This window comes from Vibrio sp. 5S239 (genome assembly GCF_041439575.1).
In the GTDB taxonomy this organism is placed as follows: domain Bacteria; phylum Pseudomonadota; class Gammaproteobacteria; order Enterobacterales; family Vibrionaceae; genus Vibrio; species Vibrio kanaloae.
Window position 1 is genome coordinate 1 of the sequence record NZ_JBGOOM010000016.1, and the last position, 57,671, is coordinate 57,671.

The following is a 57,671-nucleotide window of genomic DNA, read 5'->3' on the forward strand; positions in this document are numbered from 1 at the left end:
GCGTTTTTTGTTCAGAACACTCCATTTTCACTAGTACTCCCCTTAATTAAGGGCTTAAGGTGCCTATATAAAGGAGGATTTATGAGTTCAATACGCAGTTATAAAGGAATATCCCCTCAGATTGGACAAGGTGTCTATATAGATACAAGTTCGGTACTGGTTGGTGATATCAAAATCGGTAACGACTCTAGCGTGTGGCCTTTGGTTGCTGCTCGAGGGGATGTGAACCACATTCATATTGGAGAGAGAACGAACATCCAAGATGGTAGTGTCTTGCACGTCACCCATAAGAATGCTGAAAACCCTGACGGTTATCCTCTATTAATAGGTAATGATGTCACTATCGGGCATAAAGTAATGCTGCATGGCTGCACGATTGAAGATCGTGTACTTGTTGGTATGGGAGCGATCGTGTTGGATGGCGTGATTATCCAAAAAGAAGTGATGATTGGAGCTGGTAGCTTAGTGCCACCAAACAAAGTACTTGAAAGCGGTTATCTCTATGTAGGAAGCCCAGTAAAACAAGCACGCCCATTAAATGATAAAGAGCGTGTCTTTTTACAGAAGTCAGCTGACAACTATGTTCAGAATAAAAATGACTATCTAGACTCTGTGCTTCCTGTTTAAAGCGCTTTGATCTGAATCCGATTAGAGGAGTCATACTCCTCTTCTTCTATTAACTCTTCCGCTAGCTCTTCAATATCAAAACGTAACTCTGAAAAGATAACTAAAGCTTGCTCGCCTTCTTCTATATCTCTACCTACCAATCGTGATAATTCTTCAATAGACATGACACATTCAATCAATGCGCCCGACTGTTGTGCTGGGAAGGTGATAGATTGACTTGCTTCATCCCAATCTTGGATATCCGGAAATAGAATTGATTGATTCATTTTTTATAATTACCTTGTTACATCTCTAGGTTTTTACGTAGTTCTCTTAAAATCTGTTTTGTTCCCGGACGAAGGCCACGCCACAGCATAAAGCTTTCTGCTGCCTGCCCCACTAGCATACCCAAACCATCATAAGCAGCATGAACACCGTTATCTAATGCCCATTGATTAAATACTGTGGTTCCAGATCCGTAAACCATGTCATAAACGGCACTATTAGAATTGAAAATAGCATCAGACACTTCAGGAATCTGTCCGCTTAGACCAGACGAAGTAGAGTTAATAATGACATCAAAGCCTTCATTAACATCACTTAGCCCCATCCCCTTGATATTGCCATGCGAAGAAAACATCTCAGCCAGAAGTTCAGCCTTGGAGCTGGTTCGATTAGCGACCACCAGCTGTTGTGGCTTTTGGTCGAGAAGAGGTTGAATAACTCCTCTCGCAGCACCACCAGCGCCAAGAAGAAGAACGCGAGCTCCTTTTAACGCAACTTGATGTTGAAGCAGGTCTTGAACTAAACCCTCACCATCGGTGTTATCACCAATGATTTCTCCGTCATCTAACTTCTTAAGGGTATTTACGGCACCAGCCAATTCAGCCCTCTCAGTTAGGCGATTGGCAAACTGATAGGCATCTTCTTTAAAAGGCGCTGTGACATTACATCCTCGACCACCTTCACTGAAAAAGGCTTTGGCAGCAGTGATAAATTCACCATGCTCTGGCTGTAATGCTGTATAGGTAAGTTGTTGGCTGGTTTGGCGAGCAAATAATGTGTGAATGAATGGCGATTTGCTTTGCCCAATAGGGTTACCGAAAACGGCATAACGATCTACTTGCTGTGTCATATCCTTACCTAACAGAAATAAAAAAGGTCATCTATATAGATGACCCTATCACTATCCCTATAAGGAAGGAAGAACTACCAAACTCGAGGCTTTAGGTAGTCGCTATAAAGCAGAGCTTCTGGTGAACCCGCTTGAGGTTCGTAGCGATATTCCCAACGAGCCAATGGCGGCATCGACATTAATATTGATTCTGTGCGACCACCACTTTGCAGGCCAAATAAGGTGCCACGGTCATACACAAGGTTAAATTCAACATAGCGACCACGACGATAAAGCTGGAAGTCACGCTCACGTTCACCATAAGGTGTCTCTTTGCGTCGTTCTACAATTGGTAAATACGCGGCTGCAAAACCTTCACCGACCGCCTGCATATAAGCGAAGCTCTTTTCAAAGCCCCACTCGTTAAGATCATCAAAGAACAGCCCACCCACACCACGTGTTTCGTCTCGGTGAGGCAGATAGAAGTACTTATCACACCATTCTTTGTGCTCTTGATAAACATCATCACCAAATGGCGCACAAAGATCTTTAGCGGTTTGATGCCAAGATTGGCAATCTTCATCGACAGGATAAAATGGCGTTAAGTCAAAACCACCACCAAACCACCAAATCGGTTCTTCCCCTTCTTTTTCCGCAATAAAGAATCGAACGTTGGCGTGTGAGGTTGGGATGTATGGGTTTTTAGGGTGGATAACTAATGAGACACCCATAGCTTCAAACTTACGTCCGGCTAATTCAGGACGGTGAGCAGTTGCAGAGGCAGGCATCGCCTTGCCAGCGACGTGAGAGAAGTTAACTCCACCTTGTTCAAATAAAGCACCATTGGTCATCACACGAGTACGACCACCGCCACCTAGACGGTCCCCAGGTTCCCGCTCCCATGCATCTTCTTCAAACAATGCTGCACCATCAGCTTGCTCAAGCTGTTGGCAAATCGAATCTTGTAGGCTCAGTAAAAACTGTTTTACTGCTTCTTTATCAATTGCTGACATCTTTCTTCCTCTGCAGGGTTTAACCCTGTCTTAATATTTTCGACGTTTTTGCATCTCTAATTTCGCTTGGTTTCTCACGACCACCCGTTTGACCTTCTAGAATCGCGACTAAGTGTTGACCCAGTTGCTGTTGAACTTCTTCAGTCGTCATACAAGGCGGTTCACCTGTCAGGTTAGCACTGGTCGAGGTTAACGGCTTACCGAATTCATTACACATTCTTTGAACCAAAGGGTGATCAGTCACTCGCACCGCGATGGATTCAAATTGGCCACTGACCCAGTCAGTTACTTTACTGCTGGTTGGCATTATCCAAGTCACAGGCCCCGGCCATGTTGCTTTTACGGTCGCTAACTGTGCTTCCGTCAACTGGGTTTCGTCAATATAGGGCAGCAACTGCTCGTAACTCGCAGCAATTAGGATCAACCCTTTCTCCATCGGCCGCTGTTTTAAATCGAGCAGTTTCTTGATGGCTTGTGGATTATCGGGATCACAACCGACCCCAAAAACGCCTTCGGTCGGGTAAGCAATGACTTCACCTTGTTGTAATGCCTGCAAAGTATGTTGAAAGTTATCCACGGGTTGCCTCATTAATTCAGTTATCTAACTCACTAAGTGTACAAATTATCATTCACTGTGACTAAAGCTATTTGTTTATAAAATGTATCAATTAACAACCTAGACTGACGCAAACGTTTTCCTTGAGCAATTTTACCCGTATAATGCGCGCAAAATATCTAATCACTAATTAAATCGTACCTGAAGGAGTTTGAGATGACTGTCGGTATTATCATGGGTTCTAAATCTGATTGGCCAACAATGAAGCTAGCTGCAGAAATGTTGGATCAGTTTGGCGTGGCGTACGAAACAAAAGTGGTTTCTGCTCACCGCACACCTCAGTTGCTTGCAGACTACGCAACCAGTGCGAAAGAGCGCGGTATTAAAGTGATTATTGCAGGTGCTGGCGGCGCTGCACACCTTCCGGGCATGGCTGCTGCTTTCACAAGCGTACCAGTTCTGGGTGTTCCTGTTCAGTCTAAAGCACTAAAGGGCATGGATTCTCTGCTTTCTATCGTACAGATGCCAAAAGGTATCGCGGTAGGTACTTTGGCTATCGGTGAAGCTGGCGCTGCCAATGCAGGTATACTAGCAGCTCAAATCATTGGTACACACAATGAAGAAGTAATGGCAAAAGTAGAAGCGTTCCGCTCTGAGCAAACAGAAACGGTTCTGGCTAATCCAAACCCTGCAGAGGACTAATTCCCATGCATGTTCTTGTGTTAGGCGCGGGCCAACTTGCTCGCATGATGTCCCTAGCAGGGGCGCCGCTGAATATTGAAATTTCTGCTTTTGATGTTGGCAGCAAAAATATTGTTCACCCATTAACGCAAGCGATTCTAGGCAACGGCTTAGACAATGCGATTGAGCGTGCGGACGTCATTACTGCTGAATTCGAACATATCCCTCACGATGTTCTTGAGGCATGTGAGCGCAGCGGTAAGTTCTTACCGACAACGGAAGCAATCAAAGCTGGCGGTGACCGTCGCCTTGAAAAAGCCCTGTTAGACGAAGCAAGCGTGAAAAATGCTAAGTACTACGTGATTAACTCTCGCGAAGACTTTGACGCTGCGATCGCTCACGTTGGCTTACCAATGGTCTTGAAGAGCACACTTGGCGGCTACGATGGCAAAGGTCAATGGCGCTTAAAGACATTAGATAATGTTAACGCAACTTGGACAGAAATGGCCGAGTGCATTGCCGCAACCAACAACCAAGCCATTGTGGCTGAAGAGTTTGTTCCGTTTGACCGCGAAGTATCACTGGTTGGTGCTCGTGGTACCAATGGCGAGATTCAAGTGTATCCACTGGCTGAGAATGTTCACACCGACGGCGTGTTGAGCTTATCAACAGCCATTGATGACATTGAACTGCAAGAGCAAGCGAAAACCATGTTCACCGCAGTTGCAGAACGTTTGGACTACGTTGGCGTGCTTGCACTTGAGTTCTTTGATGTTCAAGGTTCACTGCTGGTTAATGAGATTGCACCACGTGTTCATAACTCTGGCCACTGGACGCAACAAGGCGCAGAGACTTGTCAGTTTGAGAACCACCTACGTGCCGTATGTGGTATGCCACTAGGCAGCACCAAACTGATTCGCCCAACCGCAATGATCAACATTCTTGGTGAAGATATCCTACCTGAAGCTATTCTGGCTCAAGATGGCTGTCATGTTCATTGGTATGGCAAAGAGAAGCGTGCGGGTCGAAAGATGGGCCACATTAACGTGAGCGCTGACTACAACGCAGAGCTGCAAAGAGCGTTGTGCTCACTGGCAGACATTCTTGATAAGCAAGCTTACCCTGCTGTGCATGAGTTTGCTGAGCAGATGAAATAAGCCTACATTGGCTTATTGATATAAAAAGTTCATTGGATGTAGAAACGGCGCTCATTGAGTGCCGTTTTTTTGTGTCTATAATATCGAGTTATTGAGATTGAATGTGATGACACTTGCGATCAGCACATTGCTTCTTAGTGCCACTGGCCGTTTTCTTCTCCAGTAACAGCGGGAACTGGCACTGTTCACAACGACCTATAACAGGTGGCTGATTAACGGCAAACTTACACTTAGGGTAGTTATCGCACGCATAGAAGGTTTTGCCGTAGCGAGATTTACGCTCAACCAAATGGCCTCGACCACACTCAGGACAAGCAACAAGTGGCTGCTCTTCAGGTTGTTCTTTTGGTTGATCCAAAGATTCGATGTGATTACACGCTGGGTAGCTACTACAACCAATGAACATCCCAAAGCGACCTTGCCTTAATACCAATTCGTTTTGGCATTTAGGACACGGCACACCCAGCTTTTTCACTACGTGACCATCGTTTTGATGTAGAGGCTTGATGTAATCACAGCTCGGATACTGCTTACAGCCTAAAAATGGGCCGTGCTTACCATGGCGAAGCTGAAGCTCTCCACCACACTGCGGGCATGGTTCATGCTCTAATGCATGTTCATGTGCTGAAAAAAGCTGATTATCAATCTTACTACTCATGACAAGCCTGTATTAATGCAAGATACCTTGCTCTTTGGTGTACAACAGCTCTTCCATTTGCGTGTAAGCACTTTCATTACCCGGCACATTAAATAGCACCATTAAGATAATCCATTTCAGATCATCCAATTCAAATTCGCTCGTCTCAAGCCCCATCACACGATCAATCACCATTTCACGAATCTCTGTCGTGAGTACGTTGATCTGTTCAAGGAACAATAAGAAACCTCGACACTCCATATTAATACGTGAAATCTCTCGACTGGTATAAATACGCATCGAGGTATTGGAACACATAGTAATCGCCGCTTGATTCTCAGTATCTTGCAATGCCGCAAGATCTTCTAACCAATGGAGGGCCTTATAAATATCATCTTGGTGAAACCCTGCTCTAAGAAGCTCATCTTCCAGCTCATCTTGATCCACCTGCAATTCAGAATCGCTATGGATGTAGGTTTCAAACAAGTACATCAGTATGTCCATCATCATAGCTTAGCCTCTCCCCTTTCGAATATAGCCACCGGAAACTGCAACAACATGCCCTGAGAGCTCAAGCTCTAAAAGCTGCATCATGACCTCATGCACAGGTATATGGGTTCTCTGTGCCAAAATATCAACGGGTGTCGCCTCTAACCCTACGTTAGCTAACAGCTGTGGAAATGGCAATTGTTCATTTTCCCCCATACTGGGCGTAGGTTCGAACAAGCTGGGTTGCTGATCGATAGACCAGTCTAACAGACTCTTTATTTCAATCAGAACATCTTGTGCACTCTGTACCAAACATGCTCCAGCTTTGATTAAGCTATTACCTCCTCGACTGGTTGGGTTATGAATAGAGCCAGGAAGCGCAAACACCTCTCGGCCTTGCTCCATGGCATAACGAGCTGTAATCAAAGAACCACTTTTCTCAGCCGCTTCAACCACCAAGGTTCCGAGCGATAACCCACTTATTATACGGTTACGGCGAGGGAAATGTTCAGGTCGTGGTTTGGCACTTAGGCGAAACTCTGAAATCAATGCGCCATTCTCACAAATTCTATCCGCTAGATTTCGGTGACGTGCAGGGTAAATGGAGCCCAAGCCTGATCCCAACACAGCAAAAGTTTCCCCTCCTTTATCTAGAGCACCATCATGAGCATAACCATCAATACCGAGCGCTAAGCCACTGGTGACAATCAAACCGTTTTGAACGAACTCTTTGGCGAAAGACTTCGCGGTTTGCAGCCCTTCGATACTGGCATTGCGACTGCCGACCATAGCGATTTGAGGCTCAATAAGTTTTTCAACGTGACCTTTAACGAAAAGTACGCTTGGCGCAGAGGCGGTCTCATTCAGCAGTTTAGGATAATGAGGGCAATTTGGGGTAATGATGTGATGATTAGGCTGCCTTGCTTGCCATACTAAGCAAGCCTCCACTTCTCTTGGGGCTTGCTCTCTTAAATAGGAGATTTGCTTAGCTGACAACCCAATAGCTTGTAGCTGCTGATTTGAGTAGCCAACAATATTGGAAGGAGAGTCAATACTCAGCAGGCGAGAAAGGCGCTTGCCTCCCAGTTGCGGAACAAAACTCAGAGTTAGCCAAGCGCTCAGTTGTTGCTCATTCACTCGGCAATATTAACCTCTTGAGAATAACCCTCTTCAGCCACAGCAAGATCCAAAGGGGATACCGCTAGAATCTCATTGCTAACTGGTTTAGTGCTCTGAGTGATCAAGGCTAGACTAAAATACTCATAAGGGCGAATGACCATCAAACTACCGAGCGAGGTACTTGGCAACTGCACTTTGTTACTTGCAACAGACTCGTTATAGCTGTATTCACCTTGCTTACCAAACACCATAGCTCCGCTTTCGCTGAGGGTAAACATAGTTCCCTGACGAAGGTTATCCTTTGAGCCTTTATTAATAACGACAACCTGATTCTTAGCGCTGTATTGATTACCCTCTAACGAGCCTAAAATATTGGCAAACTGACCCGCAGAACTAGGCGCAGGATAAAACGTAGTTGAAAGCTTCATTTGATCAACACCAAGCTCAGGCAGAACAAGATCATTAAGCAACACCTCTTGTAGCTGCGTCTCTATCTGCAAGCTACTATATTCAGCATCCACCTCTTTCAAACGCGCCGTGGCGACCAAACGCAAAGAGGTAATACTCGCTTGAGGTTTTTGTCGTTGGTACGTTTCGACAGAACGGTAGATAGCCCATTTTTGATGTTGCTGGTTCCCCGAGATGAACAACCTATCTTCGCCAGACAGGAATCGCTTGCCATCACTGGTCCCTAGAATTCGTTGAGCCGATTCGATATCTTGCTGATCTACCAAGCGATCAGACTGTAAATACGGCAGAACCAGTCCCTCATTGACGGTAGGCACCGCTTTCTTCTCAGAGACGCGAATCTTAGGACTCAACTTGATAACAGGTTTAAGACTCAATACCGGTTCACCATTAATCCAAACCAAAGACAATTTATCTCCTGGATAAATAAGGTGAGGGTTTTCTATTTCAGGGTTTACCTGCCATAGCCTTGGCCACAACCAAGGGCTATCGAGATACATCGCGGAGATATCCCATAAGGTATCCCCCTTAACCACCACATACGCCTCGGGTGCGCCTTGTTTAATGGTTAAAGGTTGCTCACTATTTTCAGCCGTAGCGGCGAACGAAAGCGAAGCACAAATAAGAGAAAAAGTGGGTAAAAAATGACGCATGACCTAGGTTCCTCGGTCTCAATATATGACATCTGACTAGAGAATTACCTTCAGGATGCTGTCATTTGGCCTCTAAAATGTCTAGAATTGAGCCAACAAGGTTTAAGCTGTTTCGGCACAGTTCAATATTTCGAGTGTATATGTCTGTATTACAAGTATTAACATTACCAGATGATCGTCTACGTACCGTGGCGAAACCGGTAAAAGAAGTTACCCCAGAGATTCAAAAGTTCGTTGATGACATGATTGAAACCATGTACGACGAAGAAGGTATCGGCCTTGCTGCAACGCAAGTAGATTTCCACCAGCGCATCGTTGTTATCGATATTTCAGAAACACGTGACGAGCCTATGGTTCTGATCAACCCTGAAATTACCGACAAACGTGGCGAAGACGGCATCGAAGAAGGCTGCCTATCTGTACCTGGCGCTCGAGCTCTAGTACCTCGCGCAGCAGAAGTAACAGTTAAAGCATTAGACCGTGAAGGCAACGAATTCACATTCGACGCTGATGACCTTCTGGCTATTTGTGTTCAACACGAGCTTGACCACCTAGAAGGCAAGTTGTTTGTTGATTACCTATCGCCACTAAAGCGTAAACGTATCCAAGATAAGCTAGCGAAAATTAAGCGTTTCAACGAGAAACAAGGTTAATAACCGCTGCTATTACTAAATTAGAAGGAAGCCTACCTTGAGTCAGTCTTTAAGAATTGTCTTTGCAGGTACTCCGGATTTCGCCGCCCGTCACTTGGCGGCGTTGTTGTCTTCGGAGCATGAAGTTGTTGCTGTTTACACACAGCCAGATCGCCCAGCAGGCCGCGGTAAAAAACTCACTGCGAGCCCAGTAAAAAACATCGCACTTGAAAATAACATTCCGGTTTACCAACCAGAAAACTTCAAGTCAGATGAGGCTAAGCAAGAGCTAGCTGAATTGAACGCTGACATCATGGTTGTTGTCGCTTACGGCTTATTGCTTCCGCAGGTTGTATTAGATACGCCTCGCTTAGGTTGTATCAACGTACATGGCTCTATCCTACCGCGCTGGCGTGGTGCTGCTCCGATTCAACGCTCTATCTGGGCGGGTGATAAAGAGACAGGCGTAACGATCATGCAGATGGATATCGGCCTAGATACGGGCGACATGCTAAGTATCGCGACGCTGCCTATCGAAGCGACAGATACCAGCGCATCAATGTACGAGAAGTTAGCGGGTCTTGGCCCTGACGCTCTTGTTGAATGTTTAGCTGACATCGCTTCTAGCAAAGCGGTTGCAGAGAAGCAAGACGATGAGCTTGCTAACTACGCGAAGAAGCTAAGCAAAGAAGAAGCTCGTATCAACTGGAGTGATGAAGCTGCGCATATTGAGCGCTGCGTTCGTGCCTTCAACCCATGGCCAATGAGCCACTTTGAAGCTGCTGAGAACAGCATTAAAGTATGGCAAAGCCGTGTGGCAGAGCAAACTTCTGATAAGCCTGCAGGTACCATTCTGCAAGCGGATAAAACTGGTATCTATGTAGCGACAGGGCAAGGCGTACTTGTTCTTGAACAACTGCAAGTTCCAGGTAAAAAAGCCATGTCAGTTCAGGATATCTTGAACTCACGTGCAAGCTGGTTTGAAGTTGGTACACAACTTTCTTAATCCGCTTTTAAAGCTGTTAATTACGCAGCTTAGAAAACCTTTACGAGGGCAGAGATGTCCTCATGTATTCAAATAAATATTCGGTACCCCCCATGAATGTTCGCGCTGCTGCTGCAAATGTCCTATTCCAAGTTGTCGATAAAGGCCACTCTCTTTCACACGCTCTCCCTGCGGCTCAAAAAACGATCCGTCCACGAGACCATGCTCTACTGCAAGAGATTTGCTACGGCGCACTTCGTTACCTGCCTCGTTTAGAGTCAATCGCTAACGAACTGATGGAAAACTCGCTTAAAGGTAAAAAGCGTGTATTCCACCACCTAATCTTAGTGGGCATTTACCAACTAAGCTTCATGCGTATCCCTTCGCATGCCGCGGTTGCTGAAACGGTTGAGGGTACTAAAACACTGCGAGGTCCAAGCCTGAGTGGTTTGATCAACGCTGTGCTACGTAGCTACCTACGTGACCAAGAAGAACTGGACGAGAAAGCCATTAGCCACAATGCTGGCAAATACAGTCATCCAAGCTGGATTCTAAAAATGCTTCAAGAGAGCTACCCAGATCAATGGGAGCAACTGGTTGAAGCAAACAACAGCAAGGCACCAATGTGGCTGCGCGTAAACCGCCAACACCACACTCGTGACGAGTATGTTGAACTGCTTAAAAACGAAAACATTGAATACACACTGCACCCTGAAGCGGCTGATGCCATAAAATTAGCGTCACCTTGTGATGTTACTTTGCTTCCTGGTTTCGACCGAGGCTGGGTATCAGTGCAAGACGCTGCCGCTCAGCTTTCTGTTGATTACCTAACACCAAAAGATGGTGAGCTAATCCTTGATTGCTGTGCTGCTCCTGGCGGTAAAACTGCACACATTCTTGAACATACTCAAGACACTGAAGTGGTTGCGATTGACAGTGATATTAAACGTCTAGACCGTGTTTACGATAACCTTGAACGCCTACAACTGCGTGCCGACGTAATCTGTGGGGATGCTCGCTACCCTGAAGAATGGTGGACGGGCAGTCAGTTTGACCGCATCCTACTTGATGCTCCATGTTCAGCGACGGGTGTAATCCGCCGTCACCCTGACATCAAGTGGCTACGTCGTGCATCTGATATTGATGCGCTAGCGGAACTGCAAAGTGAGATTTTGGATGCAATGTGGCGCCAGCTAAAAGAAGGCGGCACCATGGTTTATGCGACATGTTCTATCACGCCGCAAGAAAACGTGCTGCAAGTGAAAGCATTCTTAGAGCGTACCGAGAACGCAACGCTGGTTGGGTCTGATATCGAAAATCCGGGTCGTCAAATACTGCCTGGAGAAGAAGATATGGATGGCTTCTACTACGCAGTTCTAGTAAAACAGGCATAACACTAACAGCGGCTAAGAATCCAATTCTTAGCCGCTGTTTCTTTCTAGTGCATTATCGAAGCAAAATGAGATCATTAGAATTACAACGGCAAAAATAAGAGAAAGGCTATGAAGATCATTATCCTAGGTGCTGGACAAGTTGGCGGTACCCTTGCTGAAAACCTAGTTGGCGAAAACAACGACATCACCATTGTCGATCGTAACGCTAACCGACTACGTGAACTTCAGGATAAATACGACCTTCGGGTTGTAAACGGTTATGCCAGCCACCCAAGAACATTACGTGAAGCGGGTGCGCAAGATGCCGACATGTTGGTTGCGGTAACCAACATGGATGAAACCAACATGGCGGCATGTCAGGTTGCCTTCTCTCTGTTCAACACGCCAAATCGTATTGCCCGTATCCGCTCTCCTCAATACCTAGAAGAGAAAGAAGCGCTATTCAAATCAGGTGCTATCCCAGTCGATCACCTGATTGCACCCGAAGAGCTAGTGACCAGCTACATCGAGCGCCTAATTCAATACCCAGGTGCACTGCAGGTTGTGAGCTTTGCTGAACAGAAAGTTAGCCTAGTAGCAGTAAAAGCTTACTACGGTGGCCCACTGGTCGGTAATGCACTTTCTGCTTTGCGTGAACACATGCCGCACATCGATACTCGTGTTGCCGCTATTTTCCGACAAGGTCGCCCTATTCGTCCACAAGGCACCACCATCATCGAAGCCGATGATGAGGTTTTCTTCGTCGCGGCAAGTAATCATATTCGCTCAGTAATGAGTGAACTACAGCGCCTAGAAAAGCCTTACCGCCGCATCATGATTGTCGGTGGTGGTAACATTGGCGCAAGTTTGGCAAAACGCCTTGAGCAAAGCTACAGCATCAAGCTGATAGAACGCAGTCCCACACGAGCGGAGAAGCTATCTGAAGAGTTAGAAAACACCATTGTATTCTGTGGCGATGCAGCAGACCAAGAGCTGCTAACAGAAGAGAACATCGATCAGGTGGACGTGTTCATTGCCCTAACCAATGAAGATGAAACCAACATCATGTCAGCAATGCTGGCTAAGCGAATGGGTGCCAAGAAAGTAATGGTACTGATTCAGCGTGGTGCTTACGTAGACCTTGTTCAGGGTGGTGTGATTGATATTGCTATCTCTCCACAACAAGCGACCATTTCTGCGCTGCTTACTCACGTTCGTCGTGCTGATATTGTCAACGTATCCTCTCTACGTCGCGGCGCTGCTGAAGCGATCGAAGCCATTGCTCACGGCGACGAAACCACATCTAAAGTGGTTGGCCGAGCGATTGGCGACATTAAACTACCACCGGGCACCACTATTGGTGCGATTGTTCGCGGAGAAGAAGTACTTATCGCGCACGATAGAACCGTAATCGAACAGGATGACCACGTAGTGATGTTCCTAGTGGACAAGAAATACGTACCAGATGTTGAGTCTCTATTCCAACCGAGCCCGTTCTTCTTATAGCCTTGTTCTCGTAAGCTTGTTCTCGCAACTTTCTTCTTGTGAGAACGACGCTCCGGCTCAAAGCGATGGTCTATTAAGCTATGGTCAACTTTCGTCCGATATTATTAGTGATAGGGTTAGTGTTATCAAAACTCGCCCTTTTCATGTACATCCCTACATTGGTTGCCTTTTTCACAGGCACCGGTGGCTTCCTCGAGTTTGGTCAGTCGGTAGTGATCACGCACATAGTCGCGTTCATCTGCTTGAGTTTGGGCCGTTCTGCTAAGTTTCGACTAGGGGTACGGGACATGTTCCTGATCACCTCTCTGGTATGGACGATAGCCAGTGCCTTTGCTGCACTGCCGTTTGTCTTCATCAACCACATCAGCTTCACTGACGCCTACTTCGAAACAATGTCGGGTATCACCACGACAGGCTCAACCGTATTAAGCGGCTTAGACAGCATGGCACCAAGCATTCTGTTGTGGCGTTCTATACTGCAATGGTTAGGTGGCATCGGCTTCATCGTTATGGCGGTAGCGGTTCTGCCAATGCTCAACGTCGGTGGTATGCGCCTGTTCCAAACCGAATCATCCGATTGGTCAGATAAAAGTAGCCCACGAGCAAAAACGGTCGCGAAGAACATCGTGGCGGTTTATCTGGTACTGACAGGCTTGTGCTTAGTGAGTTACTTGTTTGCTGGCATGAGCGTCTTTGATGCCATCAATCACGCATTCACAACACTCTCGACTGGTGGTTACTCGACTTCCGATGGCTCAATGAACCACTTCTCTAACAGCGCCCATTGGGTAGGAACGGCGTTCATGTTCCTGGGTGGTCTGCCTTTCCTACTCTTTGTCAGTGCGCTGCGCAGTAGAAAACTCGCACCGATCTATAAAGATGCTCAAGTAAGAGGTTTCGCTTACCTATTCTTGGTTGCCAGTGCCGTGATCTCCACATGGTTGGTCATGAGAGATGGCTACACGGTATTGGATGCAATGCGTGTCTCAATGTTCAATATTGTATCAGTCGTCACCACAACCGGTTTTGGCTTAGAAGACTTCACTGCTTGGGGAGCACTTCCAACCACACTGTTTGCCTTCCTAATGATGGCGGGAGCCTGCTCGGGATCGACCTCAGGTGGTATTAAAATCTTCCGCTTCCAGATCGCGATGACTATGCTTCACAAACAAATGATGAAGCTAATCCACCCATCGGGGGTATTTGTTCAACGCTATAACCAACGCCCAGTCAGTGACGACATCGTTCGTTCTTTAGTGGCATTTGGTTTGATGTTCTTTATTACGATTATCTTAATTGCAGGCGGCTTGAGCGCCATGGGGCTTGATCCTGTGACCAGTATATCTGGCGCTATCACAGCCGTTGCCAACGTTGGTCCAGGCATGGGCAGCGTGATCGGTCCAACCGGGAACTTTGCTCCACTGCCCGACGCCGCTAAATGGTTGCTAAGCTTAGGAATGCTGATGGGGCGACTTGAGATATTGACGCTCATTGTTCTATTTTTCCCAGCCTTTTGGCGACGTTAACCAAGCACAAAATCAAGGAAACACAGATGAAATCATACGCACTTCTCGCTGGCGCATTGCTCGCAAACTCAGTATTCGTAAGTTCTGCCTTTGCTGATCAAATGGTCACATTGCCTGATGGCAAACAAGTGTTACTCAAAGATGATTTTACTTGGCAATACGTGGCACCGAAGCAAACGGAAGCAGCAGCGACAACATCAGAGATCGCAGTGCCTGTTTCAGCAGCGCCTATTGCAGCAGCCCCTGTCGTAGCCGTACCTGTCGCAACGAACACGCGTGGCACTACGATTGTGGTTAATAGTAAGAAGCCAAGCTTACAGCTCTCTCAATCAGGAGTGGATGTTGTACTGGGTGCCAGTCGCTATGAAGATGGTGAGCTTATCATTCCGACAGCCATCACTAACCAAGGCACTCAAGCGGTCATTTTGGTATCACTTAACATCAGCGTGTTTACTGCACAAGGTGAGTTGTTGGCAGAAGAAGAGGTTGCTGTGTGGAAATCAATCAAACGAATGGCCGACACATACCTGCGACCAAAGACGGGGGAAGAAGGTGAGCTAATCAAGCTCGACCTAGAACAACACCCTGAATATCAGATCAAAGCTGAGATTACCGAGGTACTGGCTCGCTAAACCGGAGTCACATACAGATAGATAGCGAAGAAATGGCAAGCGCAGCCCGCCAAAACAAACAAGTGCCAGATGGCGTGGTTGTAAGGGATGCGTTTGGCCACATAGAAAATAACACCCAACGAGTAGATCACGCCGCCGAGCGCCAATAACACCAAACCACCCATCTCGATATTCATCGCCAGTTGATACACCACAATCAACGACAACCAACCCATCGCTAAGTAAGTCATCAATGACAAACGCTTAAATCGGTAGACGAAGGCAATCTTCATAATGATGCCCACCAGCGCGATACCCCAAATAACAGCCATCAACCCCATTGCTAAAGGTGTTCTCAAGCTCACCAATAAAAATGGCGTATAGCTGCCCGCGATCAGCAAGTAGATCGCACAGTGATCGAGAGTTTTCAGCAGGCGCTTAGTCTTTTCTATGGTGATCGAGTGATAAAGCGTGGAAGCGAGAAAGAGCAGGATAATACTGCTGCCATATACCGCCATGCTCGCAATAGTCAGCATATCGGCTTGATGATCAAACGCACGAATCAGTAACAAGATTAAACCAACCACACCGAGCACAACCCCCAAGCCATGGGTTATTGCATTGGCACGTTCTTCGATGTCACAGTATTCGCTCACCGATGATGCAGACATGACTATCCTACTAGAGTAAATGTTCGATTTGCCTAGTATTGCACATTAAGCTTACACGTGTAAGCTTAAATTTTTATGACATTAATAACGCCTAAACTGTGTGATGAGGCTTGGCTTTCTATAGCTAAAGAACCAAAGAGCTGACTAAGAGGCGCTATCTAAATACTCAAGCACTATTTTGCCCGCATCTTCTGGTGAGGTATCCAATGGCACACTCAACTGACGCTGTAGCTGACCAACCCCTAATAAACTCGCCAACATGCCTTTGGCACCGTCACGATTACGGTCAATCTCAAACCAAAGCTTAAGCTCAGTTTCATCACGATGGGCAACAACCTCAAGTTCACGCCAGCGACCATGATAAGGACCCGTCGTCGGGACAAACTCAAACTCTTGAACAAACGGCAGTTCAAAGCCTTCTACCGCTTCACATTCCACTTGGCGAATGCGCAGCCCATGAGCTTCAAGTTCGTTAAAAATGCCATCAAGGAGTGCATCTGGGCGAACCGTTAAGGTGTCTTTATCCGATGGGTCAATCGCCATAGCAATATCGAGCCCGGTTTCCAGCCACACCTTTGAATCACCAATCGTGACCGGTGTATTAAGCGGTACATCAAACTCACATTCAAAGTCACGGGTTTCACCCGGCTGAATAACAAAGGCATACGGCAGGCTCCATTTGGCCAACGAGTACGTATGGTGCATTCGGCGTTTATGACCACCTCCTTGCTTTTGCGAGTTCATGGTGACCTCTTTAACGTAACGGCAGCATAAGCTAAGATCAATATTGTCTATCTCCTGTGGCTGAGCGCCACCATACACATGCACAATAATGCTCGCCTTTTGCCCTGGATAAAGCACTTCCTGCTGCAATACAGAATCTACCTTGGCAGACCCAATACCAAAACTTGCTAACGTTTTCTTCAAGAACGACATATGCACCTCCTTTAAAACATCATCTTAAGCCTGAAAGAGGTTCAAACTCAAATATACTGCTCACACTATTTTAGCTCTAATATTGTCTATTTATCACACAGGCGTCGATCGATAACTTAGATAGTGATAGTCTAGGCTCTGATATGCATGCATATCATTATCCTGATTTATTATTCGGATTGGCGAAAGCCAGACGAGTGACTCTTCAAGCAATTGAGGCGGATCTCATGGTAAATCAGGCCATTAGATTGGCAATGGATATGCCTGACCGTTAGGTAACTTAATGCGCCCAACAGCTGTCAGGTTCTCGCAGACCAACCGCAGTGCGATGCGTCGTCGTAGTGGCTTTGCTGCTGCTCCAACGGCAAAAAAAATGGCTCCAACAATGACTCTAGTTGAGAAGACTGCTTTATTAGCACCGACTACAACAAAAGTGATTAAAGCCGCTTAACAAAAAGCGCAGTTTTTACTGCGCTTTTTTATTATCCAGTCCCATCTTGAAATGTGTTTACACATTGGTATTCCCGATTCAATTTGATACTTTACCCATAAATCATTATAAAATTTGTGGAGAAATAAAGTATGAAGTGTCACCGCATTGAAGAACTGCTTGAACTGATGGAGCCTGAGTGGCAGAAAGATCAAGAGCTTAACCTATTAGAGTTCATCATTAAGCTATCAAAAGAAGCGGGCTATCAAGGCAAGCTTGAAGAACTGACTGACGATGTTCTTATCTACCATCTAAAAATGCGCAACAGCGGAAAAGATGAAATGATCCCAGGCCTAAAAAAAGACCAAGAAGATGATTTCAAAACCGCCATTCTAAAAGCACGCGGCCTCCTTTAATTATCTCTATTGCTTTAGTGTTATAACTACCTTACAGATAAAAAACTCAATGAAAAAAGCGATCACTTGGCCGCTTTTTTATTTCTGTTCGCTATTTTTTCGTCACAACTGTTATGACTTTTGTTGTTAAAGGTTGATAGCGTTAAAGAAATGAGAACAAGATTGTCGCTATAATCGCCCCCATAAGAATCTTCTAAAATAATAAGAGTGAGTGTGATAACAACAAATGCACCAAACTCAATTTCTACAGGTTCTCTAAACCATACTTTAAAGTAATGTCGTCAATACCCGATTTAACCGGGTATACATGCCACAAAAAGGATATTCCATGAGTCAGGATAAAATCGATATCAAAGATGTGACTCCTAAAACCTTTAATCCAAAAACACATAAAGGTAATGGAGATCGATTTAACCCAAGTAACCGAATCTATGTGCGAGAAAGCAAAGGTAAATTCCAACAGTTGCGTCGTTACGGCGGTTGGTTCTTACTTTTACTTTTTACGCTTATCCCATGGATTTCATTTGGTGAGCGACAAGCGATCTTGCTCGATATCGGCAGCCAACAGTTCAACTTCTTTGGCACCACGCTATACCCACAAGATCTCACCCTGCTGGCGATCCTCTTCATGATTGCTGCATTTGGTCTGTTCTTTATCACCACCTTTTTAGGCCGGGTTTGGTGTGGCTACCTTTGCCCTCAAACCGTCTGGACCTTTATGTATATCTGGTTTGAAGAGAAACTGGAAGGTGCTGCCAATAAGCGAAGAAAACAAGACTCGGGTAAACTGACGAGCAACTTAATCCTCAGAAAAACCCTCAAACACATTGCATGGTGGGCGATTGCCATTGCGACGGGCTTAACCTTTGTTGGTTACTTCATCCCAATCAAAGAGTTAGTGGTTGGCTTCTTTACCTTTAACTCGTCTTTCTGGCCGGTGTTTTGGGTACTGTTCTTTGCTGGATGTACTTATGCCAATGCGGGTTGGATGCGTTCAATTGTTTGTCTGCACATGTGTCCTTACGCGCGTTTCCAATCGGCAATGTTCGATAAAGACACCTTCATCGTTGGTTACAACACCGAGCGCGGTGAAAGCCGTGGTCCTCGCTCTCGTAAAGCCGATCCAAAAGAGCTTGGTCTAGGCGACTGTATTGACTGTAACCTGTGTGTTCAAGTGTGCCCGACGGGTATCGATATCCGTGATGGCCTGCAATACGAATGTATTAACTGCGGCGCGTGTATTGATGCCTGTGACAACACCATGGAGCGTATGGGTTACGAAAAAGGCCTGATCAGCTACACCACAGAACACAGGTTGGAAGGACACTCAACCAAAGTCATGCGTCCTAAGCTGCTAGGCTACGGAGCCATATTGATACTTATGCTGGGTTTGTTCTTTGCACAGATAGCGAGTGTTGACCCTGCAGGCTTAAGCGTTCTGCGAGATAGAAACCAGCTATTTAAAATCAATAGCCAAGGGCTTGTCGAAAATACTTACAACTTGAAAGTAATCAACAAAACTCAGCAAGAGCAAGAGTACAAGCTCGATGTTAGCGGGCTACCAGACTCTATCTGGTACGGTAAACAAACCATTACCGTAGAGCCAGGTGAAGTTTTAAACCTTCCTATCAGCTTAGGCGTCGATCCAGAAAAACTGAGCTCACCAGTTTCGACAATTCAGTTTATACTCTCGGATAATGAAGAGTTTACGATGGAAGTCGAAAGCCGCTTTATCAAGAAGCTCTGATACCAGCCACCTAGTGCTTGGTATAACACCCCAATAAATGGAAAAAGGCTCAGTAATGAGCCTTTTTTATTCTATGACGATGCAAGCCTTTAACTTTGATAACCTGACTCCTGACTTCATGTGGTACGCACTGGAGAGCATCGGAGTTCGCGCTGAATCCGGGCTTCTCGCTCTCAACAGTTACGAAAACCGGGTATATCAATTCATCGATGAAGACCGTAAACGCTACGTGGTTAAATTTTATCGCCCGCAGCGCTGGAACACAGCGCAGATCCAAGAAGAGCACGATTTCGCGTTAGAGCTGATCGAACAAGAGTTACCGGTTGCTCCACCGATACGGATCAACGGCGCAACCTTACATGAATATCAAGGCTATCTATTCGCACTATTTGAAAGTGTCGGTGGCAGACAATATGAAGTCGACAATCTAGATCAATTGGAAGGCGTAGGACGTTTTCTTGGTCGTATTCATAAAGCGAGTGCCGGAAGAGCATTCCAGCATCGTCCGACCATCAGCTTAGATGAGTATCTTTATCAGCCTCGTAAGATTCTAGAGAACTCTCAGTTTATCCCGACACACCTGGAGAACGCGTTCTTCAATGACGTCGATCTTCTAATTAAAGAGTTGGAGAGCCAATGGCCGAGCAATATTGAGAATATCCGCCTACATGGTGACTGCCACCCAGGTAATATTCTGTGGCGTGACGGGCCAATGTTCGTCGATCTTGATGACGCACGAAACGGCCCTGCGATACAAGATCTGTGGATGCTGCTTAATGGTGAACGCCAAGATAAGCTAATGCAACTGGATATTCTGCTAGAGAGTTATCAAGAATTTTGCGATTTTAATACCGCGCAACTGAAACTAATCGAACCACTACGTGGTCTACGTATGGTGCATTACATGGCATGGTTGGCAAAACGATGGCACGATCCGGCGTTTCCTCTGGCCTTCCCGTGGTTTAATGACCCGAAATATTGGGAGCAACAAGTACTTGCTTGTAAAGAGCAAATTGCTACCCTGAAAGAGCCACCACTTTCGTTAATGCCTCAGTGGTAACCGCAATCGCAACATACAACTAGATAAAAATTCAAACATAATGGAGATTGGATAAATGAAAAAGCTATTCGCATTTTTCTCATTGATCATGTTGAGCCTTTCCGCTCACGCGGCGAAATTTAACGAAGGTGAACACTACAAAGTTCTCGATCTAGAAGCATCAAAAAAACCAATGGTGACAGAGTTCTTCTCTTTTTACTGCCCACATTGTAATAGCTTTGAGCCTATCATCCAGCAGCTAAAACAACAGCTACCTGCAAACGCTAAACTGCAGAAGAACCATGTTTCATTCATGGGTGGCAACATGGGTATGCCAATGAGCAAAGCTTACGCGACGATGATTGCACTGAAAGTGGAAGACAAAATGGTACCCGTGATGTTTAACCGCATCCACAACATGAACAAGCCACCACGTGATGAAGCGGAACTGCGTCAAATCTTTTTAGATGAAGGTATCAACGCGAAGAAATTTGACGCGGCGTACAACGGCTTTGCAGTTGATTCAATGGTTCGCCGTTTCGATAAAGCATTCAAAGATAGCGGCCTTTCAGGCGTACCAGCAGTCGTGGTTAACAACCGTTACCTAATAGACGCTCAAGGTATCAGTTCTCTCGATGAGTACTTCGAGTTAGTGAACTTCTTATTGAAGAAATAAGGTTTAATAAAGGAAGCTTCGGCTTCCTTTTTTTTGCTTGTTCAAAAATCATCATTGATAAATAATTAACCTGGAAATTTAAAGCTTTACTGCTATTAATAACCCGTTCTAAGAACCGGTGGGCAAGGAGCCCTTGAATGAAAATAAAAATAACTCTCTTGGCATTGAGTATTGCGGCTTCTCCCGCTTTTGCCAAGCTTGCAGACCAACAAGGTTTCAGTGGTGAAATCTCTATCAATACCGGGGTTGCCTCTTCCACCTCAAACTTTAATACCGATGCTGATAGCAATCTTTCATCCATAGATCAGAAGGCTTCTTCGGAAAGCTCATTTCTGATTGCTCCTTTAGGTAACCTTGCTTACACCTTTGGTGAAAAGTTGAATCATCAAGTTTACACGGGTACGGCACGTGATGACGTAGCAACAGGTACCGTGGTGCTTGAAGTGGGTTATAAATACCAACTTGAATCTGGCATGGTGATCGATGCTTCTATTCTGCCAACCATTATGTCTGATGAGACTTGGGCTAACCCATACAAAGTTGGAGAAGCTCGTAGCAAAACAGACGAAACCGGTAATGCGTTCCGTCTAAAGCTGGATAGTATTGCTGGCTCTGCGTTCTCTGTCGATATGGCTTTCGCGACCAGAGATGTGGATAACGACCTAGTTGAATACGAAGAACTAAAGCGTGATGCAGATACCTTCTACCTAAAAGGTCAGTACCGACAACCGATTAACCGCATCATGATGCTGGTTCCGTCTTTGATTTATCAATCAACAGACGCTGAAGGCGGTGCAGACTCATTCGAGCAATTCGGGGGAGAAGTCAGTTTATTTGGTGGCACGGGCCGTCACCAGTACGCGCTAACAGCGGGTTACAGCCAACGCTCTTACGATGCAAGCAACCCGATCTACGACAAGAAGCGTAACGACGACAACATCAATCTATTCGCCGCGTATGAATATGAACAGTTCATGGACTGGGAAAACTGGTCGTTTGTTGCTCTTGCAGGCTACGGTACTAGCGACTCGAACATTACCTTCTACGATGAGTCACAATACATCGCTTCAGTTGGCTTGAACTACAAGTTCTAATCACTGCTAACTCATAGCAACCAACCTGAATAACGAAAGCCTGCACACAAGCAGGCTTTCTATTTACTACTACTACACAGCTTGAGCCGTGAGTTGCTTCAACAATCGGTCCATCGCTCGATAGCCCAGCGCCTCAGATAAATGCTTCTTTTCAATCTGCTCGTTACCGTCAAGGTCGGCAATGGTTCGTGCCACCTTAATGATTCGGTGATAAGCACGAATCGATAAACCCAACCGATGCAGCGCGGTTTCCAGAAACTCCGCATCTTCACGTCGAAGTGGGCAATACTTTTCAATTTCTCGGCTACCTAGTAGCGCATTCGATTTATGATTCCTAGATAGCATCAACTGACGAGCTTGTTTAACTCGGAGTTTAACCACTTGGGTCGTTTCTCCACGCTCCCCTCCTTCAGCAAGCATTCCTTTAGGTAACAAAGGGATCTCTAATGACATATCAAATCGATCAAGTAATGGTCCCGACAAGCGATTGAGATAACGCAGGATGATCTGTGGGTTAGCCCGCGCTTGATTTCCCTCGTAGTAACCCGTAGGGCTTGGGTTGAGTGCACCGACTAATTGAAAGCGCGCAGGAAAACGAGTCTTACCCGCCGCGCGCGAAATGATTATCTCGCCCGACTCTAGTGGCTCTCGCAATGAATCAAGCACTTTGCGCTCAAACTCCGGCATCTCATCCAAGAACAATAAACCGTTATGCGCCAAAGAAATCTCTCCGGGGCGTGGCACTGAGCCACCACCCACCAATGCCGCCATTGAGCTTGAATGGTGAGGAGATCGAAAAGGTCGTTGCTTCCAGTTGTATTGATTGATCTCTTGTTGAGTTAAAGAAGCGATCGAAGCCGTTTCCATCGCTTCTTCGTTACTCATCTCAGGCAATAAATCGCGTAGTCGCGAGGCCAACATCGTTTTGCCAGTTCCAGGCGGGCCGAGGAACAATAAATTATGGTTACCAGCAGCAGCTATTTCTAATGCTCGCTTGCCTTGCTGCTGGCCGATAATATCTTGTAGGTCGCGAAGCACTGAAACATCAGCCTGATGATGTTCCGTTCTATATAGACCAAGCTGAGCCTGACCACACATATCCGCACAAACCTCCAACAAGGTTTGCGCCGACTTATGTGCCCCTTTACCGACTAAAGCTGCCTGATCGCCATTGTGATGCGGTACGACTAAGCAACGCTCAACTCTGTCAGCAGCGAGTGTTGCAGGCAGTACCCCTTTCACTGAGCGCAACTCACCCGACAGCGCTAACTCACCAATAAATTCATGTTGAGCTATTTTTGATGTGGGTAACTGATCCGATGCCACCAAAATCCCAAGCGCGATTGGCAGGTCGAAACGGCCCCCTTCTTTAGGTAAATCGGCGGGGGCGAGGTTGACCGTGATTCTTTTTGATGGGAATTCAAAACGAGAATTGATGATGGCGCTTCTGACTCGGTCTTTGGATTCCTTGACCGTTGTTTCAGGCAGACCCACCAACGTAAAACCGGGCATTCCATTGCTTATATGGACCTCAACGGTCACCTCTGGCGCTTCTACACCCACACTAGCTCGGCTATGAATTATCGCGAGTCCCATAACTTTCCTTTGTCTTTGATTTAAAAGTATTCGCTCTGGATATTCGTTGTACACCAAAGCTATCAAGTTGTTATATAGCTTGGTGGAATGGTGTTTTAATGTGAAAAAAGAATGACATTTTCCTTGTCATACAACAGATTTGTGTGATAACACTAGAGATGTAGACATTTACTGAAGACAATAAACGAGAAAACTCGAATTTTATGATTTTTAACGCTCGCATTTACGCACTGATTAACCTGATTATCGTAGTCATTATTGAGACTGCGCGGGGGCGAGTGGGAAAAAAGTAACCACGAATTAGAAAAAACCCCCGCACTGAAAAGTTCGGGGGTTTTTTCTAATTTAACGGCTCAATTTTTATAATTTTATTATTTTCGGCTTTGCCGATTTACAGGAAGAATGGGAGCACAAGATGTGCAGAGACAATGGAAACAGTTACCAAAATAAAGGTAATACGGAGGAACTACGATGAAAGGCGCAGAACTAGTCGTATCCGCACTCAAGCAACAAGGCATTGAGACCGTATTTGGTTACCCAGGTGGTGCCATCATGCCAATCTACGATGCACTCTATGACGGCGGGGTTGAACATATCCTATGTCGCCATGAGCAAGGCGCTGCTATGGCCGCTATCGGTATGGCTCGAGCAACACAAGACGTCGCGGTTTGCATGGCAACCTCAGGCCCAGGCGCAACTAACTTAGTTACTGGCCTTGCTGACGCCTTTATGGATTCCATCCCACTCGTTGCTATAACAGGCCAAGTTGCTAGCTCCCACATAGGCACCGATGCATTCCAAGAAATGGATGTGATTGGTATGTCTTTGTCATGCACTAAACACAGCTACCTCGTTACCGACATTGAAGATCTTGCGCCAACATTAACTGAAGCATTCATCGTTGCAAAAGCAGGACGTCCCGGTCCGGTTATTGTCGATATCGCTAAAGATGTTCAATTGGCAGAAGCACCTGTTAACACTCTCCCTGAATTTACTCCACCAGCCATTCCTGTTGCGACAACCGATGCCATTGAGCAGGCACAATACTTTTTGTCTCAAGCGACCCGTCCTGTTTTATATGTAGGTGGTGGTGTTCAACTGGCTAAAGCGACGGACTCTGTTCGTGAGTTCTTACGCCTTAACCCAATGCCAGCAGTAAGCACACTGAAAGGCTTGGGTACCATCGAACGTGACGACCCACACTATCTTGGTATGCTAGGTATGCACGGCACCAAAGCTGCTAACCTAGTGGTTCAAGAGAGCGATCTGCTGATTGTTGTTGGCGCTCGTTTCGATGATCGGGTAACCGGAAAACTTGATACCTTTGCACCGCACGCGAAGGTTATTCATATCGATATCGATGCGGCAGAGTTCAGTAAACTGCGTCTGGCCGATGCACCAATTCGTGGTGACATCAACAAAATCATGCCTCAGTTGGAACTAAGCCAAGACATCTCATCTTGGGTCCACCACTCTGAAGGGCTACGCAGTTCATTCAAGTGGCGCTACGATCACCCAGGCGATCTGATATTTGCTCCACTACTGTTAAAACAACTGTCAGACATGATGCCAGCAAGCTCTATCGTTTCAACCGATGTGGGCCAACACCAAATGTGGGCAGCTCAACACATTCAGCCTCGCGATCCACAAAACTTCATCACCTCTGCCGGTTTAGGCACCATGGGCTTTGGCTTGCCCGCTGCAATGGGTGCATCGGTTGGCCGTCCTGATGACCAATCAATTCTTATCTCTGGTGATGGCTCGTTCATGATGAACGTGCAAGAGCTTGGGACGCTGAAACGCCGTCAGATCCCAGTAAAGATGGTGCTTCTAAATAACTCTCGCTTGGGCATGGTTCGCCAATGGCAATCACTGTTCTTTGATGGCCGCCACAGTGAAACCATCTTGGATGACAACCCAGATTTCGTAATGCTCGCAAAAGCATTCGATATCCCAGGCAAAACCATCACGCGTAAAGAAGAAGTAGAGCCAGCACTGAAAGAGATGCTAGAGAGCAAAACCGCTTACCTACTTCATGTTCTTATCGATGAAGAAGAAAACGTATGGCCACTAGTACCGCCAGGTGCTTCGAACAGTGAGATGTTGGAGAACACATAACATGAAAAGATACCTATTAGACATCAAAGCCGATGATAAGCCTGTACTACTAGAGCGTGTTCTTCGTGTTATCCGCCACCGTGGCTTTATAGTTAAGCAAGTCGCGGGCACTCAAAACCACGAAAGCAAAGTGGCAAGTGTTGAGATCATTGTCGACAGTGACCGTCCGATATCTTTCTTAGTCAATCAAATCGAAAAGCTGTGGGATGTGCGTACCGTTGACGTTATCTCAATCAGCCGTAATGAATTGCCAAACAACAACTTACAACAAAAGATAAACGCATAAGGAACCGCAAACATGACAGCTAAAACGGCAGACTATATTTGGTTTAACGGTGAGATGGTTCCTTGGGCCGAGGCGAACGTTCACGTCCTGACTCACGCAATGCACTACGGTACTTCTGTATTTGAAGGTGTTCGTTGCTACAACACACCAAAGGGGCCGGTTATTTTCCGTCACCCTGAGCACGCTAAGCGCCTAAAAGACTCAGCAAAAATCTACCGCTTCCCGATTCCTTACACTGAGGAAGAAATTATGGAAGCGACTCGCGAAACGCTACGTCAAAATAAACTAGAGTCAGCGTACATCCGCCCTCTCGGTTTTGTCGGTAACGTGGGCTTGGGCGTATGCCCTCCAGAAAACACTGAGATGGAACTGATCATCGCTGCTTTCCCTTGGGGTTCTTATCTAGGCGAAGAAGCGCTAGAAAATGGCGTTGATGCGATGATTTCTAGCTGGAACCGTGCAGCGCCAAACACCATCCCAACCGCAGCAAAAGCCGGTGGTAACTACCTATCTTCACTACTGGTTGGTGGTGAAGCGCGTCGTCATGGTTACGATGAAGGTATCGCGCTAAGTGTCGATGGTTATCTTTCTGAAGGCGCAGGTGAGAACATCTTTGTGGTACGTAATGGCGTGCTATCGACACCACCAGCGACCAGCGCAATTCTGCCGGGTATCACTCGTGATTCGATCATGACACTAGCAAAAGACATGGGGTATGAGATCCGTGAAGAGAACATTGCTCGTGAAGCGCTATACCTTGCCGATGAAGTATTCATGACAGGCACAGCTGCAGAGATCGTTCCGGTTCGCAGCGTAGACAAAATTACAGTAGGTGAAGGAAAACGCGGCCCTATCACTGAAAAAGTTCAAGCGGCTTACTTTGGTCTATTCAATGGGACCACTGAAGATAAGTGGGGCTGGTTAGATTACGTTTATCCAGCAGACCACACTTCAGCAAACCAAACACAAGCAAATCAGTAAGCAACAGCCAAATATTTTATAAGGATTTAAGCAATGCCAATCTATCGTTCAGCAACAACTACCCACGGACGCAACATGGCTGGTGCGCGCGCTTTATGGCGTGCAACTGGCGTTAAAGATGATGACTTCGGTAAGCCAATCATCGCGGTTGTAAACTCTTTCACTCAATTCGTACCAGGCCACGTTCATCTTAAAGACATGGGGCAACTGGTTGCGGGTGAAATCGAGAAAGCGGGCGGTATCGCTAAAGAATTCAACACCATCGCAGTTGATGATGGTATCGCAATGGGTCACGGCGGCATGCTGTACTCACTGCCATCACGTGAGCTTATCGCAGACTCAGTAGAATACATGGTCAATGCGCACTGTGCGGATGCGATGGTGTGTATCTCTAACTGTGACAAAATCACTCCGGGAATGATGATGGCAGCAATGCGTCTTAACATCCCAGTGATCTTTGTATCTGGCGGTCCAATGGAAGCGGGTAAAACCAAACTTTCAGATCAGATCATCAAGCTAGACCTTGTTGACGCAATGATCCAAGGTGCCGATCCAACGATTTCTGATGAGCAAAGTGAGCAAGTAGAGCGTTCTGCGTGTCCTACCTGTGGCTCTTGTTCAGGCATGTTCACGGCAAACTCAATGAACTGTCTAACCGAAGCACTTGGCCTATCTCAACCTGGTAACGGTTCTATGCTAGCAACGCACGCCGATCGTGAAGCGCTATTCATCAATGCAGGTAAGCGCATTGTTGAGCTAACTAAGCGTTATTACGAGCAAGATGACGAATCAGCACTGCCGCGCAATATTGCTAACCGCGCAGCATTTGAAAACGCGATGGCACTGGATATCGCAATGGGCGGTTCTAGTAACACCGTTCTTCACCTATTGGCTTCAGCTCAAGAAGGTGAGATTGACTTTGATATGGGTGATATCGACGAGATGTCTCGCCGCGTTCCACACCTATGTAAGGTTGCGCCTTCAACACCTAAATACCACATGGAAGACGTTCACCGTGCTGGTGGCGTAATGGCTATCTTAGGTGAGCTTGATCGTGCCGGTCTATTGAACAACCAAACTCGCACCGTTCTTGGTCTAAGCATGCAAGAGCAACTTGCTCAATACGACATCATGCAGACAGAAGACGAAGCCGTGCTTAAGTTCTTCCGCGCTGGCCCTGCTGGTATCCGTACTACCAAGGCATTCTCACAAGATTGCCGTTGGGATCGCCTTGATGATGACCGCGTCGATGGTTGTATTCGTACCAAAGAGAACGCATTCAGCCAAGAAGGTGGCCTAGCGGTACTTTCAGGTAACATCGCCGTTGATGGTTGTATCGTTAAAACTGCGGGTGTTGATGAAGAAAACCTTAAATTCCAAGGCCCTGCTATCGTATTTGAAAGCCAAGACAGTGCCGTTGATGGCATCTTAGGCGGCAAAGTAAAAGCGGGCGAAGTGGTTGTTATTCGTTACGAAGGTCCTAAAGGTGGTCCGGGCATGCAAGAAATGCTTTACCCAACCACTTACCTAAAATCGATGGGCCTAGGCAAGTCTTGTGCACTGCTAACAGATGGTCGTTTCTCTGGTGGCACATCGGGTCTGTCTATCGGTCACGCTTCTCCAGAAGCAGCCAGTGGCGGTGTAATTGGCCTAGTGAATACTGGCGACATCATCACTATCGACATCCCAAGCCGTTCAATCACACTTGATGTACCTGAAGCTGAACTTGAAGCGCGTCGTGTTAAACAAGACGAACTAGGCTGGAAACCAGAAAACCGTCAGCGTGAAGTGTCTTTCGCACTGAAGGCTTACGCAAGCATGGCGACCAGTGCCGACAAAGGCGCTGTTCGTGATAAGTCTAAGCTTGAGGGCTAATCTATGAGTGATGACTCGGTCAGCCCCCAACAACAAACTGGCGCAGATTACCTGCGTCAGATCTTGAGAGCCCCCGTTTACGAAGCGGCAATCGTAACACCTCTACAAGATATGCCACGTCTAAGCGCTCGTATCGGTAATCAGGTTCAGCTAAAGCGAGAAGACCGTCAACCAGTCCACTCGTTCAAGCTGCGTGGTGCCTACAACATGGTATCAAGTCTTTCAGATCAACAAAAAGCTGCTGGAGTAATTGCTGCATCAGCGGGTAATCACGCTCAAGGTATGGCGCTGTCTGGTTCTAAACTGGGCATTCAGACCACGATTGTGATGCCAAAAACCACGCCAGATATCAAGGTTGATGCGGTACGTGGCTTTGGCGGTAACGTGGTTCTGCACGGCAGCAACTTTGATGAAGCCAAGGCAGAAGCCGAGCGTCTTTCTGCTGAACATGGCTTTACCTTTGTACCTCCTTTCGATCACCCGCTGGTGATTGCAGGCCAAGGCACCATGGGCATGGAAATGCTTCAACAGAATGGTCACATGGATTACATCTTTGTGCCGGTTGGTGGTGGTGGCTTAGCTGCGGGTGTTGCTGTATTGGTAAAACAGCTAATGCCAGAGATTAAAGTCATTGCAGTAGAACCAGAAGATTCGGCTTGCTTGAAAGCGGCTCTCGATGCTGGTGAACCTGTAGTACTGGATCAGGTCAGCATGTTTGCCGATGGCGTTGCGGTTAAACGCATTGGTGAAGAGACCTTCCGCCTATGTCAGCAGTACATCGATGGCCACATTGCCGTCTCTAGTGATGAGATCTGCTCGGCGGTGAAAGACATCTTTGAAGACACTCGTGCGATTGCTGAACCTTCAGGAGCGCTTGCTCTGGCTGGCTTGAAGAAGTTTGCTGAGCAGAACCAACTGCAAGACAAGCAATTGGCAACGGTACTGTCTGGTGCTAACACCAACTTCCACGGTCTGCGTTATGTCTCTGAACGTTGTGAGCTGGGTGAGAAGCGAGAAGGTCTACTTGCTGTGACGATTCCAGAGCGACAAGGGGCATTCCTAGAGTTCTGTAATATTATTGGTGGTCGAGCGGTGACTGAGTTTAACTACCGCCACAACGACGAAAGCCTCGCGAATATCTTCGTTGGTGTACGTCTGCAAGGTGGCCAAGAAGAACTCGAACACATCATCAATGACCTACGAGAAGGTGGCTACCCAGTTGTCGATCTATCTGATGATGAGATGGCAAAACTGCACATTCGTTATATGATTGGCGGTAAACCATCAAAAACATTGAAAGAGCGCCTATACAGTTTTGAGTTCCCGGAATACCCAGGTGCCTTAATTAAGTTCCTTGATACCTTAGGTACCCACTGGAACATCAGCTTGTTCAACTATCGTAACCACGGTGCCGATTACGGTCGTGTATTGTGTGGCTTTGAACTAGGTGATAATGATTTAGCTCAGTTCTCGACACACCTCCGAGAGCTTGGTTATCAGTGTAAAGATGAAACCGATAACCCTTCCTACAAGTTCTTCTTGTCTTAAGAGTTAACGACCGAATCAAAAAAGAGCGAGTATTTACTCGCTCTTTTTATTGGTGCTGACTCAGCTCAAGCTTGAAAAGGATCTTCTTGTAAACAGATCATTAGATCGCCTTACGATGATCCAACCAATCTTGGTGAAGCTGTTCACTTGATCCTAGATATTTGACCATCCATTCGATCAATTTATGGTTGTCGTCTTTTCGCCAAACCAAACAGCAATGGCTCTGTGGGCTTGGTTCTGGCAAGATCTTCTCCACCAGCAAACCCTGCTCAATAATAGGCGCAGCGATATGTCTTGGCATGTAGCCCACTCCAACACCGTTCTTAAGGCACTCAATCGCACTGTACCAATTAGGTAATAGAAGACGTCTCTGACTCGCATAGTGCCCGGTGTGTCGCTTAGGTAACACACTAGAGGTATCATCCAAACATATTGCTGGATACTGGCTAACGAATTCTTCATTAAGGTTTTGCTCTCGCACACACGGGTGACTTGGTGACATCACAAATGCCCAGTCTAAGCGCCCCATGTCTTTGACCTCAAAGTCACCACCAACAGGAATCGCGGAAGTGGCACCAATCACGATATCCGCCCTGCCCTGTGCTATCGCTTCCCAAGAGCCGTTGAACACCTCCATGTTGATCTGAAGTTCGGCAAACTCAAACGTTTGATAGAACGCTTCAATCATCGGCTTCATTTTGTCGAGCTTAACCACATTATCGAGCGTTAGGCGCAGGGTCTTCTTCCAGCCACGAGCAGCTCGTCGAGTTTGAGCACTAATCTCTTCCATCTGCCTCAGCAACGCACGAGCCTCTTCAATGAACAGTTCACCAGCAGGCGTCAGTTCAACCTTTCTCGGTAAGCGTCTGAAAAGTAAAACATCCAATTCTTGTTCGACCTGTCTAACCCCATAACTGATCGCTGATGGCACTTTGTGCAGCTGCTGTGCCGCAGCAGTAAAACTGCCTAAGCGGGCAACCGTATCGAGCATTTCTAAAGAGGATTTAGAGAACATAAGCCTTCAAATTTTTTGATTGATAACTACATATTTTAGCGTTTTATTTTATCAGTTTTGAAAAATAGAATGTAATGATTAATAAACAGGGGCTTTCAGTCCTTTATATCAAACAATTTTTTTGATGATAAAAACACCACTACTTTTAGTTTAATGGCATTTTATGAATATTTCTAAATTTCAATTGGTCTACCTTGCAGTTCTCTCAATGCTTGGTTTTATTGCGACCGATATGTACCTTCCTGCATTTAAGGCGATGGAGATCGATTTCGCAACAGGCCCAGAACAGATCGCATTGTCGTTAACCGTGTTTCTTGGCGGTATGGCAATGGGTCAACTTCTGTGGGGACTCGCGAGCGACAAGTACGGTCATCGCAATACGTTAGCCGTTGGCTTAATGCTATTCACTATTGCCTCATTCGGCTTAGCGTTCAGTACTGAGGTCTGGCACCTACTGACACTGCGCTTCATTCAAGCGATCGGGGTGTGCGCTCCCGCTGTAATTTGGCAAGCAATGGTTATCAAGCGCTACTCCCAGAGCAGTAGCCAACAAATTTTTGCGACCATCATGCCTTTAGTGGCGCTATCTCCAGCATTAGCACCTCAATTAGGTGTATTACTCGCGAACAACTTTGGTTGGCACAGTATCTTCATCACATTAACCTTGATGGGTGCATTGTTAGCAGTAACGACAATGGCTCAACCAAAAGAAGCACCTGAGGTCAAACAAACATCGGTCAAAACAGACATCAAGATGTTGCTTAAATCAAAGCCTTACATGGGTAATGTGCTGATGTTTGCTTCGGCTTCGGCGGCGTTCTTCGCTTATCTAACTGGTATGCCAGAGATCATGGCTCAACTAGGTTATGAAGCAAAAGACATCGGTCTTAGCTTTATTCCACAGACAATCGCATTCATGGCGGGTGGTTATTTCGGCAAACAAGCTGTGAAGAAATACGGCGATGGTTTGGTACTAAGAAACCTTATTGGCTTGTTCAGTGTTGCTGCGATGCTAATCTTTATCGCATCACAGTGGGAACTGACATCAATCTGGCCTCTATTAGCACCTTTCTGTTTGATTGCTATAGCGAATGGTGCACTTTACCCAATCGTAGTAAACCGTGCGCTATCAAGTGCTAAGCAAAGCCCGGCAACAGCGGCGGGTCTACAAAACAGCCTGCAAATTACTATAAGTGGCCTCTCAAGCGCACTAGTTGCAGCAATGGCTAGCCAAGCGTTAAGCGCCACAGGTATCGCAGTTGTGATCTGTTTGGGAGCACTGTGGATTGGCTATATTGTTTCGAACAAAGAGCTATCAGAACACTTTGCAACGCCGGATAACTCTCGCGTCGTCACAGAAGAGAAGCAAGACTAGCTTCTAGCTTCTAGCTTCTAGCTTAATAAAAACCAAAAAGAGCGAGATGACTCGCTCTTTTTTATACCTACGCTTAATATCAACTTACTGTTTTGGTAACGACGTCGAAACCTCTTCACCATCGGCAACTTCTAGTGCTGGCGCTTTATGACGACTGTATTCATCATAGTTAACCACTCGGCTACGTCCCATATCTTTCGCCATGTAGAGCGCTTTATCTGCCATCTTCACCAAAGACTCGGTATTAGATGCAGGCTTAGGGTACATAGCGACACCAATTGAAACACCTAACTGACCTAGTGAAAGCCCTTTATGTTCAAGGTGCATAGAACGCACGGCATCACACAGTGTCTGACCAAATTCCGTCGCTTGTTGCATAGAATAGTGCGGAAGCAATACTGCGAGCTCCTCCCCCCCCAACCTGCAGGCTATCTCATCGTCACTCACACTTTGTTTGAGCAGCGTGCTGATCTCTTTTAAGACGAAATCACCCGCATCATGACCAAAATTATCATTGAAACGTTTGAAGTGATCTAAATCGAGCATCAATAGCGACAAAGGTTGATCGCTGGTGGCTGAATTCATTGAGTGCTCTTCTAACTTCTGATCAAAGAAACGACGATTGAATAAGCCGGTTAATGGGTCGCTTAAGGCTTGTGAACGCAACTTCTCTTGCAGGCTCAGATTAGCCAACGCTAAACCGAGATGTTCTGAAACACTAAAAGCTAACTGTTCGGTAATCGGGTCAATTTTGATGTCGCCCTGACCAAAGTAAAGATGCATTATACCAATAGTATTACCGTGTGCAGTCAACGGGATACAGAGGGTTTGGTTGTTGTCCATTTCATGCATATGGCCACAGCTCAATGAGTGGAAATCATTATTAGACAAGTGAGCCCGTCCTTTACGTAACGACCAGCATTCTTCAGGGGCAAAGCTTGCGCTTCCTGGCCATATATCTCCCCAATCAAGTTGCGTAATCAGTTGATTTCGAGATGCCCTCATCAAAGAAACACTGCCGTTCACGTTACCTAAAATTCTCGGCAAAATATCAGAGACAATCTGCTGGGCTTCCACCATGTTATTACACGCTGCAAGCATATTCGCTAGACGGTGCATCAGTTCGATTTCATGGGTTCTTTGGCGAATACGCTCGTCTTGTTTCTTTTGCTCTTCTTCCACTTTATGAACGATTTGACGGTTGCTCACATAAGACGTACCAATCAAAAAACTCAAGCTCAGCAATACCATACCAATTAGAATTCCCATTAATTGGAAATTCATCTGCTTAAGTTGGTGCATTGGCAAAGAAATTATCACAACGAAATCTTGCCCGTTAACACTCTCTTTCATTGAATAATAAATTCGGTCTACTGAGGTTACGGTACTAAAGCGCACATCACTGCCCGTGCCTTGTTGAAGTGCTTGTTTGAATTCAGGACGGTTACCATGATTTTCAACTCTAGCCAATGCATGGTCAGACAGATCCGTATCACCAATCACGACACCATCAAGATTAATAACCTGAATTCTTAATCGTGTATTGGCTTGAGTCAGATTGCCAATGTAATCATCGACATCCATATCAGACGTAAATAGCTCGCTGTCTTCACGAATTTCATAAATAACATCTGACATTAGAGAAACCAAATGGTCACGCTCATTCTCAACCACCAGCTTTTCCAAGGTTATATAAAAACCATACAGGCCTATTAACATTGAAAAAGATAAAATAATTATCGGCAACGTTTGCCATTTCTTTTCAACCAGCCTCACAAAAAACCAACCTTAAACACACCGAGTAATATTCGAAGATTAACAACCAGTTTAAAAAACACAATCATCAAATAGATTGTTTCATTAACTATGAGTACCTGGTACAAAAAAGCCAGTAGCTAAGCTACTGGCTCTCATTACTTCACTAATAACAAAACTGAGCGACTATTTTTTCTTAACCGGACGCTGCCAGTTAGCTATCTTACGTTCTTTAGCGCGGCTGATAACAAGTTCATTTTCAGAAACATCACGTGTTACCGTCGAGCCTGCACCAACAGTGGCGCCGTTTCCAATAATCACAGGTGCGATCAACTGACTATCAGAACCAACAAACACGTCATCGCCAATGATGGTCTTAAACTTATTTGCACCATCATAATTACAAGTGATAGCGCCCGCACCAACATTGACACGTTGACCGATTTCCGCATCACCTAGGTAAGTAAGGTGATTAGCTTTAGAACCCTCACCAAGACGAGTGTTCTTCACTTCAACAAAGTTACCTACATGCGAATCGTTACGCATGTCAGCACCAGGACGCAGACGAGTGAAAGGACCAACTGTGCAGTCTTCACCAACGGTCGCACCTTCAATTACGCTGTATGGACGAATTACGGTGTTGTCATCAATTTCACAGTCTTTCAATACACAGCCCGTACCAATAATCACGTTGTCGCCAATGCTTACGCTGCCTTCAATAATAACGTTGGTGTCGATTTCAACATCCATACCGCACTGCAGTTCACCGCGTAGGTCAAAGCGGCTTGGATCGCGTAACATAACACCTTGTTTCAATAGTTTATCAGACTGCTCAGCTTGATAAGCTCGCTCTAGACGAGCCAATTGAGAACGGTCGTTAACGCCTTCAACTTCAATTGGACTTATCGGATGCACGGCTTCAACCGCACGACCTTCATCGTGAGCTGCTGCAATAACGTCAGTCAGGTAGTATTCACCTTGGGCGTTGTCGTTGCTTAGGCCAGATAACCAACGCTTCAGATCACCGCCAGTAGCAACCATCACTCCGGTATTAATCTCTTTGATAAGCTTCTGTTCATCAGTTGCATCTTTTTGCTCAACAATAGCGACTACAGGACCATTTCGACGAATAATACGACCGTAACCCATTGGGTTATCAAGAACGACGGTAAGTAGTGCTATACCACCATTTGGCTGAGCGTCTAATAGGTTTTCAATAGTTTCAGGCGAGATGAGTGGCACATCTCCGTACAGCACTAGTACCTTTTCATCATCAGCAAAGTGCGCAGATGCTTGATCCACCGCGTGACCTGTACCCAACTGATCGGCTTGCAGAGCCCAATTCACAGACTCTTCAGCTAGAGTCGCCTGCATCTGCTCACCACCATGACCGTAGACCAAATGGATGTTTTGAGCACCTAAACCATTACAGGTATCGATAACATGTTTCACCATTGGCTTGCCCGCAAGTGTATGCAGAACCTTTGGTGTATTTGAATACATGCGAGTACCTTTGCCCGCTGCGAGAATTACTGCGCTAAACTTCATTGTAAACCTATCCAACATTTTTTTTATTAAGCCGATATTGTAACCGTTTTTGGCTTACGAATTAAATCGCAATAGCAATTTAACCAGTACTTATACGTAAACGGAGCATTTTTGAGATATCCAAAATACAAAAAGGCGACCCTTAGGTCGCCTTTATCTCAGAATCGATAATCTTATAAAAGATTAACGACGCCTTTTTGTCAGTTCGATAACTCGTAACTGAGCAATGGCTTTAGCCAGTTCACCGGCCGCTTGTGCGAAGTCTATGTCGCCATGCTGATTTTGGATATTCTCCACAGCCTTGCGTTTAGCTTCTTCCGCCTTTGCTGCGTCTAGCTCTTCACCACGGATAGCTGTATCAGCTAGTACAGTCGCTGTACCAGGCTGAACTTCTACCATACCACCAGAAACATAAATAATTTCTTCGTGGCCGTGTTGCTTAACAATACGCACCATACCAGGCTTGATAGCGGTCAGCAGTGGAGTATGACCATGGAAAATACCAAGTTCACCCTCACTACCGGTCACCTGAAACGTCTCAACAAGACCAGAGAAAATTTGCTTCTCGGCACTTACAACGTCTAGGTGAAAGGTTATTGCTGCCATATCGCCTCCTAGTTAGCCTTATAGCTTCTTAGCATTCTCGATAGCTTCGTCAATTGCACCACAGTACATGAACGCTTGCTCTGGAATGTCATCGTATTCACCAGATAGAAGACCTTGGAAGCCACGTAGAGTCTCTTTAAGAGGTACGTAAACACCTGGGTCACCTGTAAATACTTCCGCTACGTGGTAAGGCTGAGTTAGGAACTTCTCAATCTTACGAGCACGAGATACAACTTGCTTATCTTCTTCAGATAGCTCATCCATACCTAGGATAGCAATGATATCTTTCAGCTCTTTGTAGCGCTGAAGAGTAGACTGAACGCCACGAGCGATGTCGTAGTGTTCTTGTCCAACTACCAATGGATCCAGTTGACGTGAAGTAGAATCTAGCGGGTCGATCGCTGGGTATAGACCCATAGATGCGATGTTACGGTTAAGTACAACCGTTGCATCCAAGTGAGCGAACGTTGTTGCTGGAGACGGGTCAGTCAAGTCATCCGCAGGTACATATACCGCCTGTACAGACGTGATAGAACCAGCTTTAGTTGACGTGATACGCTCTTGTAGAACACCCATTTCTTCAGCTAGTGTAGGTTGGTAACCTACCGCAGAAGGCATACGGCCTAGAAGTGCTGATACTTCAGTACCTGCTAGTGTATAACGGTAGATGTTATCAACGAACAGTAGAACGTCACGACCTTCGTCACGGAAACGCTCAGCCATTGTTAGACCAGTCAGTGCAACACGTAGACGGTTACCTGGTGGCTCGTTCATCTGACCGTAAACCATCGCTACTTTTGATTCTTCAGGTTTTTCGATGTTTACAACACCGGCTTCCTGCATTTCAAAGTAGAAATCGTTACCTTCACGAGTACGCTCACCTACACCTGCAAATACAGATAGGCCTGAGTGTTGAAGTGCGATGTTGTTGATAAGTTCCATCATGTTAACGGTCTTACCTACACCAGCACCACCGAATAGACCGATTTTACCACCCTTAGCGAATGGACAAATCAAGTCGATTACTTTAACACCAGTTTCTAGAAGAGCGGTCTCGTTAGACTGCTCTTCGTAGCTTGGAGCTTCACGGTGAATGGCGTAATGCTCTTCAGCACCAATTTCACCACACTCATCAATCGCGTCCCCTAGGACATTCATGATACGACCCAATGTCTTAGTACCTACTGGTACTGAGATTGGAGCGCCAGTATTTTCAACTGTCAAACCACGACGTAAACCATCAGAGCTACCCATTACGATTGCGCGAACTACGCCACCGCCAAGTTGTTGCTGAACTTCAAGAACTAGACGCTCTTTCACTTCATTAACATTCAGAGCATCGTATACACGAGGTACTTCGCCCTGTGGGAACTCTACGTCGACTACCGCACCGATGATCTGTACGATCTTACCTGTAGCCATCGTTAATCCTCTAACTATTTAGTTTTACCTAAGCTTAAACCGAATAAGCGATTAAACTGCTGATGCGCCTGAAACGATCTCAGAAAGTTCTTGTGTGATTGCCGCTTGACGCGCTTTGTTATACACAAGTTCTAAGTCATCAATAATGTCACCAGCGTTATCTGTTGCTGATTTCATTGCAATCATTCGAGCCGCTTGCTCACAAGCAAGATTCTCTACCACACCTTGATACACTTGAGATTCGACATAGCGAACTAATAATGCATCTAGTAGTGGTTTTGGCTCAGGCTCATAAATATAGTCCCAAGCATGATCGCGTTTCATTTCTTCGCTATTTGATTTAGGCAAAGGAAGTAATTGATCGATCGTTGGTTCTTGTACCATAGTGTTTTCAAACTTATTGAACACTACGAACAGGCGGTCTAACTCGCCTTCATCATATTTCTTCAGCATAACGCTTACAGAGCCAATCAAGTCTTCAAGGCTTGGGCGATCACCCAGACCAGAAACTTGAGCTGCTACTTTCGCGCCGCTGTTATTGAAAAATGCTGTTGCTTTAGAACCTACAATTGCAAGCTCTACATCAGCACCTTTCTCAGACCAATCTTTCATGTCGTTCATAGCTTTTTTGAACAAGTTAATGTTCAAACCACCACAAAGACCACGGTCTGTAGAAACGATGATGTAACCAACACGTTTGGCTTCACGTTCCTCAAGATAAGGATGCTTATACTCGAGGCTACCATTAGCCAAATGACCGATCACTTTACGCATTGTTTCTGCATATGGACGAGTAGCTTCCATTGCGTCTTGAGAACGACGCATTTTCGAAGCTGCTACCATTTCCATTGCTTTCGTAATCTTCTGTGTGCTTTTAACACTACCGATTTTATTACGTATCTCTTTTGCGCCGGCCATCGTTACTCTCCGTTAATGGTATGAGGTGGCCCTAAGACCACCTACCAATTACCAGGTCTGGGTTGCCTTGAAATCGTCAACAAGCTTCTTCAGCTCAGCTTCGATTTCTTTGTTGAAAGCACCCGTTGCGTCGATCTGTGTTGCTAGATCAGCGTATTGACCGCGAGCAAACGACAGTAAAGCAGCTTCAAAATCTAGAACTTTAGACAGCTCTACGTCTTGAAGGTATCCACGCTCTGCAGCGAAGATTACTAGAGCTTGGTCAAATACAGACATAGGAGCGTATTGCTTCTGCTTCATCAGTTCTGTAACTTTTTGACCGTGGTCTAGTTGCTTTTTGGTCGCTTCATCAAGATCCGATGAGAACTGTGCAAATGCTGCTAGTTCACGGTATTGAGCTAGAGCAGTACGGATACCGCCAGATAGCTTCTTGATGATTTTAGTCTGCGCCGAACCACCTACACGAGAAACTGAGATACCAGGGTCAACAGCTGGACGTACGCCCGCGTTGAATAGTTCAGTTTGTAGGAAGATCTGACCATCAGTAATCGAGATTACGTTCGTTGGTACGAATGCAGATACGTCACCAGCTTGCGTTTCGATGATAGGAAGAGCAGTTAAAGAACCAGTCTTGCCTGTCACTTCACCGTTAGTGAACTTTTCTACGTATGCTTCGCTTACACGAGCAGCACGCTCTAGTAGACGAGAGTGAAGGTAGAAAACATCACCAGGGAACGCTTCACGGCCAGGTGGACGCTTAAGTAGTAGTGAAATTTGACGGTAAGCTACCGCTTGCTTAGATAGATCATCATAAACAATCAGTGCATCTTCGCCGCGATCACGGAAGTATTCACCCATCGCACAACCAGCATACGGTGCAAGGTATTGCAGCGCAGCAGATTCAGAAGCAGATGCAACAACAACAACAGTGTTAGCCAGTGCGCCGTGCTCTTCTAGTTTGCGAACTACGTTAGCAATAGTCGACGCTTTTTGGCCGATAGCTACGTAGATAGAGAAAATACCAGAGTCTTTCTGGTTGATAATCGCATCGATCGCCATTGCTGTTTTACCAGTCTGACGGTCACCGATTACTAGTTCACGTTGACCACGACCGATAGGGATCATTGAGTCAACTGACTTGTAACCAGTTTGAACAGGTTGATCTACCGATTTACGGTCGATTACACCTGGTGCGATAATTTCTACAGGCGAAGTTAGTTTCGCTTCGATAGGACCTTTACCATCAATTGGCTCACCTAGCGTGTTTACAACACGACCAAGCATTTCAGGACCTACTGGTACTTCAAGAATACGACCAGTACCTGTAACTTTCATGCCTTCCTGTAGGTCAGCATACGGGCCCATTACAACAGCACCAACCGAATCACGGTTCAAGTTTAGTGCTAGCGCGTAACGGCCACCCGGTAGTTCGATCATTTCACCTTGCATCACGTCCGCTAGGCCGTGGATGCTAAGGATGCCATCGCTTACAGAAACGATAGTACCTTCATTGCGAGCTTCACTAACAACGTCGAAAGATTCAATACGTTGTTTAATTAGGTCGCTAATTTCAGTGGAATTAAGTTGCATGCTCCAATCCCCATTAAGACTGCAATGCATCGCTCAGGCGGTCAAGACGACTGCGCGCTGAGTTATCGATGACTAGGTCTCCGGCTCGAATAATAACTCCACTAAGTAGAGTCTCATCTATACTGCAATTCAGCTGAACTTTGCGCGCTAGGCGCTGTTCCAATTTTCTGCTGATATCTGCACGTTGTTCTTTAGAAAGCTCAACCGCTGAAGTTACTTCAACGTCGATCTCTTTTTCATGCTCTTGTTTGAGCAATAAGAACTGTTTACACACATCAGGAAAGGCCATTAAACGACCATTTTCAGCCATCACTTTAATCAAGTTTTGACCGAATTCATCAAATTGTTCGCCACAAATTACAATGAATATTTCAGCTAATTTTTCAGCAGTCATAGAGCTGCTTAATAAATTATGAACATCATCATTTTGTGCCACTTCGGCAGCAAAAGTAAGCATCTGACCCCATTGGTCTAGCTCACCTTTATCTACCGCAAAGTCAAACGCTGCTTTAGCATAGGGGCGTGCGATTGTAGTCAAATCAGACATATACAGCCCCTTGCTTTAAAGTTTTGCAGTAATGTTGTTAAGAAGATCATCGTGTACATCTTTATCGATTGTACGTTCAAGGATTTTCTCAGCACCAGCTATAGCCAGAGTTGCGACTTGTTTGCGCAGGTCATCACGGGCACGTGTGCGTTCAGCTTCAAGTTCTGCTTCAGCGTGCGCTAAGATTTTCTGGCGTTCTGCCTGAGCCTCTTCGCGAGCTTCATCAATAATTTGAGCTTTACGTTTATTTGCCTGTTCAATAACCTCAGTTGCAGTGCGCTTCGCTTCCTTCATTTGCTCAGAAGCGTTGGCTTGTGCCAGGTTCAAGTCTTTAGCAGCGCGCTCAGCGGCTACAAGACCGTCAGCAATTTTCTTCTGACGTTCTTCAATTGCTTGCATGATTGGCGGCCATACATATTTCATGCAGAACCAAACAAACAGTGTAAAAGCAATTGCTTGACCCAGCAGAGTTGCGTTCATATTCACAACAGCTACCCCTCGTTAAGAATCAACTACAAAAATTTAATTAACTATTAAAAGCTAATTAGCCTGCTAGTTGACCAACAAATGGGTTAGCAAACGTGAATAGTAGTGCGATTACGATACCGATCATTGGAACAGCATCCAGTAGACCAGCGATGATGAACATCTTAACTTGTAGCATTGGAGCCATTTCAGGTTGACGCGCAGCGCCTTCTAGGAATTTACCACCAAGAATAGCAAAACCAATTGCAGTACCTACGGCACAAAGACCAACAATAATAGCAACAGCGATTGCTGAAAAACTTAGTACAGTTTCCATTTACGTTCTCCGATTAACATTAATAGTTAGAATAAAGCTTAAAAATTTTTTAGTGATCACTATCTTCATGAGCCATTGATAAGTAAACGATTGTCAACATCATGAAAACAAACGCTTGAATCAAAATAACTAAGATATGGAAGATAGCCCAAGGTAGTGCACCTACCCATTGTAAGTACCACGGTAGCATTGCCGCGATAAGAATAAACACCACCTCACCCGCAAACATATTACCAAATAAACGCATACCTAGAGATAGTGGCTTCGCTAATAACGAAATTACCTCAAGTACCAAGTTAAATGGGATCATGATTGGGTGATTAAATGGATGCAGTGCCAATTCTTTAGCAAATCCGCCTAGGCCTTTCACTTTGATGCTGTAGTAGATCATCAGAGCAAAAACACCCAAAGCCATTGCCATAGTTATATTTACATCAGCTGTAGGAACCACTTTCAAGTAAGGGATACCTAACCAATGCTCTGCTGGATATGGTAAGAAATCGATTGGCACTAAGTCCATCAAGTTCATAATAATAATCCAGCAGAATATAGTCAGTGCGAGTGGGGCAATCAGAGGGTTGCGACCATGGAAAGTTTCTTTAACGTTGTCGCCAACGAATTCCACTACCATTTCGACAAAACACTGAAGCTTACCAGGTACACCTACTGTTGCTTTCTTAGCGACTGAGCGAAAAACCCAAAGGAATAACATCCCTGTCAACACCGAAAAAAACAGACTGTCTATATGTACGTTCCAGAAACTTGTTTCCTCTACAAGACCAAACTTAGCTAAAGAGAGGTTTTGTAAATGGTGTTCAATGTATCCGGATGCTGTTGGCGCAGCCATAACTCATCCTATTTTTTATTGTTAATGAAAAGCACTGGCGCAAAGATATTAATACCTAGAACCAGTAAATAGGTCAGTTTGAGGGGAATTAATTCCACCTGCATATACATGTAGACAATAGAGAATAGTAGAACTGTGATTAAGATTTTTAGAGCTTCGCCTGCATAGAACGACGCCGCAACTAACTTAGTTGCGCGAGCTCCACAAAATAGGAAAGCACACACACAAAAAACCACATTAGCAATGACAAAAATACCGCCACCGACCAATGCAGCAAAACCCCAATCAGGATTAACAGCTAAACCTAACCCTATTGCCACTAATATAACCGCGCTAAGCTCGATCAATAACATTTGCTTTGCAAGCACTCGTCCTGGTCTTGCTAACGCCGCTACCATGTATTCGTTCCTCTTTTAAGCCCACTAAATCACTCGCTTAAAAGCGTGCTGAGAAATTGGCAAAAATTATACGTTCAGCCAAATCGATTGCAATAACAATGCAGCAATCATTTACATTTTTGTATACAAACCTACAACTTTTGTACAAAATTACTTATTTATTACATAATTGACCTAAATCAATTATCTCATTTAGTACTCTAGTTTAGCAATAAGTTGCTCTAATTTGTGAGGCTCATCAAGAGTAATCGTCACTTTTGACTTACCACTAACAGAACGAGTAACTGAAACGTTTGCTTGCAATTTTTCCGTAAGTCTTCGTGAAAGTTCGATAGCTTCTGTGTCTTCAGGCTTCGACTCTGTCTCAACCTCTGGTTTTAAGCATTTTTTAACAAGCTGCTCAATTTGACGCACGGTCATTTTCTTGTTTACCGCAGTATTTGCCGCTTCAACCTGGATATCACCTTCAAGGGCAAGCAGTGCTCGAGCGTGCCCCATTTCAAGTTGCTTTGATACAACTAAAGCCTTCACAGGTTCAGCCAACTGATTCAAGCGCAGTAAGTTACTGACCGTCGCACGTGACTTACCAATCACCTCAGCAACCTTTTGGTGCGTCAGTTCAAATTCGTTCTGTAAGCGCTCTAGCGCTTGTGCTTCTTCGATAACATTCAAGTCTTCACGTTGAATATTCTCGATCAATGCCATTGCAATAGCAGCCTTGTCTTCCACTCTCTTTATCAAACACGGCACTTGTTTCAAACCAGCTTGACGAGCCGCTCTCCAACGACGCTCACCAGCGATAATCTCAAACTGGTCGTGCGCTAAAGGGCGTACTACGATTGGCTGAATAATGCCTTGAGACTGGATTGAAGCTGCTAGTTCTTCTAGTGCTTCAGGCGCAATATCCTTACGCGGTTGATAAACACCTGGCTTTAAGCAACCAACAGCCAGCTCTGTCAATTCCCCATCAGCCGACAAAGCCTGACTATGAGAAGCAACGTGCTGTTTTTCACGAGCCAACGAGCTAGTTGCAAGCAATGCATCTAGCCCCTTTCCTAAACCACGCTTAGACATTGAGCGAATTCCTTTGGTTAGACCTATACTGGGACTTCTTCACGACGCAACATTTCACCAGCAAGAGCTAGGTATGCCTTCGCGCCTGCAGAATATTTGTCGTAGTACATTGCTGGCTTGCCATGACTCGGCGCTTCTGCCAAACGTACATTTCTAGGGATGACAGTTCGATAAACTTTATTACCGAAATGTTTTTTAAGCTGATCAGATACTTCATTAGATAAGCGATTACGAGGATCGTACATAGTACGCAGAAGACCTTCGATCTTCAGGTTCTCGTTTACGACCGCTGCAAGCTTACTGATGGTATCCATCAACGCCGTTAAACCTTCTAGAGCAAAATATTCACATTGCATCGGAACCAATACGGAATCAGCTGCCGCCATTGCATTAATTGTAAGAAGGTTTAGAGAAGGTGGGCAATCAATAAAGATGAAATCATAGTTATCACGAACTGATGCCAGTGCGCTCTTAAGGCGAACTTCACGGGCAAACACTTCCATTAACTTAATTTCTGCCGCCGTAACATCACCGTTGGCAGCGATGAGATCGTAATTGCCCGATGTACTTCGACAAACTACCTCATCAAATGAGGTGTCTTCAACTAACAAATCGTAAGCAGTTGCTTCAACTTGATATTTATCGACACCACTTGCCATAGTGGCATTACCTTGAGGATCGAGGTCAACAACCAAGACCTTGCGTTTTGTTGCCGCCATTGATGCTGCTAAGTTAATGCAAGTTGTTGTTTTTCCTACGCCGCCCTTCTGGTTGGCAATTGCTACAATTCTACCCACTATGGCCTCGCTGATTATCCCTGACGCGATAAAGTAACTAGATGACGCTCTCCATTAAGCTCTGGCACTTGCAAAGCTTTAATGTCTGTCACTGAACACCATTCAGGTAACAGGTCGATTTCGTCTTTAGGATGTTGTCCCTTAAGAGCCAAAAATACACCGGATTGCTCTTTAGGTAAATGGTGACACCACTCTACCATGTCTGTCATTGACGCAAATGCGCGACTGAGCACGACATCAAACTTTTCTTCAGGTTGAAACTCTTCAACACGACTTTGAATCGGCATTACGTTATCGATACCCAATTCATGAACGACCTGCTTAATAAAACGAATACGCTTACCTAAGCTATCCAGCAAGTAAAACTCACCGTCTGGGTTCATGATTGAGAGAGGAATCCCAGGTAATCCAGGCCCCGTACCAACATCAATAAAACGTTTGCCTTGTAAGTGGGTACTAACAATGATGCTATCTAAGATATGTTTCACCATCATTTCTAACGGGTCACGCACCGATGTTAAGTTATAAGCTTTGTTCCATTTGTTGAGTAATTCAACATAACCAACCAACTGGCCACGTTGTTTTTCAGAGACTTCAAGTTCAGTCTGACCAATCAGGTGATCCAGTTTTTCGCGTAATGCGCTCATTATACCTCCTCACCTTTTTTTAACAGGCCATGCTTTTTCAGATAAACCAACAAAATTGAGATTGCCGCAGGCGTAATCCCTGAAATACGAGAAGCAAGACCTATCGAGTCTGGCTTAGTGGTTGTGAGCTTGAGAACCACCTCGTTAGAAAGTCCTTTAATTTGGCTGTAGTCGATATCGGCAGGCAATTTGGTATTTTCATGACGAAGTGATTTTGCAATTTCGTCTTGTTGGCGTTGGATATAGCCTTCGTACTTCACTTGGATCTCAACTTGCTCAGATGCTTGTTGATCTTCCAATGCTGGAGCAAAACGATCCAATTCAGTTAACTGTGAATAAGTCATCTCAGGGCGACGAAGAAGATCTTCACCACTTGCCTCTCGAGACATTGGTGTTTTTAGGATCTGATTAAGCGCACCGATATCTTCAGATTTTGGATTCATCCATGTTTCTTTCAGACGTTGACGCTCTTTCTCAATATTTTCCACTTTCTCGTTGAATCGAGCCCAACGAGCATCGTCCACTAAGCCAAGCTCGCGAGACTTCTCAGTCAATCGAATATCAGCGTTATCTTCACGAAGCAACAGACGGTATTCCGCACGAGACGTAAACATACGGTAAGGTTCTTTAGTGCCCATGGTTGATAGGTCATCAATAAGAACGCCCATGTAAGCTTGGTCTCGACGTGGGCTCCAGGCTTCTTTGCCTTGCGTAAATAAACTCGCGTTAATACCTGCCATCAAGCCTTGCGCAGCTGCTTCTTCATAACCGGTCGTACCGTTAATCTGCCCCGCAAAAAACAGCCCCTTAATAAACTTAGTTTCGTAACTCAGCTTTAGGTCGCGAGGGTCAAAGAAGTCGTACTCAATCGCATAGCCAGGACGAACAATATGGGCATTTTCAAACCCCTTCATTGAATGAACGATTTTAACTTGAACGTCAAACGGCAGACTGGTTGAGATACCATTAGGGTATAGCTCGTGTGTCGTAAGACCTTCAGGCTCAATGAAAATTTGATGGCTGTTCTTGTCAGCAAAACGCATCACTTTATCTTCAATCGAAGGACAGTAGCGAGGGCCAATGCCTTCAATCACCCCTGCATACATTGGGCTTCGGTCTAGGTTAGCACGAATAACATCATGCGTATTTTCATTAGTATGTGTGATGTAACATGGAATTTGGCGAGGCTGTTGAGCTCGATTTCCCATGAACGAGAAAACAGGGGTCGGGTTATCACCATGTTGAACCTCAAGCTCAGAAAAATCGACACTGCGTGCATCGATACGAGGAGGGGTACCTGTTTTCAGGCGATCAACTCTAAATGGAAGATCACGAAGTCGGTCAGCAAGAGCGATCGATGGTGGATCCCCCGCACGACCACCCGATGAACTTTCCATCCCAATATGGATCTTTCCACCCAAGAATGTGCCGACCGTCAGTACCACTGCGTTAGCACGGAATTTAAGGCCCATCTGTGTCACCACGCCCACCACTTGATCCTGTTCCACGATCAAGTCATCAACCGATTGTTGGAACAACGTCAGATTCGGTGTGTTTTCTAGCACATTACGAACAAAGGATTTGTAAAGTATGCGGTCAGCTTGTGCACGAGTTGCACGAACTGCTGGACCTTTTGATGCGTTTAATGTTCTGAACTGAATACCTGCATGATCAATAGCTTGCGCCATTAATCCACCCATAGCATCGACCTCTTTTACCAAGTGGCCTTTACCGATCCCGCCGATAGCTGGGTTACAAGACATTTGTCCTAATGTATCGATATTATGAGTGAGTAATAACGTACTTTGACCAGTACGTGCAGATGCGAGTGCGGCTTCCGTTCCAGCATGGCCACCACCAACAACGATGACGTCAAATTTTTCGTGATAAAGCATGAACCGACCTCAGGTATTCAAACGTTTTCTAAACAGATAAAAAGGAGCGATATACTACCTGTTTTCCTTGCTTGAGAAAACGTTTTTGGAGTTTTTCAAAAAAGCTGTTTTTAATTAATATAGATAAGATCTTTAAAGAGATCTTTTATTAGATCTATTATTAGGATCGAGGGTGTCTGTGGATAAGTCAAAAATGATCAACAAGATCATGGATCTTTTTTGGATCAAATGATGTGATCTAACTTTGATCAGGTTGAGGATTAGCTGGGATCAAAATGGCTACTTATTCACAGGGGGAAATTATCCTAAAACTTGTTATTTGGATAACTATAGGTTAATCACCGTATATGTATGATCTTATCCACAGAGAAAATAGAAAATAAATCGTCGATTTTCCATTTTTTTGAAAAAAAGTTATTCACAATCACGATATTCGGAGGTAAAAAAAGCGGCATAAGCCGCTTTTTGGAAGAAAGAAGCGGTTAAAACTGGTCAATATGATCGTTAAACCAGGCTTCAGCTGCATCTTCAGGGACTGGGGTTTCCAATACATCGATGCTAAAACAGTCTGAAATAGACTGTGCTCCGAGGTTTTCCAGTTGGCTGTGGACTGATTTTCCCGCTAAACAAAAGGTATCGTAGCTTGAATCTCCTAGTGCCACGACAGCAAAGCGAACCTGGCTTAAGTCTGGAGAATGCTGGGTTAATGCGTCGATAAACGGCTTAATATTGTCTGGGAACTCACCGGCACCGTGAGTTGAAGTCACCAATAGCCAAAAGCCTTGTTGTGCAATATCATCGTAATCTGACTGATTATGCAGGGTTATTTCATGTCCTTGTTCTTCAAGAAGATCATTAAGGTGATCGCCAACGTATTCAGCACCGCCCAAGGTGCTGCCTGTAATAATATGGATCATTAAGCTGTCCTTACTAAAGAAAAAAAGCCAGCATAAGCCGGCTTTTAAAGGTTATTTACCAATACAGAAAGTGAAGTTTCCCATAATAGCTGGCCTCGCGCGACGTCTTGGGGACCGATTGGGGACCAAATTGCAATTTATGGTCAAATACTTACTTCCCAAGATGACTTCCATCATAGATCAGGATGGGAAAAGTGGGAATGGTGGGAAACTGGATCAGCTTTCACCTTCTTTCTCTTCAGCAACGACAAACAAGAGAGGTTTTCCACTCTCTAGCAGGTAAGGTGCGATGATCGTTTCCTTACCAAAGTGAATCTTCCCTTTTGCTATATAAATGAAGATCCAATCGGGCAACTTACTACTAATAGCAGCATAAAGTGCATCTGAAGGGATGTCACTATTCTTGCCTGGCGAAATTCTAAATCTCTGGTAGTAGACGTGATGGTTGGATTCAAATGCAAAACTTTCCTGTCCATCGTTGACGAAAGATGGTGACATCGTTCTTCTCGGTTCGAAAACTTCAGCGGTGATGTAGCATAGGTCCTGGTTTGTCATACCTGCTTGGTATTTTGGACATTGGTAGTCTGCACTATGGAAGTAGAACTCTATCTTTTGTTCTGAATTGCCATTCGTGCGCTCATAGTGAATAGATTGTTCTTGAAGCACGGTTTCGATAGCTGTGTTGAAGTGGTAGAGCAACTTTTGCTGTGCGTCTCGAGCGGATGTCGCTTCTTGTATAGGCATCCAAGCAATAATGCTGTTTCGCGAAGCGGTATCAGGCTGTTCCAGTAATGGCGTTAGCAAACCAAGGCCCAGTCCTTCACTTAACTCAAGTCCCACACCTACTGAAGACGTGAGCAACAATGTATTTCCTGCGACAGCTTTCGCGAGCTTAAATGCTTCAAAGTCTCTCATTGGAATGACTTTGTCTTCTGTTTGGTAGAGCCCACCTGCATGAGCAATGTTATGAGCACGGCTGTGGCTGTTGTCATATTGGATAGGACTTGATGTAGAGGCACATCCAGTGAGCAAAATTAGTAACGATAACTGAGTGAACCTAGCCTTCGGTTTCATGAGAAATTTCCTTTTCAAAACTATCTGATTTTGCAGTTATTTATCGGTTGGTCACCAAGTTGACTCATTGTGGATAAGCAGGAGATATCTTTTGATCATTAAACTCATCAGTTATTGATCGGAGGCTTTTGCTATGGATCGTGGATCATTTTGTTATTACGATCCTTTCCTGTCGGGGCGAGGGTGATCATCACCTACCCATATCAATCATTCTTCCAGCCATAAGCATTACCTGCGATATCAAATTGCCTGTTCTTCATCAACAAACCAGTGCTTGGGTTGATGCGTCGAGGAGTTCGCTTGGTGCAGGACGAGTCATTGAGCGGAATGTTCTGTTGGTGCAAATGCCAGACATGAATGAAGAAATAGGTGAGGGCGGCGGCAGTGGCGAATAGCCAGTTTATATAAAAGAGTACAAACCAAAATAACAACGCGATGTACTTATTTTTGTGGATAACATCCAGTGGCTTATGTAGCCAAATAACGCTTGGGAAGGCCATCAACATCACTCCCCAGCTTTGATATACAGTCACTAACGCACCAAGACAAAAAACGCAAAATAGTGCGAACTTTTTTAGTGTTTTCATCTTAGTCTCCATTTTGTGCTTAGTTTTCCTAAGTATACAGGTATAATTAAAACTTAGAAAATCTAAGCATCGTAGGTTGATGATGATTCTCACTTGTCTAAAACAAATCCATTTCCACAGCGCCTTAAACAGGCAAGAAATCGCGTTGGTATCAGCCAGAGGGAGCTTGGTATCCGTTTGGGTATGGACCCAAGCTCAGCGAGTGGCCGTATGAATCATTATGAAAAAGGGCGTCATATGCCCGATATCGGTACGTTACAAAAGCTTGCTCAGGAGCTTGGCGTGCCTGTCGCATTTTTCTTTTCAGATTCCGACAGCTCAGCAGAACTGGTATGTTTGATTGAAAAGCTCAGTGAAATTAAAAAGCAAGCGCTTATTGAGCAGATCAGGCAGGAACTCGATAACATCGACCAGTAATAAAGCTATCGCTGTCGTCCTGAATACCAAAATACTCCACCGACTGCGGCGACTGTCAGTAGTAAACCACCCAGCCAAATCCAAAGTTCCATATTCACCTCCTGTAAGTATCTTCTATCTCTGTTTAGCTTAGCTTTCCTAAGCATGAATTTCATTGAAAGCATGCGTTACCTGAGAAAAAACCGTCACAACCAACTTGTGTTCCGCTAAGGATGCAATTTGAAAGTAAAGATTGTCTGTAGGGTTGGCCCAAATCTCATGTTGTTCGCTTCCGTAACGGAGTAGCTTTTGAAAGCGTGTTCTTGATGACAAAGTCAGTTTTTCTAGGTTTGGATGGGAGAGTTGCTTCTGTAAGCTGTGCCACGGATTACGAATATCACCTTGCTTGTGCCTTTGTTGGTAGCGTTGCATTGCATGGTTGCTGATGGCGATAGTGCCAAGTTTTGCAGCCTCAAACGTCGGATAGGGGGAAGCATAAGGCGTAACAATGTCTTTTGTTTCTGGATGAGTGATATCAACAATCTCGTCAGAATAAAGTTTGATACCGGATAGATGGTTGGACAAAAACAGTGCGGCAGTTTTGAGAGCTTCATTCTTGGCCGCTAAAATGGTTTCTTTGGTTAGGCTGAGCGCGAGACCTTTACCGCTGTTTGGTAAGCGCCCGAATACCTGTTTGTCGAGAATTAAGAACCTAGCCGCCGTTAACTCTGCTATAGCGCACCGGAACTCACTTTGAGCAATTTGAACCGTAACGATACCGTGATTGTTCAACCCCGCGAACCAAGCGATATCGACGCTTGCAGCATTGATTTTTTCAACCTGAACTTTCAATCTCATCACAGCATTTTCTCCTCACTTTACTACCAGCGTATCATTGATTTTGAAAATGCAAACTGTGGGTAGAAGCTTCATTTCACGGCATGAAGCTTCCTGATTGGATAGAACTAAAATTGCAGTTTTTTTATCGCTCGTATCGTTTTTCTCACCTGACTAGACAGTTCTCTTATAGGCTTCACACGCTGTTCCAGTTGGTTGAGTTGGTCTAGCAGATGAAGATAGAGAGGGATTTCCCAGTCCATAGCGTTTGAAAAACGTCGCAAAACGGCATCGGATACTTCTTTTTCTTCGAGTTCTTTTTTTGGATAGCGATAAAGAATGAGGCGATACCAAGTAATCTTCGGTAAACCTTTTGAATTTTTCACTTTGAATGTATATCTCATAGGGTGCTCTACATCGTACTCAGTTGCTAAAGCTTTGCTCAACTCCTCTAATCGACCTTTAAGGTCTTTGGCCGCAACCATTAGCTTCTTAGACTCATCGGTGACATAAATAGGTAAGTCTTTGATTAATGTTGGCAGCGGTGATTGTTCTGGCAGTGCAATATCAAAATCTGATAGATCTAGCTCTCCGCAATAGTCGGTAATACCGACGTTTGGTATGGTTTTCTTAGCCATTTTGCTTCTCCATTTTTTGAAAGTGTTCATTAAGTTTGTTAAGTCGTTTTGTACAGATTTGCGCTTTTTGTTTAATTGTGAGGATTTCATGGCGTACTTCGCGGATCAGTGCGAAGGCATCTTCTGTGTACTCAATAAGATCGGATTCCCATTCAGCGTTGGCTTTTGAAAAGCGCCCCGGTGGGTAACGAAAGCCTTTGCCTTTGCGGATATGTGTAGAGCGAACGCGGTACTTTTTATTGTGTCGCTGCGCCATTTGATTCTCACTCATGTACCAGTTGTGATGCCATGCCGCTTCGAATGCGTTGTTACGATTACGGACTCGACAGGCAAAATGACCGGGTATTGTGTCTTTGTAAGAACGGTGGATTCGCCAGAAGTTGTTGGCGTAGCAACTTGCTAAAAACTCCAGCAAATAAGGCTCTTGATCAGTAAAATGCTCGACTTGTGCCAGAGCATTGAGTGATTGTGAAAGTGCTAGCTCGAAAGCTTGCTTCTCTTCGGTTGGTTTGCGCTGCTGCGCCATTTTATGCCAGCGATAAGCTGCGCTGTTCTCATCTAACATCGTTAGGTTACTCCTTGGTTTTGCTTGTTCGTCACCAATTACCGTAACCCAGACGTCCTTTAGCTATAACACGCGAAGTTGCCCATTTTGGGCGTTAGATATTTGCCCCATATCCCAGCAGCTAAAGCAGCAATAGAAGATATTCCTTTCCTGGGAGCTGACCTGTTGCTTTCCAAATCTCTATTTTTGTGGGAGGTCGAAGCTAATAATCCATGACTTGTTAATGATGGTTGTTGGGATGCTGATACTCACAGTCCGGTATTTGTGGGATATGGCTTAAGATTTTTGTTTGTTCTGGGATTTGAGGAGTAGTAATCCAGTTATTGTGGGATGTTGGAAGGATTTATTGTTGATGCTCCTGGCAACTTTCACATGTGAAAGCCCATGGGGCTGCACGTGGTGGGTTGTGAGCAAAAGCGCTTTTGGGTTGCTTTTCGATACGTCAGTTGTATGAGACAGCAAGTCGAAATCTCAAAGTGGTTTTTCGATGATGTTTTGGCAGGATAAATGACAGACCTGAGAACGAAGGTACCGACATTGATGTCGGTACCATGGCTGATTCAACTGAGTTAGCCGCGCTATTTGTCTTTTTTGAGTATTGCCTTGAGGGCTGCAATATTAGCAAGTGCGCCTTCGGCTTCTTTTAAACGGCGGCGTTGCTGGGCAAAGCGGTCAAACTCCAATTTCGCCTTATCATCTGCGTCTTTCTTGGTAATTTTTCCCGCTCCGTTTAATACGTCCCGATCATTAAAACTTAAAAACTGGTCTAGCTTATCGGCCCAGTCCTGTAGGAATACCTGCTTGCGACGCAGCGCTTGGTCTTCGGCAAAGTCGAGCCACATATTGACGATGCGATTAAGCTCTTTGATTTCGTCTTCACGCAGATAGTTTTTGGCGATGGTGATATCAGTCTTACGCACTTCATCGCCTTTATAGCTGGTTAGCCCCATATCTGGTTTACTGGCATCCACACGACTAGCAATAAGCTCAGCGGCCGTCATATGTGTACAGGCATAATGCAGTTTATTCTGAATGGTTTGGAAGAAGAGAGTGGTCTCTTTATTGGAAGGCTCGTAGTCTGCCGCCATGGTAAAGATCTCTTTAACTCGCAGATAAACACGACGCTCACTGGCTCGGATATCGCGAATGCGTTCCAGCATTTCATCAAAGTAATCTGGCACCGCAGAGTGACCAACGGGTGGATTTTTGAGGCGCTCGTCATCCATGGCAAATCCCTTGATCAGATATTCTTGTAATACCTGTGTTGCCCATTGGCGGAACTGAGTACCACGCTGTGATCGTACTCGGTAACCAACCGCCAGAATAGCTTCTAGGTTGTAATGATCGATTTGGCGATTAACCTGCCTTGCCCCTTCTAATCGAACTATCCGGAATTTCCGGATGGTTGCGTTTTGAACAAGTTCTCCCTCGTTATAAATGTTTACAAGGTGCTCATTGATGGTGCGGACATCTTTGTCATAAAGCTCAGCCATTGCAGCTTGTGATAGCCACAAGGTGTCAGACTCAAAGCGGCACTCTACGCGAGTTGTACCATCTGCACTGGTAAATAGAATGAACTCACCATGTGGAGCTTGTGGGGTGTTATCGGTCATTGAATCTCCTTTTACTCCGGCTTAGGCACAAGGTTTTGTTCTTTTATATAGGGCTGTACAACTGCCGAGAAACAAGTTTTGATGATTAATTGTTCCAGTTCACAAGAACATATACATAAAATCAAGCACAAATTAGCTAATTTTGCTAAGTTAGCTATCAGTTCAGGTAAAAGCTGAGAAATAGGAATGAAAGAGCAGATTTTTCTGGCGATACGTCAGGCATTAAGTGGAGCTCCACGCAACCAGTATATGGCTGAGTTACACCTGCAAATGATCAAGTACGCTGACGAGCTTCAAGACATTACGGCGAAAGAGTTTTGTGAAGAGGTCGGCCTCAAGCCCAGCTATGGCACCGAATTTAGCAAAATGAGAAACCTTACAAGCCGATTGAAAAAAGCTGGCTTAGACGTAGACAAGATTTAGGAATCTAAGATGCCCATTTTGAATTGGCTTAACAAAGAAGAAGCAATAACAACGTCTAAAAAATGTACTTACAGGCTACTGGAAAAAGTACCAGAGCACTCCTATGGCGATGCCGATAATGAAAATTTACTGATTCAAGGTGATAACCTTGAGGCGCTCAAAGCTTTGATACCTCATTATGCAGGTAAAGTGAAATGTATATTTATCGACCCACCATACAACACTAAGAGTGCTTTCAAATATTACGATGACAACTTGGAACACAGTCGCTGGCTTTCATTGATTTACCCTCGATTAGAGTTGCTAAGAGAGCTGTTATCTGAAGATGGCAGTATTTGGGTGTCCATAGATGACAATGAAGCGCATTATCTGAAAGTAATAATGGATGAGATTTTTGGGCGTAATAACTTCATTTGTGATGTGGCTTGGGAAAAACGTTACGCGCCGCCGCCTGATACCAAAGACCTTGGCTATGTCCATGATCATATTCTTTGTTACCGAAAAAGCTCATCTTTCCAACGAAACTTGTTGCCGATGACAGAGGATCAAACTGGAAGGTATAAGAATCCAGATGAAGACCCGAGAGGGCCTTGGAAGGCTATGGACTATACATGCCGTTACTCCTCAGATGAAAGGCCCAATCTATATTATCCAATCCTACAACCCAATACTGGTGAGGAAATTTGGCCAAGTAAAACAAGAGTTTGGGCTATGTCTCGACAAGTCACGGAAAAAAATATTAAAGAAAAGCGTATTTGGTGGGGGAAAACCGGGAAGAACTCAAAGCCAGCCCTAAAAAACTTCTTGTCAGAAGTTAATAAAGGAATGATGCCTATGTCTCTATGGAAGCATACGCTCGCTGGTCATACTCAAGACGCTATGAAAGAGATGCTGGCTTTATTTGGTGATGATCCATTTACAACGCCAAAGCCTGAAAGGTTAATTCAAACAGTTTTAACAATTGCGACTAAGGAAGGAGATCTAGTACTCGATTCATTCTTAGGCTCTGGGACGACTTCGGCGGTTGCTCTTAAAATGAACAGAAGGTTTATTGGCGTAGAAATAGGTGAACATGCGGTTTCTCACTGTGTCCCTAGACTGAAGAGAGTCGTTGATGGAGAACAGGGAGGTATTTCGAATTCTGTTCAATGGCAAGGTGGTAGTGGGTTCCGCTTCTACAAGCTAGGCGAAGCCGTATTCGACGAATATGGTTGCCTCAATACCGATATTAAGTTCCCAACATTGGCATCACATATCTGGTATTTGGAAACCAAAACACCACTCGGCAATAAAGCGGATACCCCACTGCTGGGTGTTCATAACGATACCGCATACTACTTGCTCTATAACGGTATCTTAGGTGATCGCCGACCAGCAGGTGGCAATGTACTAACAAGCAAAGTACTCAACAACTTACCAGACATCGACAAACATGAACGCATAGTGATCTACGGTGAATCAAGCCGTTTAGGTGAGGCTCGCTTGAAACAAGCGAACATCACGTTCAAGCAGATCCCATACGACGTCGGCACTCTTTGATAAGGAACCCACAGAATGTTTAAGTTAAAAGGTTATCAACAACGTGCCGTTGATGTGATGCAATCTTTCCTATCGCACTGCCTCAGTAGTGACAGTGTTGAAGATGCGTATAAGTTATCTCTGGAAGAACAAGAACTCCCTTCACACGCTTACCGTGATTATGGTTTCGAGCAAGTCCCGTACTTTTGTATGCGTATTCCAACAGGCGGTGGTAAAACTGTTCTTGGCTCATATGCTATTGAAGTTGCTGCACGTCATTACCTAGAGACCGAAGCTCCTATTGCTCTATGGCTAGTCCCAAGCATCACGATTCGCGAACAAACAGTAGAAGCATTGAAAACACCAGGCCACCCTTATCGTGAAAAGCTCGATGCAGCTTTTAATCGCCAAGTGCTGGTGCTTGATATTGATGAAGTGACTCAAATTCGACCACAAGACTTAGGCAATAAGACCATTGTGGTTGTATCTACCCTAGCTAACTTGAGAGTTTCTGACACCTCTGGACGCAAGGTTTACGCTTACCACGAAAACTTTGAGCCGCACTTTGCCAAGGTTCCTGCAAACCACCCTTTCTTACCGCTGCTGGAGAGGGTTTCTGAGGCTGATGTACAAGAGAACGGTTTGAGCAGTCGTGAAATTGGCAATATCAAATTCTCTTTTGCCAACCTATTAGCTCTGTATCGGCCAGTGGTGATCGTGGATGAAGCTCATAATGCTCGTACCAGCTTAACCTTTGATACGTTGCGACGAGTGCACCCTGCTGCTGTCATTGAGTTTACTGCTACACCAAACACCACTAGTGCAAACGGTAGTAACGTTCTGTTTCATGTCTCGGCAGCCGAACTGAAAGCCGAAGAGATGATTAAGTTGCCGATTGTTTTGACGGAACATCAGAATTGGCAAGATGCAGTTCAGGATGCTGTGATTACACGTAACAAGCTCCAGACTGACGCTCAAAAAGATGAGGACTACATCCGCCCGATAGCCTTGTTTCAAGCTGAAAACAAGAAAGGCGAGGTTACTGTAGAGGTACTTAAAGACCACCTGATCAATCAACTTGGTATTGATGAAGATAAGATCGCTGTCGCGACGGGTACTCAACGAGAGTTAGATGGGATCAACCTGTTCGATCAAAACTGCCTGATTGAATACATCATTACTATCGAAGCTCTCAAAGAGGGTTGGGACTGTTCCTTTGCCTACGTATTTTGCTCGGTGAAGCAAGTATCTTCCAGTAAAGATGCAGAACAGCTACTTGGTCGTGTACTGCGTATGCCGTATGCCAGTCGTCGAACCATTGAAGACTT

At 45.2% G+C, this 57,671-nt stretch carries 59 protein-coding genes (1 of these 59 running past the window's edge); 25 read left to right on the top strand and 34 right to left on the bottom strand.

Annotated features, from left to right (window positions below; genetic code table 11):
* The first annotated feature begins 81 nt into the window (after nt 1-81).
* Nucleotides 82-627: a gamma carbonic anhydrase family protein gene (locus ACED48_RS13145; protein WP_017055416.1), complete on the top strand. Its 546-nt coding sequence runs from the start codon at nt 82-84 to the stop codon at nt 625-627.
* Here the strand turns inward: ACED48_RS13145 and ACED48_RS13150 are convergent.
* The 4 genes from ACED48_RS13150 to ACED48_RS13165 form a co-directional block, all read right to left on the bottom strand.
* On the bottom strand, nt 624-893 hold the full coding sequence (locus ACED48_RS13150) for a DUF1488 domain-containing protein (protein ID WP_017055417.1): 270 nt from the start codon (nt 891-893) through the stop codon (nt 624-626). The two genes, ACED48_RS13145 and ACED48_RS13150, sit on opposite strands and share 4 nt — an antisense overlap.
* A gap of 17 nt (nt 894-910) precedes the next feature.
* Nucleotides 911-1,741 (bottom strand): shikimate dehydrogenase, encoded by an 831-nt coding sequence (gene aroE, locus ACED48_RS13155; protein WP_017055418.1) that lies wholly within the window; start codon nt 1,739-1,741, stop codon nt 911-913.
* Between the two features lie 74 nt (nt 1,742-1,815).
* Entirely contained in the window at nt 1,816-2,733 is a 918-nt protein-coding gene (gene hemF / locus ACED48_RS13160) for an oxygen-dependent coproporphyrinogen oxidase (RefSeq protein ID WP_017055419.1), read from the bottom strand.
* A 19-nt stretch (nt 2,734-2,752) separates the two neighbouring features.
* Nucleotides 2,753-3,310, bottom strand: a complete 558-nt coding sequence (locus tag ACED48_RS13165) for an L-threonylcarbamoyladenylate synthase (RefSeq protein ID WP_017055420.1) — start codon at nt 3,308-3,310, stop codon at nt 2,753-2,755.
* 195 nt (nt 3,311-3,505) lie between these two features.
* On the opposite strand from ACED48_RS13165, the gene purE reads away from it, so the two are divergent.
* On the top strand, nt 3,506-3,991 hold the full coding sequence (purE, locus tag ACED48_RS13170; protein WP_004735777.1) for a 5-(carboxyamino)imidazole ribonucleotide mutase: 486 nt from the start codon (nt 3,506-3,508) through the stop codon (nt 3,989-3,991).
* Nucleotides 3,992-3,996: 5 nt separating this feature from the next.
* Complete coding sequence (locus tag ACED48_RS13175) at nt 3,997-5,127, top strand: 5-(carboxyamino)imidazole ribonucleotide synthase (protein ID WP_017055421.1); 1,131 nt, start codon at nt 3,997-3,999, stop codon at nt 5,125-5,127.
* An 88-nt stretch (nt 5,128-5,215) separates the two neighbouring features.
* Here ACED48_RS13175 and ACED48_RS13180 read toward each other — a convergent pair whose 3' ends face one another.
* The 4 genes from ACED48_RS13180 to ACED48_RS13195 are packed head-to-tail and all read right to left on the bottom strand — an operon-like array spanning nt 5,216 to nt 8,493.
* Nucleotides 5,216-5,785 carry a type I DNA topoisomerase gene (locus ACED48_RS13180; RefSeq protein ID WP_017055422.1) on the bottom strand — a complete coding sequence of 190 codons (570 nt, stop codon included), beginning with the start codon at nt 5,783-5,785 and terminating at the stop codon, nt 5,216-5,218.
* 12 nt (nt 5,786-5,797) lie between these two features.
* Nucleotides 5,798-6,274: a DUF494 family protein gene (locus tag ACED48_RS13185; protein WP_004735774.1), complete on the bottom strand. Its 477-nt coding sequence runs from the start codon at nt 6,272-6,274 to the stop codon at nt 5,798-5,800.
* A gap of 3 nt (nt 6,275-6,277) precedes the next feature.
* A complete protein-coding gene (gene dprA / locus ACED48_RS13190) occupies nt 6,278-7,390 on the bottom strand; it encodes a DNA-processing protein DprA (RefSeq protein WP_017055424.1) in 1,113 nt (370 codons plus the stop codon).
* A complete protein-coding gene (locus ACED48_RS13195; RefSeq protein ID WP_017055425.1) occupies nt 7,387-8,493 on the bottom strand; it encodes a LysM peptidoglycan-binding domain-containing protein in 1,107 nt (368 codons plus the stop codon). The genes dprA and ACED48_RS13195 overlap by 4 nt, the downstream gene beginning before the upstream one ends.
* 140 nt (nt 8,494-8,633) lie before the next feature.
* Here ACED48_RS13195 and def point away from each other — a divergent pair, with 140 nt between their 5' ends.
* From def to ACED48_RS13225, 6 genes are all read left to right on the top strand, one after another.
* A complete protein-coding gene (def, locus tag ACED48_RS13200) occupies nt 8,634-9,146 on the top strand; it encodes a peptide deformylase (RefSeq protein WP_004735769.1) in 513 nt (170 codons plus the stop codon).
* Between the two features lie 37 nt (nt 9,147-9,183).
* Nucleotides 9,184-10,131 (top strand): methionyl-tRNA formyltransferase, encoded by a 948-nt coding sequence (fmt, locus tag ACED48_RS13205; protein WP_017055426.1) that lies wholly within the window; start codon nt 9,184-9,186, stop codon nt 10,129-10,131.
* A 92-nt stretch (nt 10,132-10,223) separates the two neighbouring features.
* Nucleotides 10,224-11,504, top strand: a complete 1,281-nt coding sequence (gene rsmB, locus ACED48_RS13210) for a 16S rRNA (cytosine(967)-C(5))-methyltransferase RsmB (RefSeq protein ID WP_017055427.1) — start codon at nt 10,224-10,226, stop codon at nt 11,502-11,504.
* 108 nt (nt 11,505-11,612) lie between these two features.
* Nucleotides 11,613-12,989: a Trk system potassium transporter TrkA gene (gene trkA / locus ACED48_RS13215; protein WP_017055428.1), complete on the top strand. Its 1,377-nt coding sequence runs from the start codon at nt 11,613-11,615 to the stop codon at nt 12,987-12,989.
* An 80-nt stretch (nt 12,990-13,069) separates the two neighbouring features.
* On the top strand, nt 13,070-14,515 hold the full coding sequence (locus ACED48_RS13220) for a TrkH family potassium uptake protein (protein ID WP_029626851.1): 1,446 nt from the start codon (nt 13,070-13,072) through the stop codon (nt 14,513-14,515).
* Between the two features lie 26 nt (nt 14,516-14,541).
* A complete protein-coding gene (locus ACED48_RS13225) occupies nt 14,542-15,147 on the top strand; it encodes a DUF3157 family protein (RefSeq protein ID WP_017055430.1) in 606 nt (201 codons plus the stop codon).
* Here ACED48_RS13225 and ACED48_RS13230 read toward each other — a convergent pair.
* Nucleotides 15,144-15,797, bottom strand: a complete 654-nt coding sequence (locus tag ACED48_RS13230) for a hemolysin III family protein (RefSeq protein WP_017055431.1) — start codon at nt 15,795-15,797, stop codon at nt 15,144-15,146. The genes ACED48_RS13225 and ACED48_RS13230 overlap by 4 nt on opposite strands.
* Before the next feature lie 144 nt (nt 15,798-15,941).
* Nucleotides 15,942-16,733: a sporulation protein gene (locus ACED48_RS13235; protein WP_017055432.1), complete on the bottom strand. Its 792-nt coding sequence runs from the start codon at nt 16,731-16,733 to the stop codon at nt 15,942-15,944.
* Nucleotides 16,734-17,016: 283 nt separating this feature from the next.
* Between ACED48_RS13235 and ACED48_RS13240 the strand changes: the two genes are divergently transcribed.
* The 6 genes from ACED48_RS13240 to ACED48_RS13265 all read left to right on the top strand — a co-directional run bounded on the left by ACED48_RS13240 (nt 17,017) and on the right by ACED48_RS13265 (nt 22,135).
* Nucleotides 17,017-17,184 (top strand): hypothetical protein, encoded by a 168-nt coding sequence (locus ACED48_RS13240; protein WP_017055434.1) that lies wholly within the window; start codon nt 17,017-17,019, stop codon nt 17,182-17,184.
* Between the two features lie 131 nt (nt 17,185-17,315).
* The gene (locus ACED48_RS13245) at nt 17,316-17,579 is read left to right on the top strand and encodes a YihD family protein (protein ID WP_017055435.1); all 264 of its coding nucleotides are present in this window, start codon (nt 17,316-17,318) and stop codon (nt 17,577-17,579) included.
* Nucleotides 17,580-17,907: 328 nt separating this feature from the next.
* A complete protein-coding gene (ccoG, locus tag ACED48_RS13250) occupies nt 17,908-19,326 on the top strand; it encodes a cytochrome c oxidase accessory protein CcoG (protein WP_017055436.1) in 1,419 nt (472 codons plus the stop codon).
* A gap of 73 nt (nt 19,327-19,399) precedes the next feature.
* Nucleotides 19,400-20,386 carry a serine/threonine protein kinase gene (locus ACED48_RS13255; RefSeq protein ID WP_017055437.1) on the top strand — a complete coding sequence of 329 codons (987 nt, stop codon included), beginning with the start codon at nt 19,400-19,402 and terminating at the stop codon, nt 20,384-20,386.
* Nucleotides 20,387-20,441: 55 nt separating this feature from the next.
* A complete protein-coding gene (locus ACED48_RS13260) occupies nt 20,442-21,041 on the top strand; it encodes a thiol:disulfide interchange protein DsbA/DsbL (protein WP_017055438.1) in 600 nt (199 codons plus the stop codon).
* 137 nt (nt 21,042-21,178) lie between these two features.
* Complete coding sequence (locus ACED48_RS13265; RefSeq protein ID WP_017055439.1) at nt 21,179-22,135, top strand: DUF2860 domain-containing protein; 957 nt, start codon at nt 21,179-21,181, stop codon at nt 22,133-22,135.
* Nucleotides 22,136-22,207: 72 nt separating this feature from the next.
* Here ACED48_RS13265 and ACED48_RS13270 read toward each other — a convergent pair whose 3' ends face one another.
* Nucleotides 22,208-23,731, bottom strand: coding sequence for a YifB family Mg chelatase-like AAA ATPase (locus ACED48_RS13270; RefSeq protein WP_017055440.1), 1,524 nt, complete (start codon nt 23,729-23,731; stop codon nt 22,208-22,210).
* A 471-nt stretch (nt 23,732-24,202) separates the two neighbouring features.
* On the opposite strand from ACED48_RS13270, the gene ilvG reads away from it, so the two are divergent.
* The 5 genes from ilvG to ilvA are packed head-to-tail and all read left to right on the top strand — an operon-like array spanning nt 24,203 to nt 30,539.
* The gene (ilvG, locus tag ACED48_RS13275) at nt 24,203-25,849 is read left to right on the top strand and encodes an acetolactate synthase 2 catalytic subunit (RefSeq protein WP_017055441.1); all 1,647 of its coding nucleotides are present in this window, start codon (nt 24,203-24,205) and stop codon (nt 25,847-25,849) included.
* A gap of 1 nt (nt 25,850) precedes the next feature.
* Complete coding sequence (gene ilvM / locus ACED48_RS13280) at nt 25,851-26,135, top strand: acetolactate synthase 2 small subunit (RefSeq protein ID WP_017055442.1); 285 nt, start codon at nt 25,851-25,853, stop codon at nt 26,133-26,135.
* Nucleotides 26,136-26,147: 12 nt separating this feature from the next.
* A complete protein-coding gene (locus ACED48_RS13285) occupies nt 26,148-27,116 on the top strand; it encodes a branched-chain amino acid transaminase (protein WP_017055443.1) in 969 nt (322 codons plus the stop codon).
* Between the two features lie 33 nt (nt 27,117-27,149).
* Nucleotides 27,150-28,991, top strand: coding sequence for a dihydroxy-acid dehydratase (gene ilvD, locus ACED48_RS13290; RefSeq protein ID WP_017055444.1), 1,842 nt, complete (start codon nt 27,150-27,152; stop codon nt 28,989-28,991).
* 3 nt (nt 28,992-28,994) lie between these two features.
* Nucleotides 28,995-30,539, top strand: coding sequence for a threonine ammonia-lyase, biosynthetic (gene ilvA, locus ACED48_RS13295; RefSeq protein ID WP_017055445.1), 1,545 nt, complete (start codon nt 28,995-28,997; stop codon nt 30,537-30,539).
* 100 nt (nt 30,540-30,639) lie between these two features.
* Here the strand turns inward: ilvA and punR are convergent, their stop codons facing one another.
* Nucleotides 30,640-31,554 (bottom strand): DNA-binding transcriptional activator PunR, encoded by a 915-nt coding sequence (punR, locus tag ACED48_RS13300; protein ID WP_017055446.1) that lies wholly within the window; start codon nt 31,552-31,554, stop codon nt 30,640-30,642.
* 163 nt (nt 31,555-31,717) lie between these two features.
* On the opposite strand from punR, the gene punC reads away from it, so the two are divergent.
* Nucleotides 31,718-32,929: a purine nucleoside transporter PunC gene (gene punC, locus ACED48_RS13305; RefSeq protein ID WP_017055447.1), complete on the top strand. Its 1,212-nt coding sequence runs from the start codon at nt 31,718-31,720 to the stop codon at nt 32,927-32,929.
* An 84-nt stretch (nt 32,930-33,013) separates the two neighbouring features.
* On the opposite strand, the gene ACED48_RS13310 is transcribed toward punC, so the two are convergent.
* The 18 genes from ACED48_RS13310 to ACED48_RS13395 form a co-directional block, all read right to left on the bottom strand.
* The gene (locus tag ACED48_RS13310) at nt 33,014-34,648 is read right to left on the bottom strand and encodes a sensor domain-containing diguanylate cyclase (protein WP_050546265.1); all 1,635 of its coding nucleotides are present in this window, start codon (nt 34,646-34,648) and stop codon (nt 33,014-33,016) included.
* 222 nt (nt 34,649-34,870) lie between these two features.
* Nucleotides 34,871-36,232, bottom strand: a complete 1,362-nt coding sequence (glmU, locus tag ACED48_RS13315; protein ID WP_017055449.1) for a bifunctional UDP-N-acetylglucosamine diphosphorylase/glucosamine-1-phosphate N-acetyltransferase GlmU — start codon at nt 36,230-36,232, stop codon at nt 34,871-34,873.
* Nucleotides 36,233-36,415: 183 nt separating this feature from the next.
* Nucleotides 36,416-36,838: a F0F1 ATP synthase subunit epsilon gene (locus tag ACED48_RS13320; RefSeq protein ID WP_017055450.1), complete on the bottom strand. Its 423-nt coding sequence runs from the start codon at nt 36,836-36,838 to the stop codon at nt 36,416-36,418.
* Nucleotides 36,839-36,856: 18 nt separating this feature from the next.
* Nucleotides 36,857-38,260: a F0F1 ATP synthase subunit beta gene (gene atpD, locus ACED48_RS13325; protein ID WP_009848119.1), complete on the bottom strand. Its 1,404-nt coding sequence runs from the start codon at nt 38,258-38,260 to the stop codon at nt 36,857-36,859.
* A 51-nt stretch (nt 38,261-38,311) separates the two neighbouring features.
* Nucleotides 38,312-39,178 carry a F0F1 ATP synthase subunit gamma gene (gene atpG / locus ACED48_RS13330; protein WP_017055451.1) on the bottom strand — a complete coding sequence of 289 codons (867 nt, stop codon included), beginning with the start codon at nt 39,176-39,178 and terminating at the stop codon, nt 38,312-38,314.
* 48 nt (nt 39,179-39,226) lie between these two features.
* The gene (atpA, locus tag ACED48_RS13335) at nt 39,227-40,768 is read right to left on the bottom strand and encodes a F0F1 ATP synthase subunit alpha (protein WP_004735737.1); all 1,542 of its coding nucleotides are present in this window, start codon (nt 40,766-40,768) and stop codon (nt 39,227-39,229) included.
* Between the two features lie 13 nt (nt 40,769-40,781).
* On the bottom strand, nt 40,782-41,315 hold the full coding sequence (gene atpH / locus ACED48_RS13340) for a F0F1 ATP synthase subunit delta (RefSeq protein ID WP_017055452.1): 534 nt from the start codon (nt 41,313-41,315) through the stop codon (nt 40,782-40,784).
* A gap of 15 nt (nt 41,316-41,330) precedes the next feature.
* Nucleotides 41,331-41,801, bottom strand: coding sequence for a F0F1 ATP synthase subunit B (gene atpF / locus ACED48_RS13345; protein WP_032547868.1), 471 nt, complete (start codon nt 41,799-41,801; stop codon nt 41,331-41,333).
* Nucleotides 41,802-41,859: 58 nt separating this feature from the next.
* Nucleotides 41,860-42,117: a F0F1 ATP synthase subunit C gene (atpE, locus tag ACED48_RS13350; protein WP_004411110.1), complete on the bottom strand. Its 258-nt coding sequence runs from the start codon at nt 42,115-42,117 to the stop codon at nt 41,860-41,862.
* Between the two features lie 49 nt (nt 42,118-42,166).
* Nucleotides 42,167-42,964 carry a F0F1 ATP synthase subunit A gene (gene atpB, locus ACED48_RS13355; protein ID WP_009848124.1) on the bottom strand — a complete coding sequence of 266 codons (798 nt, stop codon included), beginning with the start codon at nt 42,962-42,964 and terminating at the stop codon, nt 42,167-42,169.
* Nucleotides 42,965-42,972: 8 nt separating this feature from the next.
* A complete protein-coding gene (locus ACED48_RS13360) occupies nt 42,973-43,362 on the bottom strand; it encodes a F0F1 ATP synthase subunit I (RefSeq protein ID WP_010433210.1) in 390 nt (129 codons plus the stop codon).
* 192 nt (nt 43,363-43,554) lie between these two features.
* Nucleotides 43,555-44,436 carry a ParB/RepB/Spo0J family partition protein gene (locus tag ACED48_RS13365; protein ID WP_017055454.1) on the bottom strand — a complete coding sequence of 294 codons (882 nt, stop codon included), beginning with the start codon at nt 44,434-44,436 and terminating at the stop codon, nt 43,555-43,557.
* Nucleotides 44,437-44,459: 23 nt separating this feature from the next.
* Nucleotides 44,460-45,233: a ParA family protein gene (locus ACED48_RS13370; RefSeq protein ID WP_029626854.1), complete on the bottom strand. Its 774-nt coding sequence runs from the start codon at nt 45,231-45,233 to the stop codon at nt 44,460-44,462.
* A 14-nt stretch (nt 45,234-45,247) separates the two neighbouring features.
* Nucleotides 45,248-45,880 carry a 16S rRNA (guanine(527)-N(7))-methyltransferase RsmG gene (rsmG, locus tag ACED48_RS13375; protein WP_017055456.1) on the bottom strand — a complete coding sequence of 211 codons (633 nt, stop codon included), beginning with the start codon at nt 45,878-45,880 and terminating at the stop codon, nt 45,248-45,250.
* Nucleotides 45,880-47,775 carry a tRNA uridine-5-carboxymethylaminomethyl(34) synthesis enzyme MnmG gene (gene mnmG, locus ACED48_RS13380; RefSeq protein WP_017055457.1) on the bottom strand — a complete coding sequence of 632 codons (1,896 nt, stop codon included), beginning with the start codon at nt 47,773-47,775 and terminating at the stop codon, nt 45,880-45,882. The genes rsmG and mnmG overlap by 1 nt, the downstream gene beginning before the upstream one ends.
* Nucleotides 47,776-48,257: 482 nt before the next feature.
* A complete protein-coding gene (gene mioC / locus ACED48_RS13385) occupies nt 48,258-48,692 on the bottom strand; it encodes an FMN-binding protein MioC (protein WP_017055458.1) in 435 nt (144 codons plus the stop codon).
* Between the two features lie 216 nt (nt 48,693-48,908).
* Complete coding sequence (locus ACED48_RS13390) at nt 48,909-49,766, bottom strand: hypothetical protein (RefSeq protein ID WP_017055459.1); 858 nt, start codon at nt 49,764-49,766, stop codon at nt 48,909-48,911.
* Between the two features lie 203 nt (nt 49,767-49,969).
* Nucleotides 49,970-50,353: a hypothetical protein gene (locus tag ACED48_RS13395; RefSeq protein ID WP_017055460.1), complete on the bottom strand. Its 384-nt coding sequence runs from the start codon at nt 50,351-50,353 to the stop codon at nt 49,970-49,972.
* 93 nt (nt 50,354-50,446) lie between these two features.
* Between ACED48_RS13395 and ACED48_RS13400 the strand changes: the two genes are divergently transcribed.
* Nucleotides 50,447-50,770, top strand: a complete 324-nt coding sequence (locus ACED48_RS13400) for a helix-turn-helix domain-containing protein (protein ID WP_084026680.1) — start codon at nt 50,447-50,449, stop codon at nt 50,768-50,770.
* Between the two features lie 138 nt (nt 50,771-50,908).
* Here ACED48_RS13400 and ACED48_RS13405 read toward each other — a convergent pair whose 3' ends face one another.
* The 4 genes from ACED48_RS13405 to ACED48_RS13420 form a co-directional block, all read right to left on the bottom strand.
* Complete coding sequence (locus ACED48_RS13405; RefSeq protein WP_017055463.1) at nt 50,909-51,607, bottom strand: hypothetical protein; 699 nt, start codon at nt 51,605-51,607, stop codon at nt 50,909-50,911.
* 107 nt (nt 51,608-51,714) lie between these two features.
* Nucleotides 51,715-52,224, bottom strand: coding sequence for a hypothetical protein (locus ACED48_RS13410; protein ID WP_017055464.1), 510 nt, complete (start codon nt 52,222-52,224; stop codon nt 51,715-51,717).
* Nucleotides 52,217-52,750 (bottom strand): conjugative transfer protein MobI(A/C), encoded by a 534-nt coding sequence (gene mobI / locus ACED48_RS13415; protein ID WP_139151226.1) that lies wholly within the window; start codon nt 52,748-52,750, stop codon nt 52,217-52,219. Before mobI ends, ACED48_RS13410 begins: the two co-directional genes overlap by 8 nt.
* A gap of 617 nt (nt 52,751-53,367) precedes the next feature.
* Entirely contained in the window at nt 53,368-54,402 is a 1,035-nt protein-coding gene (locus ACED48_RS13420; RefSeq protein WP_017055466.1) for a virulence RhuM family protein, read from the bottom strand.
* A gap of 186 nt (nt 54,403-54,588) precedes the next feature.
* On the opposite strand from ACED48_RS13420, the gene ACED48_RS13425 reads away from it, so the two are divergent.
* The 3 genes in view from ACED48_RS13425 to ACED48_RS13435 are tightly spaced (at most 15 nt apart) and all read left to right on the top strand, a layout consistent with a single transcriptional unit that may run on beyond the window.
* A complete protein-coding gene (locus ACED48_RS13425) occupies nt 54,589-54,825 on the top strand; it encodes a hypothetical protein (protein WP_017055467.1) in 237 nt (78 codons plus the stop codon).
* 9 nt (nt 54,826-54,834) lie between these two features.
* Nucleotides 54,835-56,364, top strand: a complete 1,530-nt coding sequence (locus tag ACED48_RS13430; RefSeq protein ID WP_017055468.1) for a site-specific DNA-methyltransferase — start codon at nt 54,835-54,837, stop codon at nt 56,362-56,364.
* A gap of 15 nt (nt 56,365-56,379) precedes the next feature.
* A protein-coding gene (locus tag ACED48_RS13435; protein WP_017055469.1) for a DEAD/DEAH box helicase crosses the window boundary here: on the top strand, nt 56,380-57,671 show its beginning. The gene runs 1,411 nt beyond the window's last position; 1,292 of the gene's 2,703 nt are visible here — the first part of the coding sequence; the start codon lies at nt 56,380-56,382; its stop codon lies off the right edge, out of view.

Excerpts from the sequence above, each read along its gene's own strand:
- ACED48_RS13145 (WP_017055416.1), top strand. The coding sequence starts at position 82 with ATGAGTTCAATACGCAGTTATAAAGGAATATCCCCTCAGATTGGACAA.
- ACED48_RS13150 (WP_017055417.1), bottom strand. The coding sequence starts at position 893 with ATGAATCAATCAATTCTATTTCCGGATATCCAAGATTGGGATGAAGCA.
- aroE (WP_017055418.1), bottom strand. The coding sequence starts at position 1,741 with ATGACACAGCAAGTAGATCGTTATGCCGTTTTCGGTAACCCTATTGGG.
- hemF (WP_017055419.1), bottom strand. The coding sequence starts at position 2,733 with ATGTCAGCAATTGATAAAGAAGCAGTAAAACAGTTTTTACTGAGCCTA.
- purE (WP_004735777.1), top strand. The coding sequence starts at position 3,506 with ATGACTGTCGGTATTATCATGGGTTCTAAATCTGATTGGCCAACAATG.
- ACED48_RS13175 (WP_017055421.1), top strand. The coding sequence starts at position 3,997 with ATGCATGTTCTTGTGTTAGGCGCGGGCCAACTTGCTCGCATGATGTCC.
- ACED48_RS13180 (WP_017055422.1), bottom strand. The coding sequence starts at position 5,785 with ATGAGTAGTAAGATTGATAATCAGCTTTTTTCAGCACATGAACATGCA.
- ACED48_RS13185 (WP_004735774.1), bottom strand. The coding sequence starts at position 6,274 with ATGATGATGGACATACTGATGTACTTGTTTGAAACCTACATCCATAGC.
- ACED48_RS13195 (WP_017055425.1), bottom strand. The coding sequence starts at position 8,493 with ATGCGTCATTTTTTACCCACTTTTTCTCTTATTTGTGCTTCGCTTTCG.
- def (WP_004735769.1), top strand. The coding sequence starts at position 8,634 with ATGTCTGTATTACAAGTATTAACATTACCAGATGATCGTCTACGTACC.
- rsmB (WP_017055427.1), top strand. The coding sequence starts at position 10,224 with ATGAATGTTCGCGCTGCTGCTGCAAATGTCCTATTCCAAGTTGTCGAT.
- trkA (WP_017055428.1), top strand. The coding sequence starts at position 11,613 with ATGAAGATCATTATCCTAGGTGCTGGACAAGTTGGCGGTACCCTTGCT.
- ACED48_RS13220 (WP_029626851.1), top strand. The coding sequence starts at position 13,070 with ATGGTCAACTTTCGTCCGATATTATTAGTGATAGGGTTAGTGTTATCA.
- ACED48_RS13225 (WP_017055430.1), top strand. The coding sequence starts at position 14,542 with ATGAAATCATACGCACTTCTCGCTGGCGCATTGCTCGCAAACTCAGTA.
- ACED48_RS13230 (WP_017055431.1), bottom strand. The coding sequence starts at position 15,797 with ATGTCTGCATCATCGGTGAGCGAATACTGTGACATCGAAGAACGTGCC.
- ACED48_RS13235 (WP_017055432.1), bottom strand. The coding sequence starts at position 16,733 with ATGTCGTTCTTGAAGAAAACGTTAGCAAGTTTTGGTATTGGGTCTGCC.
- ACED48_RS13240 (WP_017055434.1), top strand. The coding sequence starts at position 17,017 with ATGCGCCCAACAGCTGTCAGGTTCTCGCAGACCAACCGCAGTGCGATG.
- ACED48_RS13245 (WP_017055435.1), top strand. The coding sequence starts at position 17,316 with ATGAAGTGTCACCGCATTGAAGAACTGCTTGAACTGATGGAGCCTGAG.
- ccoG (WP_017055436.1), top strand. The coding sequence starts at position 17,908 with ATGAGTCAGGATAAAATCGATATCAAAGATGTGACTCCTAAAACCTTT.
- ACED48_RS13255 (WP_017055437.1), top strand. The coding sequence starts at position 19,400 with ATGACGATGCAAGCCTTTAACTTTGATAACCTGACTCCTGACTTCATG.
- ACED48_RS13260 (WP_017055438.1), top strand. The coding sequence starts at position 20,442 with ATGAAAAAGCTATTCGCATTTTTCTCATTGATCATGTTGAGCCTTTCC.
- ACED48_RS13265 (WP_017055439.1), top strand. The coding sequence starts at position 21,179 with ATGAAAATAAAAATAACTCTCTTGGCATTGAGTATTGCGGCTTCTCCC.
- ACED48_RS13270 (WP_017055440.1), bottom strand. The coding sequence starts at position 23,731 with ATGGGACTCGCGATAATTCATAGCCGAGCTAGTGTGGGTGTAGAAGCG.
- ilvG (WP_017055441.1), top strand. The coding sequence starts at position 24,203 with ATGAAAGGCGCAGAACTAGTCGTATCCGCACTCAAGCAACAAGGCATT.
- ilvM (WP_017055442.1), top strand. The coding sequence starts at position 25,851 with ATGAAAAGATACCTATTAGACATCAAAGCCGATGATAAGCCTGTACTA.
- ACED48_RS13285 (WP_017055443.1), top strand. The coding sequence starts at position 26,148 with ATGACAGCTAAAACGGCAGACTATATTTGGTTTAACGGTGAGATGGTT.
- ilvD (WP_017055444.1), top strand. The coding sequence starts at position 27,150 with ATGCCAATCTATCGTTCAGCAACAACTACCCACGGACGCAACATGGCT.
- ilvA (WP_017055445.1), top strand. The coding sequence starts at position 28,995 with ATGAGTGATGACTCGGTCAGCCCCCAACAACAAACTGGCGCAGATTAC.
- punR (WP_017055446.1), bottom strand. The coding sequence starts at position 31,554 with ATGTTCTCTAAATCCTCTTTAGAAATGCTCGATACGGTTGCCCGCTTA.
- punC (WP_017055447.1), top strand. The coding sequence starts at position 31,718 with ATGAATATTTCTAAATTTCAATTGGTCTACCTTGCAGTTCTCTCAATG.
- ACED48_RS13310 (WP_050546265.1), bottom strand. The coding sequence starts at position 34,648 with ATGTTAATAGGCCTGTATGGTTTTTATATAACCTTGGAAAAGCTGGTG.
- glmU (WP_017055449.1), bottom strand. The coding sequence starts at position 36,232 with ATGAAGTTTAGCGCAGTAATTCTCGCAGCGGGCAAAGGTACTCGCATG.
- ACED48_RS13320 (WP_017055450.1), bottom strand. The coding sequence starts at position 36,838 with ATGGCAGCAATAACCTTTCACCTAGACGTTGTAAGTGCCGAGAAGCAA.
- atpD (WP_009848119.1), bottom strand. The coding sequence starts at position 38,260 with ATGGCTACAGGTAAGATCGTACAGATCATCGGTGCGGTAGTCGACGTA.
- atpG (WP_017055451.1), bottom strand. The coding sequence starts at position 39,178 with ATGGCCGGCGCAAAAGAGATACGTAATAAAATCGGTAGTGTTAAAAGC.
- atpA (WP_004735737.1), bottom strand. The coding sequence starts at position 40,768 with ATGCAACTTAATTCCACTGAAATTAGCGACCTAATTAAACAACGTATT.
- atpH (WP_017055452.1), bottom strand. The coding sequence starts at position 41,315 with ATGTCTGATTTGACTACAATCGCACGCCCCTATGCTAAAGCAGCGTTT.
- atpE (WP_004411110.1), bottom strand. The coding sequence starts at position 42,117 with ATGGAAACTGTACTAAGTTTTTCAGCAATCGCTGTTGCTATTATTGTT.
- atpB (WP_009848124.1), bottom strand. The coding sequence starts at position 42,964 with ATGGCTGCGCCAACAGCATCCGGATACATTGAACACCATTTACAAAAC.
- ACED48_RS13360 (WP_010433210.1), bottom strand. The coding sequence starts at position 43,362 with ATGGTAGCGGCGTTAGCAAGACCAGGACGAGTGCTTGCAAAGCAAATG.
- ACED48_RS13365 (WP_017055454.1), bottom strand. The coding sequence starts at position 44,436 with ATGTCTAAGCGTGGTTTAGGAAAGGGGCTAGATGCATTGCTTGCAACT.
- rsmG (WP_017055456.1), bottom strand. The coding sequence starts at position 45,880 with ATGAGCGCATTACGCGAAAAACTGGATCACCTGATTGGTCAGACTGAA.
- mnmG (WP_017055457.1), bottom strand. The coding sequence starts at position 47,775 with ATGCTTTATCACGAAAAATTTGACGTCATCGTTGTTGGTGGTGGCCAT.
- mioC (WP_017055458.1), bottom strand. The coding sequence starts at position 48,692 with ATGATCCATATTATTACAGGCAGCACCTTGGGCGGTGCTGAATACGTT.
- ACED48_RS13390 (WP_017055459.1), bottom strand. The coding sequence starts at position 49,766 with ATGAAACCGAAGGCTAGGTTCACTCAGTTATCGTTACTAATTTTGCTC.
- ACED48_RS13395 (WP_017055460.1), bottom strand. The coding sequence starts at position 50,353 with ATGAAAACACTAAAAAAGTTCGCACTATTTTGCGTTTTTTGTCTTGGT.
- ACED48_RS13405 (WP_017055463.1), bottom strand. The coding sequence starts at position 51,607 with ATGAGATTGAAAGTTCAGGTTGAAAAAATCAATGCTGCAAGCGTCGAT.
- ACED48_RS13410 (WP_017055464.1), bottom strand. The coding sequence starts at position 52,224 with ATGGCTAAGAAAACCATACCAAACGTCGGTATTACCGACTATTGCGGA.
- mobI (WP_139151226.1), bottom strand. The coding sequence starts at position 52,750 with ATGGCGCAGCAGCGCAAACCAACCGAAGAGAAGCAAGCTTTCGAGCTA.
- ACED48_RS13420 (WP_017055466.1), bottom strand. The coding sequence starts at position 54,402 with ATGACCGATAACACCCCACAAGCTCCACATGGTGAGTTCATTCTATTT.
- ACED48_RS13425 (WP_017055467.1), top strand. The coding sequence starts at position 54,589 with ATGAAAGAGCAGATTTTTCTGGCGATACGTCAGGCATTAAGTGGAGCT.
- ACED48_RS13430 (WP_017055468.1), top strand. The coding sequence starts at position 54,835 with ATGCCCATTTTGAATTGGCTTAACAAAGAAGAAGCAATAACAACGTCT.